Raw genomic sequence first — 47637 nt, 5'->3', positions numbered from 1 at the left:
GCTGATCGCGGCGAGCGCCATCGCGCGGTCTGCCGAGCAGCGCGACGCCGACGAAACGTGGTGTATGCCGTTCAGCGGGCTCGCCGCTCGGACGTGAAGACCGGGGTCGTGGTCAGCGGCGGACCTGGCAGTGGCAAGTCCGTCATCGCGCCTCGGCAGGCGTCAGTCGACGGACGCGAAGTCCTGGTGAGGCTGCGTGTGTGGCCGAGCTGAGCGGCATACAAGCTCAGTCGTATGGCGTGTGCGCAGATGGCTCGGCGCGCCTGTCAGGCGTCGTGGATGGCGATGACGCGGCCTGCGGCGCGCGCGGCCTGCTCGATGTGAGGGCGATCGGAGGTGACGACCGCGTCGCCACGCCGGAGTGCTCCCTCGGCGACAGCGAGGTCGACAGTGTCCTCGAGTCCCGATGCGACCGCCAACACGCCGACCGCACGCGCTTGGGTCTCAGAGAGCGGCTCGAGGCTGCATCCCTTGAGCAGCCGTGAGAGCTGGGCTTGGGGCCCACCTCGCCAGGCCTCGGCCAGGACTCCAGCGGGCACGGTCGGGATGAGGCCGCGGTTCAACGTCGCCCGATGCAGGGCCCACACGAGGCGTCGGTCGTTCTCGGCCGCGATCAGGGCACCGGTGTCGTAGGTCAGTCCGCTCACGAAGCGGCCGTGCCGGGTCGGGCCGACGGTGCAGTGCCCAGGAGCCGGTCCAGGAGTGCCTCTCCCGCCGCCTGCTCCTCCGCGCTGAGCGGGCCGGCCTCGGCTTCCCAGTCGGCGACGCTGCGCAAGCCTTCACGCAGACGGAGTTGATGCTCGGCGGCCGACGACAACCAGCCGGAGAACGAGGTGCCCTCGTGCCGGGCCTCCGCTTCGATGCGCGCCGCGACATCTTCGTCCAGTGACACAGACCTCTTGACCACGCTCATGCCTCGCATGGTAGTACCGACGGTAGGACCAGCCCGTTGAAGAAGTAGAGCCGACCCCTCCCGGGCGTGCCATGCAGGGACTCCCGCTTGAGACGGCACGGACTGGCCTGTGGATAACCGGCCCCCGAGGACCGACATTCTTGAACACGTCACACGATTCTGGGCGCCGAGGGATGGCGCCCACAGTGGCGGGAACATGGCCGCGGGGACGTCACCGGATCGCCTCGCGGGCGACTTCTTGCTTGCTGCCCGCGGACGGACGGCGCTTGAGCCGTCGCTGGGCTCGGGTCGTTCGCCAGTTCGTCCACCACGTCGAACCGCCATACCCGCCGCTGGCGACGATGAGGGGAGGTTGTCCCCGGCGTGGCGCCCAAGGGACGAACCGGCCGCCTCGTAGAGCCCTCACTGGCTGTGGAGCAGGCTCACCTCGCCCGTCGGCGCGAGCCACACCGTCGTCTCTGCCGGGACGATCCCGGCCGACGCCGGAGAGCTGGCGAGCAGCACGTCCAGCCCGTCCGGACCGTCCAGCCCGTACGGCTCGGTGCCGAAGTTCGCGACGACCTCCCACCCGTTGGGTCGCCGGAAGCGCAACACGTCGTCCCGGCCGGTCTCGACCCAGCTGAGCTGTTCGCCGGTCTGCAGCCGCCGGCGCAGCTGGAGCGCCGCACGGTAGAGCTCGAGCGTCGAGCCCGGCTGACCGTCCTCGACCGAGACGGAGTGGTCGGCGAACCACGCCGGCTGGGGCAGGTGCGCCCCGCCCGAACCGAACCCGAACGAGGTGTCGTCGGCGGTCCAGGGCAGCGGCACCCGGCACCCGTCGCGGCCGGCGTCGACGCCGGGGCTGCGGTAGAACGTCGGGTCCTGGCGCTGCTCGTCGGCGATCTCGGCCACCTCGTGCAGACCGAGCTCCTCACCCTGGTAGAGGTAGGCCGAACCCGGCAGGGCGAGCAGCAGCAGGGTGGCCGCCCGGGCCCGGCGCTCGCCGCCCGCCCGGTCCAGCTGGGTCTCGGGCCCGCCGGCCAGCACCCACTCGGTGCCGTGCTTGCGCGCGGGGGTGCCGTCGGCCAGTCGTTCCGGTGAGGGCAGGCCGTAGCGGGTCGCATGCCGCACGACGTCGTGGTTCGACAGCACCCACGTGCTGGACGACCCGGCTCGGGCGGCCAGCTCGAGGTTGTCGGTGATGATCCGGCGGAACTGGCCAGCATCGAAGTCGGCCAGCAGCAGGTCGAAGTTGAACGACTGGCCGAGGCTCTCCGGCCGCGCGTAGAGCGGCACCCGCGAGGAGTGCACCCATGCCTCGGCGACCGCGGACCGGGGCGGGTCGTAGGCGTCCAGGACGGTGCGCCACTCGGCATACACCTCGTGCACGTCGTCCCGGTCGTGCAGTGGGTGGTTGCCGTCGACCGGCAGCTCGGCCAGCTCGGCCGCCGACGGCAGCGGCTCGGTCAGGTCCTTGGTCAGGGCGTGCGCCACGTCGATCCGGAAACCGTCGACGCCCCGGTCCGACCAGAACCGCAGGGTCGTCAGGAAGTCGGCCCGCACGTCGGGGTGACTCCAGTTCAGGTCGGGCTGTTCGACCGCGAAGCTGTGCAGGTACCACTGGCCGTCGGCGACCCGCTCCCACGCGGACCCGCCGAACATCGACACCCAGTCGGTCGGCGGCTGGGCGCCATCCGGCCCGGTCCCGTCGCGGAAGATGTAGCGGTCCCGCTCCGCCGACCCGCGACCGGCCGCGAGCGCCTGCTGGAACCACTCGTGCAGGTCGGAGGTGTGGTTGGGGACGATGTCGACCACGATGCGGATGCCGCGCGCATGCAGCGCTCCCACCAGCTCGTCGAAGTCGTCGAGCGTGCCGAGCCGGGGGTCGACGTCGCGGTAGTCGGCGACGTCATACCCGCCGTCGGCCAGGGCGGACGGGTAGAACGGGCTGAGCCAGACCGCGTCCACCCCGAGCTGCGCCAGGTAGTCGACGCGGTCGGTGATGCCGCGGATGTCGCCCAGCCCGTCGCCGTTCGAGTCGGCGAAGCTGCGCGGGTAGATCTGGTAGACGACGGCCTGGCGCCACCAGGCTGCTGCCTCGTCGGCGGCGGCGGTTTCGGCGGCGGTGCTGTGTGCCAGGTCGGGGGAGGTGGTCACGGTTGAGGAGGTCCTTTCGAGGTGTTGCGTGACGGTGGTCGGTCGAGCGGGTGCGGCGGGCTCAGCCCTTGACGGCGCCCTGGGTGACGCCCTCCATGACCCACCGCTGGGTGAACAGGTAGGCCACGATCGCCGGCGCCATGGCCATGAAGTAGGAGGCGAACGAGACGTTGTAGTTGTTGCTGAACTGGGTCTGGAACAGGTTCTGCCGCACCGGCAGGGTCTGCAGCGCCGGGTCGGAGATGATCAGCGAGGGCATCATGAAGTCGTTCCACGCGTAGAGGAAGGCGAAGATGCCGACCGTGGCGCTCATCGGCGCGAGCAGCGGGAAGATCAGGTGCCAGAAGGTCTGCCAGGTCGAGGCGCCGTCGATCCGCGCGCTCTCCTCCAGCTCGAGCGGGATGGAGCGCAGGAACGCGGTGAACAGCAGCACGCTGAAGCTGAGCTGGAACATCGTGGCCAGGATGATGACGCCGAGCGGGTTGTCCAGGCCCACGCGTCCGGTCAGCTGGATCTGGGGGAGCGCGACGACGGGGAACGGGATGAACATCGCCCCGAGCATGTAGAAGAACGAGTACCGGAACAGCCGGCGCTCCCAGTTGCGCACGATCGCGTAGGAGGCGAAGGCCGCCAGCAGGATGGTGGCGATCACGGTGCCGGCGGTCACCAGCAGCGAGATGCCCGCGCCGACCGGGAACTTCGTGAGGTTCCAGGCCTGCACGAAGCCGTCGATGCTGAACGGCGCCGGCAGCGAGAAGGCGTTGCCGTCGACGGCCTGCCCGGTCGTCTTGAAGGCCATCGAGATGGTCACGTACAGCGGGAGCAGTACGGTGACCGAGCACAGCATGAGGATGACCGTCGCGGACCAGTTGACCCGCTCCATCTTCTTCCAGGACCGCTTGGGCCTGGCGTTCTGCAGCCCGACGGAGACGTCTGCCTGCTCGAAGTTCAGCGCCGGCTGGTTGGTGGTCACGAGAGCTGGTTCCTTCCGCGGGTGAGGGAGAGCTGGAGCAGGGAGATGATGATGGCGACGACGAAGAAGATCGTCGCGTTGGCCATCTGGTAGGCGTAGTCGCCGCCGTTGAAGCCGCCGATGATCGACAGGGCGATGCTTCGGGTCGAGGTGCCGGGACCGCCGTTGGTCAGGCCGACGATGATGTCGTACGCGTTCAGGAAGCCCTTGAACCCGAGGATGAAGTTGATGACGACGTAACCGGCCACGAGCGGCAGGGTGATCCGCAGCATCTGCTGGGTCTTGGACGCCCCGTCGAGGTCGGCCGCCTCGTAGACGTCGCCGGGCACCGCGAGCAGGCCGGCGATGTAGATCAGCAGCGTGCCGGGGATCGCCTGCCACGCAGTGACGATGACGATCGCCACCCAGGCCAGGTCGGGGTTGGCCAGCAGGCTCGTCTGCAGCCACGAGATGCCGAGCGCATCGCCGAGCGCCGGCAGCGAGTTGGAGAACAGGAAGTTGAAGACGTAGGCGATGATGATGCCCGAGACCACCATGGGGATCACGAAGACCGTGCGCAGCCCCGTCTTGAACCGGACCCGGGAGATCAGCCCGACCGCGAGCAGGAACGCCACGACGTTGACGACGATGACGGTCGCCACCGAGAAGCCGAAGGTGAACAGGTAGCTCTGCAGGATCGCCGGGTCGCTGAACAACGCGATGTAGTTGGTCAGGCCGGTGAAGTGCCAGTCGCCGATGCCGATGGAGTCGGTGAAGCTGAAGAAGATGCCGATGACGCCGGGCAGGGTGATGGCCAGGGTGAACAGCACGAGACTGGGCAGCAGGAACAGGTAGTAGAGCGGTTCGACGCGGCGGGCCCTGTGGCGGGTTCGACGGGCGCCGTCCGTCGCGGTCGGGATGGTCCTGCTCATTGCACGGACTCCTTCGTCTCGTGGGAACCGAGGGCCTGGGGCGCTGCGGGTTGGCGGAAGGCCAGGCGCGCCCAGTCCTGGTCCATCGTCCGGAGGGTCGAGGCAGGGTCGGCGCCGAACACCATGGCCTGCGCGTAGTTGAAGACGGGGATCGTCTTCGGCACGAGGACCGACGGGCCCTGGTAGACCTGCCCGGCCTGGTAGTACTTGGTCATCCCGGCGATGCGCGGGTCGTCAGGCGGTGGTGCGTCCTCGGTCGGCGTGAAGCCGAGCTGCGAGGCGTTGTACGCCCTGATGCGCTCGGGCTGGTAGAGGTACTCGAGGAAGTCGCGGGCGGCCTGCTGGTGCTTCGAGCCCTCGGGGATCATCGCCGCGAGGTCCATGTTGACCCGCACGCGGAGGTCACCGGGGTCCTGCGTCATCGGCAGCGGGAACGTCCCGAGCTTGAGGTTGGGCGCGGTCTTGGCGATCTCGCTGAAGGCCCACGGGCCCTGCAGGTACATGGCCGCCTCCCCCTTGCCGAAGGCGAGGTTGCCGTCGCCGTAGGCCCGGCTGGGCGCGTCGGCGTTGACGTACTTGCGGGTGAGCTGGAGCATCTTGTCCATCGGCTCGGCAAACCCCTTCTCGAACGAGACCGGGGAGCTCGGCCCGACGTTCGCCCCCTCCGCCGAGAGGCGGTGGAAGAAGTCGAGCACGTCGAGCGAGCCGCCGACCGAGTAGTCGTACCACCCCTGGCCGACGGTCCAGTCGTCCTTGAAGGTGGCGTAGAACGGCGTCACGCCGGCCGCCTTCAGCTTGTCGCAGACCGCGATCAGCTCGCTCCACGTCCGTGGGACGGCGAGCCCGTGCTTGGCGAAGATGTCCTTGTTGTAGATCACGGATGCGGCCATCACCGAGTAGGGCAGCGCGCTGATCCGTCCCGCGCACCGGCCGTACTGGTCCATCAGCGGCTGCAGGTCCTTGCGGACCTCCGCGGCGGCACGGGTTCCGGAGAGGTCGCTGAGCGTGCAGCGCTGCACGAACCGCGCGACCTCGAAGTTGTAGTTGGCGAGCATGAGGTCGGGCGGGTTGCCGCGCACGAAGCTGGCCGACACGACATCGACACCCGAGGTGTCCATGACGACCCGCACCCGCTGCTGCGAGGCGTTGTAGTCGTCGACGACCTTCTGCATGAACTCGATCGCCTCACGCTTGCTGAAGGTGAAGCGGACCGTCTCCCGGCTGTCGGTCGAGCATCCGACCAGCACCGCTGCGCTCACCGCGACCGCGGCCACCGCTGCGACCATGCGCCGTGCTCGTCCTGCTCTCTCAGGCACCTCGTTCTCCGTCCGGTGGTGGTTGCAACTAGAAGGTTCGATGAGTAGATTTACTTATCGAATAAACTGCCTCGACGCATTATGACAGCACAACCGAGAGCAGGTCAATACTCATGACTGCATCGCCGAAGAGCCTCGCACCGAGGCCGCTCAGCCTGGCCGCAGTGCTCGAGCACGCTTGGGGCGCGGACGACTTCACCGCCTCTGCGGTGATGGGCGCCACCGGGCTGACCCGGTCGACCACGATCGAGGCCATGGACACGCTGGCCGGGCTGGGCCTGCTTCGCGAGCTGCCGAACGCGCGGGTGACCAGCTCCTACCGCAAGGGCCGTCCGGCCCGGCGCTTCGAGGTGCGCGAGGATGCCGCCGTGCTCGTCGGCGTCGACGCGGGCCACGCGCGGGTCACGGTCGTGGTGGCGGACCTGCGGTCCCGGACGCTCGCGACGCACCGGCTCGCCCTCGACGTCGAGCGCGACGACGCCACGACCCGGCGCCGCCTGATCGTCGCAGCGGTGTCCGATGCGCTGCGTGCGGCGGGGCGGACCCGCCATGACGTGCTGGCGGTCTGCGTCGGGGTGCCGGCACCCGTGGACGCCGAGGGGCGTTCGCCGCGGCACCGCACCGGCTTCTGGGACCTGATGAACCCCGGCCTGGTCGACGCGTTCGCCTGGGCGCCACTGGTGCGCATCGACAACGACGCCTCCCTGGCGGCCGTGGCCGAGGGGGCGGTGGGCGCGGCCGTCGGGTGCCCCGACTACGTCTCGCTGCTGGCCGGGACCCGGCTGGGCGCCGGCGTCGTGGTCGACGGGCGGGTCCTGCGGGGGGCGCACGGCGGGGTCGGCGAGATGATCGCCTTCGACCACGTCGACGGCGTCGGCTCCGCGGAGGGGCTGGGCACCCGGGCGGCGCAGTGGGCCAGGGCGGAGATCGCCGGGGCGAGGCTGGCACCCGAAAGCGCGCTGGGGGCGATGCCGCCGGAACGCATCGACGGGCGGTCCGTGCTCGAGCTGGCGGCCGCGGGTGACGCTGACGCGGGCCGGGTCGCCGCGCGGGTGGCCGCGGTGCTGGCGCGGATCGTGAGCGTCCTCGGGAGCATGTTCGACCCGCGGCTGGTCGTCGTGTCGGGCGCGATCTCAGCCGGGATCGACGAGGTCATCGCCGCCGCCCGGCTCGCCCTGCCGACCGACCTGGACCTGCCGGCGCCCGAGCTGGTCGGCTCCCGCCTCGGCGCCGACGTCGTGGTCGTGGGCGCGGTCGCGGCAGCCTCCGCGACGGCCCGCGAGCGGGTCCTCGACGTCTGGCGGCAGCCGGCCACCTGACCGGTGAGGGGGCGTGGGCCCCACCTGCCTCCTCGCCGCGAGACGGTATGCCGCCCAGCCCGCCTCCCCGGCCACGCGCGGTCGGGCGGGTGGTCGGGGAGGTGGCTGAGCGGCATCCGGGCGCCTCGTCGGAGGTGGTCGAGCACGCTGACGTGGGCAGGCGCGGTCAGGCCGGGTCAGCGCGCCCAGGCCTTGCGGTAGGCAGCCTGGTAGTCCACGGTGGCGACGTACGGCCCGCTGGCCGGCACGTTGTGCTCCTTGTCGTAGAGCTGGATGCCGATCCCGCTGCCGACGCCCGGCGCACCCTGCATGATCCGGTTCAGGTTGTCCACGCCGGACCAGCCCTCCCACTCGTTGTCCAGGCCGGACCCGCCGACGACACTGCCCTTGCGGACCAGGTCCATCGTCGGGGCAGAGCCCTCGCCGGCAGCCAGGACGAGATGGCGGCCGCCCCGGATGGACTGCAGGACGGCCACGGAGACGCCGCCCTGCAGGATGCCGTCGTAGGCGACGCCGACCGCGTCGGTGTCCGGTTTCTGCAGCAGCTTCTGCTGGACCTGCTGGCTGACCCCGGCCGTCAGCTGGTCGAAGGAGTACTCGACGACCTCCGAGGTGCAGTCGGGGCACTTGGCCATCTCCCGCTTGTAGCCCTTGATGACGTTCTGGGTGCCGATGGCGACGTTGTCGGCGACGAAGAGGATGTTGCCGCGTCCGTTGGTCTCGGTGACCAGCAGGGCCGCGAGCGAGGCGCCGAACGACTCGAGCCAGGTCAGCAGCGGGCCCTCCTCGTAGGAGACGCTGTGGGTGAACAGCGAGGGCGACTTGGGGTCGGCGATGTTGCAGTCGATCCCCTCGGCCTGAACGACCGGGATCCCGGCGGCCTTGGCCTCGGCCAGCGGCTGCTGGGCGTAGCTGCAGTCGATGAAGTACATGAAGATGCCGTCCGCCCGGCCGGCGATGGCCTGCCGGATGCCGTCGCCCGCGGTGGACAGGTTGCCCTTGGTGTCGTAGACGGTGGCCTCCCACCCGATGGCGGCCGCGGCGTCCTGCGCCCCCTTGGTGCCCCGGGCGCACGAGGCGTTCGACTGTCCGCACGAGATGATCCAGATGTGCTTGCCGGCGGCGGCCTTGGGGCTGTCCGCCACGGGTGGCGCGACACTGGTCCCCTTGATCCAACGGTCGAAGTCGCCTTGGACGGCGGCCACGCCGGCCCCGGGAGCAGCCTGTGCCGCGGAGCCGCTCTGGGGGTCGCTGTCGGCCGTGCCGCAGGCCGCCAGGGCCGCGGTCAGGACGACGGCCGCGACGGCCGACAGGTGTCGCCGGATACGGGTGAGCTTCATGGGTGTGCCTTCCGTGGAGGTCTGGGAGGGGCCGCGGCGTCGCGCCGCTCAGGTACCGCGGCGGCGGAGCAGGGCCGAGAGCGAGACCCCGGCGATCAGGGCGAGGCCGTTGGCGAAGTCGTTGACGTACGAGCTGACGCCCATCAGGTTCAGCCCGCTGTTCAGCACGGCGAGGAACAGGATCGCCACGAAGGCTCCCCAGACGTTGAACCGGCCGGGCTTGATGGCGGCCACGCTGAGGAAGCCGGCCGCGATGGCGGGCAGGGTCAGCTCCGGTCCGACGCGGGGGTTGCCGGCTCCGGTCGTCCCCAGCAGCACGATCCCGGCGGCCCCGGCGAACAGGGCCGAGATGAGGAAGGCGCCCAGGGTGAGCCGGCGCGTGGGCAGGCCGACCAGGCGTGCCGCGGACACGTTGGAGCCGATGGCGTGCAGGTACCTGCCGAACGGCGTGCTGCGCATCGTGTAGCCGGTGGCGATGGTGAACACCAGCGCGACGGCGAAGCTGATCGGGATCCCGATCACGAGCGGGTTGGTGATGCTGAGCAGGCTCTCGGGGATGCCGGACAGGATGCTGAGCCCGCCGGTCTTCCAGGTCGCGACCCCGGCCAGCAGCGTGGTCATGCCGAGGGTGACGATGACGGAGTCGACGCCCACGACGGTGACCAGCACGCCGTTGACCAGCCCGACCAGCAGCGCGACGCCCAGCCCGGCCAGGACGGCGACCGGCATGGACCCGCCGCCGGCGAGCACGCTGGCCGCGAGGATCGAGCTGAGGCCGGTGACGGCACCGACCGAGAAGTCGTACTGCCGGCAGATGAGGGGCACGAGGGCGCCCATCGTCACGATGACCAGGACGGCCTGACTGAGCAGCACGACGCGCAGGTTCGCCAGCGATGGGAACGAGCGGGACGTCTCGGGCAGCAGGGACCACACGATCGCCACGACGATGGTGAGCACGACGAGCGCGCTCGCCTCGGCGTGGTGGCGGATCCGTCGGGCCCGGTCCCCGCGCGAGGAGGCCTCCGGGGTGGGCGTGGTCGCGGTCGGGGTGGCGTCCGGGGCAGTGTTCAGGGTCATGTCCCCACCTCCAGGGTGTGAAGTCGGTGGTTGACGGCCTCGGGCGAGAGGCCTTGGCTGGCAAGGGAGCCCACGAGCCGGCCATCGCGCATGATGACCAGCCGGTGGGAGAGGTAGACGAGCTCCTCCAGGTCGGAGCTGACGACGAGGACTGCCGTGCCCTGGGCCGCGGCCTGCCTCACGATGTCCCAGATCTCGGAGCGGGCGCCGACGTCGACCCCCTGCGTCGGCTCGTCGAGCAGCAGCACGGTCGGCGGGGTCGCGAGCCATCTGGCGACCGAGATCTTCTGCTGGTTGCCGCCGGAGAGGCTGCCGATCGGGACCTGCTCGGACGCGGCCTTGACGCTGTACTCGACGATGGCCTCGCGACCGGCCCGGCGCACGGCGCGATGCCGGACGCTGCCGAGGCTGACGAACGGGCGCAGGTGCCCGATGGTGAGGTTCTCGGCGACCGACAGGTCGGGGAAGACGGCGTCCTTGGGGCGGTTCTCGGGCACGAACGCGATGCCGTGCCGGATGCCGTCCGCCGGGCTCGTGAGCTCGACCTGCTGGTCGCGCAGCCGGATCGTCCCGCCGGTGGCGCGCTGCGCGCCGAACAGCAGGCGCAGCAGCGTGCTGCGCCCGGACCCGGCGAGCCCGGCCACCCCGACGATCTCCCCGGGGTGGACCTGCAGCGTGGCGCCGCGGACCGACCCGCCGGTGAGCTCCTCGGTGGCCAGGACCGGCTGCGTGGTGGCCGTGTCGACCTCGCCGGAGCCGGTGAAGGTGACAGCGCGACCGGCGATCATCTCGATCAGCTCCTCGCGCTCGAGCCCCTCGGCCGGGACGGTGCCGACGATCTGCCCGTCGCGCAGGCCGGTGACCCGGGTCGAGACGTCGAACACCTCGTCCAGGCGGTGCGAGATGAACAGGACTCCCTGACCGGCCTCGGCGAAGCCCTTGAGGGCGCCCAGCAGGAACTCCACCTCGTGCGGGGGCAGACTGGCGGTCGGCTCGTCGAGGACGAGAACGCCCTCCGAGGCGTCCTGCTGGTCCTGCAGGGCCCGGGCGATCTCGAGCATGGTCTGCGCCGCAGGGCCGAGGTCACCCACGAGGTCGTCCGGCCGGCAGGCGATCTGGTACTGCTCGATCAGCCGCGTGGCGCGGCGCCGGGCGGCGCCCCAGCGGATCCGGCCGGAGCGGTCGGTCTCGAAGCCCCGGCCGATCGACAGGTTCTCCACGACCGACAGCTCGTCGAAGGTCGTTCGGTGCTGGTGGACCATGTGCAGCCCGCAGCGCCGGGAGTCGGCAGGCGTGAAGGCGTCCAGCTCGTAGCTGCGGCCACGGATGCGCAGCTGCCCGCTGTCGGCGCGCACCACCCCGGCCATGATCTTCACGAGGGTGGACTTGCCCGAGCCGTTCCCACCGACGAGGGAGACGACCTCTCCGGGACGTACCTGCAGGTGGGCGTTGCGAAGGGCTCTGGTCACGCCGTAGGTCTTGGACACGTTCGTGACCGACAGCGCGAGCGGCATACCCTCGAGGTCGACGTCGGGGTCCAGGGCGCGGTCGAGCGCCGCGTCGAGGGACAGCTCGGAGGTGGGCCGCGGGAGGGGTTGGCGGTCCATGACGGCACCTACCCGATCCCGGCGGGCCGGCGACCGCCGGACCGCGCGACGGTCGGCAGCACGGTGGTCGGCAGCACGGTGGCCATCAGCGCACCGCCAGCTCGAGCCCGAGCCCCGGGGTGAGCAGCTCGCACCCGGTCTCGGTCACCACGACGCTCTCGCTGAAGCCGGTGCCGTACTGGCCCGGCACGAAGATGCACACGGGCAGGTGGAAGGCCATGCCGGGACGCAGCTCGCGGTCGATGCCGGGCGCGATGTACATCGGCGCCTCGCACCACGAGGGCTGCATGCCCATGCCGATCCCGTAGCCGTAGGCCCCGTGGAACCACATCTCGTCGGCCACCGGCTCGAGTCCCTTGGCCGCGATGCGGGCGACGTCGTCGCCGGTGCGTCCCGGCCGGATGTTCTCGGTGAGCAGACCCAGGGTTGTGATGGCCGCATCGGCCAGGCGCCGCACGCCCGGGGCGGGCTCGCCGATCACCGCACTGCGCATGCTCGGCGCGTTGTAGCGGTTGTAGGTGCCGGTGAACTCGAGGTAGATCGTGTCTCCCGAGGTGAGCGTGGTGCGCTTGAACGGCATGTGGGGGCCCAGACCGGCCCGCTCGCCGACCATGCACATCCCGTCGATGGAGGTCAGCTCGGAGCCGGCGGCGTACATCGCCTCGTAGCCGGCCGCGACCATGTCGTTGTCGGTGCGCCCCTCCTTGGCGGCCTCGAGCGCGGCCTGCAGCCCCAGCCAGGTCAGCTTGCCGGCCTGCTTCATGTAGGCCACCTCGCTAGCGGACTTGATCATCCGGTGGTCCATGATCAGCTGCGTGGCGTCGGTGAAACGCGCGGTGGGCAGCTTGTCCTGCAGGGTGAGGAAGCTCTTGGCGTCGTAGGCACCGATGCCGAAGGTCTCCGGGTAGGCCATCTCGACGCCGATGCCGCGGCCGGCGGCGCCGCGCGCGAGCAGCACGTCGGCGAGCTGCTCGGCGGTCGAGCGGTTGTCGTACCAGTCGTAGACGATCACGTCGGTGACCACCGAGCTGGCCAGGGCGCAGGGCGCCTCGAGCTCGGCGGTGTGCACCGCCAGCGACCCGTCGGCGAAGACGAGACCGACCCCGTAGCAGGAGGGCATCGTCGTGTCGTAGCCGGTGAGCCAGGCCCAGTTGGCCGTGTTGGACACGAGCAGGATCTCGATGCCGGCATCGGACATGCTGGCGAGCACCTTGGCCAGCCGGGCGGTGTACTCCTCCTTGGGGAAGGGCAGGTATGACGGCAGGGTGCGCTCGCTCAGCATCGCGGCGTAGGGGCGGGGGTTGATCATGGTTGCGGTCTCCAGGTGGGTGGGCGGATGGACGGATCGGGGCTGGTGCGCTTCGGGACGGTTCAGGCCGTGGACGGGTCGGCGTCCGCACCGGCTCCGGTGCGGGGGGAGCGACTCGTGGATGGTGCGGAGGTCGGCTCGTCGTCGGCGCTGCGGGCTTGGGCCAGGTCGTAGCTGAACTTGGGGACGTCCCAGATCTCGAAGACCTCGATGTCGCGACAACCGGGCAGGCCGGCCAGGAACTCCTCGCGGTAGGGGCCGAACGCGCGGCTGTCGTCGAGGATGACCTCGAAGAGGACGTCGTACCGGCTGGAGGTCGTCAGGCCGATCCAGCCGACCTCCGGACGCTCGGCGAGCAGCTCGGCCACGGCCCGGGCATGGCCCGGCTCGAGCTTGAGGGCGATGGTGGCCTGGAACTGCCTGCCGAGCAGGCGCGCCGTCGGCACGCCGATGACCCGCAGGTAGCCGTCGTCGATGAGCTGGCGGGTGCGCAGCCGCACCGTCCCGGGGGAGACCCCTAGGTCCCGCCCCATCTGGCGGTAGCTGCGCCGGCCGTCCTGCTGCAGCGCCTCGACGATCTGCCAGTCCAGGTTGTCCACGCTGGCCTCCTTGCGCATTGCGTGTCGGGTTGGGGATCCTTCAAGAGGATCGGTGTTGCAGGTTGAGTAACGATTGATCATTCGTCAACAGATCTGTCAGTGCATCGAGTATCCGTCATCGAGCGACGTAAGGGAATACGTCATCCGACGGATGTGCGCTGCGGGCCGCGTGGGAGACGGTTGGTCATCACCCGGGCAGACGCCTGGGGATGACCCACCCATCGACGTGCGGAGAACCTGGTGAACCAGACCTGGAACGTGAGTATTGATGCGGGTGGCACCTTCACGGACGCGATCGCCCAGTCCTCGACCGGTGCGGTCCTCGTCGCCAAGGTGCCCTCGACGCCGGCCGACCCTTCGCAGGGCCTGGCCGACGCCATAACCGAGCTGTCCACCCAAGGCATGGCCATCGACGACGTGCGGCTCGTCTGCCACGGCACGACCGTGGCCACCAACGCGACACTGACCGGCGCCTGGGCCCAGGTGGCGCTCGTGACGACCAAGGGCTTCCGGGACGTGCTGGCCTACCGCCAGGGCAGCCGGCCGGATGTCTACAGCCTCACCCCGGCGCGGCCCCGCGAGCTCGTCGCGCGGACCCACCGGCTCGAGGTGGACGAGCGGATCGACCCGCGGGGCAAGGTGCTGCAGGCACTCGGCGATGCGGAGATCGACCGCGTCGTGGCGGAGGTCGTCGCCCTGGACCCCGAGGCGGTCGCGGTGAGCCTGCTCTTCAGCTACATCGACGACACCCACGAGGCGGCCCTCGGCCGGGCGCTGCGCGCTGCCCTGCCGGACACCCCGGTCACCTTGTCCAGCGAGGTGGCCCGCGAGTTCCGCGAGTACCCGCGGACGGCCACGACGGCGATGAACGCGGCGCTGCGGCCCATCGTCGGCGGCTACCTGCGCCGGGCGTCCTCGGCCGTGGCCGAGCTCGGCGTGGAGGCGCCGCTGCTGGTGATGCAGTCCAACGGCGGTTGCGTGCCGGCGGAGCGGGCCGACGCCGAGGCCCACAAGCTGGTCCTGTCGGGGCCGGCGGGCGGGGTGACCGGCCTGGTCGGCCTGGCCGCGCGGCACGGACTGGACAAGACGATCAGCCTGGACATGGGCGGGACGTCCGTCGACATCTGCCTCGTCCGTGACGGGGTCACCCCGATGACCACCGCGCAGCAGATCGACGACCACACCCTGCTCGCCCCGACCGTCGACATCCACACCATCGGCTCCGGCGGCGGCTCGATCGCCTGGGTCGACGCCACCGGACGGCTCCGGGTCGGTCCCCAGTCGGCCAAGGCCGTACCCGGACCGGTCAGCTACGGCCGCGGCGGGACCGAGCCGACCCTGACCGATGCCCACGTCGTGCTCGGCACGCTGGGCAGCGCCACCCTCGCCAGTGACCTCTCCCTGGACCGCGAGGGAGCGGAGCGGGCCCTGGGCGAGCTCGGTGAGAAGCTCGGGATGAGCGCGACCGAGGCAGCCGAGGCGATCATCGCCGTCTCCGTCGCGCACATGATCCGCGCGCTGCGCAAGGTGAGCGTCGAGCGTGGGCTCGACCCGCGCGAGTTCACCCTCGTCCCCTTCGGCGGCGCCGGACCGCTGCACGCGGGCCTGCTCCTGCGTCACCTCGGCCTGGCCGGCGTCCTGATCCCGGAGCGTCCCGGCATCTTCTCGGCCGAGGGGCTCGTCTCGGCCGGGCTGCGCTTCGACGACGCCCAGACCGTGCTGCGTCCCTTCGACCCCGCCGACGTCGACGGGCTGCTCGAGTGGTTCACCACGAGCGCCGAGGCACTGGTCGCCCGCCTGCAGGAGGACGAGATCCCGCGGGAGCGCATCGAGGTGGCCGGGACCGTCGACTGCCGCTACATGGGGCAGGGCTTCGAGCTGAACGTCCCGGTGGAGCTGACCCGTGCGGGACTGTTGCGGTTGCCCGAGGACTTCGGCGACCTGCACGAGCTGCGCTACGGGCACGCCAACCGCACCGAGCCGGTCGAGATCGTCACCCTGCGGGTCACCGCGACCGGCCACCAGGGCGCCGCCACCGCCCAGCAGCTCGACGAGGGCACCGGCACCCCCGACCCGGCGGCCCGCATCGCCGAGCGGCCCGTGGTCATCCCCGGGACCGGGGCGGCGCAGCAGACCCCGGTGTGGGACCGGGCCCGGCTGCTGGCCGGGGACACGATCGTCGGCCCGGCGATCGTGCACCAGATGGACTCGACGACCGTGATCCTCGGTGGGCAGCGCCTGCGCGTCACCCCGACCGGCGACATGGTCCTGACGGAGGAGAAGAAGTGAGCACCACATCCACCAGCACCGTCGACACGGTGACCTTCGAGGTCGTCTCGGCGGCCCTGCACTCGGCTGCCGAGGAGATGGGCGCCGTCCTCAAGCGCTCCAGCTACAGCCCGATCATCCGCGACATGGACGACTTCTCCTGCGCGCTGTTCACCGCGGACGGCGACCTGGTCGCGCAGGCCGACTACATCCCCGCGCAGCTCGGCGCGATGTCCCTGGTCGTCAAGGCGATCATCGAACGGTGGGGCGATGCGATCGCCCCCGGTGACAGCTACATCAGCAACCACCCGTTCCTGGGCGCCATGCACCTGCCGGACGTCAACGTCGTCGGCCCGATCTACCACGAGGGCAAGCGGATCGGCTGGGCCGGCACGGCGGCGCACCACATCGACGTCGGTGGCGTCAACCCCGGCAGCGAGGGACCGGACCTGCAGGACATCTACGCCGAGGGCCTGATCCTGGCCCCGGTGCGCCTGTCCATCGCCGGGGTCGAGAACCCCGACGTCATCGCCATCATCACCGAGAACATCCGTGACCCGCTGAGCACCGTGAGCGACCTGCGCGCCCAGCGTGCGGCCTGCGCGGTGGGCGAGAGCCGGCTGCTCGAGCTGGTCGAGCACTATGACCGTGACCTCGTCCTGGACGTCATGGACCGGATGCTCGTGGTCGCCGAGAGCGGCACCCGGGTGGCCCTGTCCGGGCTGGCCGACGGCACCGGCGAGGCCGAGGGGTTCCTGGACGACGACGGTCGGCACGGGCCGCCCACCCGGGTGCATGCGAAGGTCACCAAGGTCGGCGACCACCTGACCATCGACCTGTCCGGCAGCGACCCGCAGGTGTCCGGCGCCATGAACGTCCCGTGGGCCAGCACCCGGGCCGGGATCGTCTACGCGGTGCGCACCGTCGTCGCCAAGGACCTCGGCGCCAACGACGGCATCCTGAGAGCCGTCGAGGTGATCTGCCCCGAGGGAACCGTGCTCAACCCGCGTAAGCCGGCGGCGGTCTCGATCCGGCACAACACCTGCCAGCGCCTCGCGGACACCCTGATCCGGGCGATGGCCGACCTGTGGCCCGAGGTCGCCATCGGCAGCAGCAACTGCAGCTTCTTCTGCGTCAACGTCGGCAGCACCTCCCCGGTCACCGGGCGCGACTCGGTGATGGCCGAGGTGGTCGGTGGCGGGACCGGTGCCGTGCCGGGCAGCGACGGCCTCGACGGGGTCGACACGTACATGTCCAACGTGGGCGTCATGCCGGCGGAGGTCGTCGAGACCAACTACCAGATCCGGGTCCGGCGCAGCGAGCTGCGGCCCGGCTCCCAGGGTGCCGGCGAGTACTACGGCGGGATGGGCTACATCCGCGAGTACGAGATCCTCGACCACCCGCAGCGGGTGACCTACTACGCCGAGCAGACCCATCCCGACTTCGCCCCGCGGGGTGCGGCCGGCGGCACGGACGGAGCGCCCACGGTCGTGACGGTCTTCGGCCCCGACGGCCAGGCGGTCGACCTGCCGACGAAGGCCTCGCTGACCCTCGAGGCAGGCTCGGTGATCCGGGCCGAGACCGCCGGTGGCGGCGGCTACGGCGACCCGGCCCGGCGCGACCCGGCCCTCGCCGCGGCCGACCTGGCCGGTGGACGGGTCCTCGTCGACGCCGGGGAGCGCCCCGTCGGCGGGATCGGCTGAGGCCGGCAGCATGCCGTTCTCGACACACCCCAGGGCGAGCGCGCTCGACGCGCTCCGGGACGCCGAGCCGACCCCGTTCTGGCTCACCCACCGTGACCGGCCCGACCCGGCACCGGCCCTGACCGGATCCGCCACCGGCGACCTCGTGGTCGTCGGTGGCGGGTTCACCGGTCTGTGGACCGCACTGCTCGCCAAGCAGGACGACCCCGACCGCGATGTCGTGCTGCTCGAGGCGGGCACGGTGGCCAACGCCGCCTCCGGCCGGAACGGCGGCTTCTGCGCCTCCTCGCTCACGCACGGCATCGCCAACGGCGTCAGCCGCTACCCGGACGAGATGGACCGGCTGGTCGCGCTCGGGCTGGCCAACCTCGACGAGATCGAGAAGACCGTGGCCGACCACGACATCGACTGCGGGCTGGAACGCACCGGCACGCTGCACGTCGCGACCGAACCGCACCAGCTCGCCTGGCTCGAGCAGTCCCGCGAGCTCGCCGAGCGCCACGGCGAGCCGACCCTGCTGCTCGACCGGGAGCGGACCCGTGGCCTCGTCGACTCGCCGCTGTTCCTCGGGGCCACGCTCACCCCGAGCACGATCATGCTCGACCCGGCGCGGCTGGTCTGGGGCCTGCTCCGGGCCTGCCGGAGCCTGGGCGTGCGGGTGCACGAGCGTTCCCCGGTCACCGGTCTGGACGGGGCCGGAGACGACGTGACGGTGCGAACGGCATACGGCAGCGTCCGGGCCCGGTCCGTGGCGCTGGCCACGAACGCCTTCCCCCCGCTGCTGCGCAGGCTGCGCAAGTACGTCGTGCCCGTCTACGACTATGCCCTGGTGACCGAACCGCTCACCGCGGCCCAGCTCGAGTCGGTGGGCTGGGCAGGCCGGCAGGGCGTCAGCGACTCGGGCAACCGGTTCCACTACCTGCGCCTCACCTCGGACAACCGGGTCCTGTTCGGTGGCTACGACGCGATCTACCACTGGAACGCCCGGCTCGGCGAGGAGCTGACCCACCGGCCCGAGTCCTACGCCCTGCTGGCGGAGCACTTCGTCCAGATGTTCCCGACTCTCGAGGGGGTGCGCTTCACGCACGCCTGGGGTGGGGTCATCGACACCTGCAGCCGCTTCAGCGCGTTCTGGGGGACCGCGGAGCGGGGCCGAGTGGCCTACGCGCTCGGCTACACGGGTCTCGGGGTGGGCGCCTCGCGCTTCGGCGCCCGGGTGATGCTCGACCTGCTCGGGGGGCACGACACCGAGCGCACCCGGCTGCGCATGGTGCGCACCCGCCCCGTGCCCTTCCCGCCGGAGCCACTGCGCAGCATCGGGATCCAGCTGACCCAGGCCGAGCTGGCCCGTGCCGACGACAACCACGGGCGGCGTGGCCTCTGGCTGCGCGCCCTCGACCGGCTCGGGGTCGGCTTCGACTCCTGAGCGGCTCCCGGCGGCCCTACCATGGGGCATGGCCGGGCGGGCGTCGAGTACCTGCCGGCCGCTTCGGAGGCCAGCATGTCCCGGACCAGCGTCGAGGTCACCGTCGGTCGTCGGACGCGCGACGGGGACCTCCCCGCGGCCGTGCCGCAGGCGCTGCTGCCCTACGCCCTCGGGTTCCTGGACACCTCCCGCGACTCCATGCGCTTCCTGTGGCGCGACGGCCAGCGCTGGCTCGCGGTCCAGCTGGTGCGCACCCGCTCGGGGACGGGCGCCGCGACCGGGGGCCGGGCCGAGGCCGTCGCGGTGCGGGTCGCGGAGGTCGACATGCCCCGCGGGGTCACCGTGCGTGAGGTCGACATCCTCACGCTGCTGGCCCTGGGACTGACCAACGGGGGCATCGCGGACCGGCTGGGCACCAGCGCCCGGACCGTGTCCACCCAGATCGAGCGCCTGTTGAGCAAGCTCGACCAGGTCACCCGCGGCGGGCTGTCCGCGCTCGCCGTGGACTCGGGCCTGCTGCGGCTGCCGATCCCCGGTGGGGTCGAGGCCACGACCGGGATCGGGATCGTCGAGCTCGAGTCCGTGGTCACCACGTCCCGACGCTCGGCGCTCGGACCGCTGAGCCCCGCCTACCCCCGCAAGCGCCCCCTGCTCATCGGCCTGCTCGTGCCGACCGGGGTGGCCGCGTCCGACGGTCGCGAGCTGCACAACGGGTCGACGCTGGCCGTGGAGCAGCTGAACGCCACCGGCGGCGTCGGCGGACGCGCCGTCGAGCTCGTCCCGGTCGAGGTGGACCTGTTCGGCTGGGACAGCATCGCGCGCGGGCTCGACCGGCTCGTCGAGGCCGACGTCGATGCGATCATCACCAGCTATGCCAGCGCCGAGAACGTCGCGCTCATCGACCGGGTGGCCGACTTCGGCAAGCCCTTCCTGCACACGGCGACGTTCGCCGAGCAGGTGAGCCTGGCCGAGTCCGACCCGCTGCGCTACGGGGCGATCCTGCAGACGTGCGCCTCCGAGACGTACTACGGGATCGGCCTGGTCGACCTGCTGTCCGGGCTCGAGTCGCAGGGCTTGTTCCGGCCCGGTTCGCACCGGATCGTCGGCATCGAGACCGAGAGCTCGAGCACCCACGTGACCAACGAGGCCTTCCTGGCACGGACCGAGGCCGCCGGCTGGTCGCTCGCCGACGTGGTCCGGGTGCCCGTGACCGGCACCGACTGGACCGCCACCGTGGCGCAGGTCGCCCGGCTCGACCCCGGGGCGGTCATGATCACGCACTTCCTCGACCACGAGATCGCCGCGTTCCAGCGGGCGTTCGTGCAGTGCGGGTCGGCGGCGCTGGTCTACTGCGTCTACGGTGCCTCCATCCCGGGCTTCCTGGACACCGCAGGGGAGGCCGCCGACGGCGTGATCTGGTCCACGACGACGGGCACCTACGACGACGAGCTCGGGCGACGGTTCCGGACGCAGTACGAGGCGCGCTTCGGCGCGGCGCCCGGCTGGTCCCAGGCGGGCGCCGCCTACGACCAGGTGAACCTGCTGGCCGCCGCCTGGTCGGCCGTCCGGACCCGGCGCACCGACAGCGTCGTCGCGCACATCCGCAGGTGGCCCCATCGAGGCGTGAACGGCGTCTACTACTTCGGTGAGCACGGGCACGCCACGCTGTCCTACCCGCACATGACCTCCGACGCCTCGCTCGGGCAGGCCCACATGGTCTACCAGATCCAGGACGGCGGCAGCTGTCCCCTCGCCCCCGCACCGTTCGGGGACATCGCGAGCTTCCGCCTGCCGCCGTGGTGCCGCCGCGCGACCTGACGCGCCCGACTATCGCGCGGTCACCCGAGCACCGTGGCGAACGCCGTGTCGAGGATGTCCAGGCCCTCGGCGAGCAGGTCGTCGCCGATCGTCAGCGGCGGCAGGAAGCGGAACACGTTGCCGAACGTGCCGCAGGTCAGGGTGACCAGGCCCTGCGCGTGGCAGGCCTCGTTGACCGCCGCGGTCAGGGCGGGGTCGGGCGTCTTGCGCGCCGGGTCCGAGACGAGCTCGATCGCCAGCATCGCGCCGCGGCCCCGGACGTCGCCGATCACGCCGTGCCGCTCGGCCAGGGCCTGCAGCCGGGGCACGATCACGCCCTCGATTGCCTTGGCGCGGGTGCGCAGGTCGTCGCGCTCCATCGTCTCGATCGAGGCCAGCGCGGCGGCGCACGCGACCGGGTTGCCGCCGTAGGTGCCGCCGAGCCCGCCGGGGTGCACCGCGTCCATCAGCTCCGCCCGCCCGGTGACCCCGGCGAGCGGCATACCACCCGCGATGCCCTTGGCAGTGGTTATCAGGTCGGGCACGACGCCGTCGTGGTTGCAGGCGAACCAGTCCCCGGTGCGGGCGAACCCGGTCTGGACCTCGTCGGCGATGAAGACGATCCCGTGCTCGCGGCACCAGTCCGCGACCCGGGCCAGGTAGCCGTCCGGGGGCACGATGAAGCCGCCCTCGCCCTGGATCGGCTCGATGATGACCGCGGCCGTGTTCTCCTCGCCGACCTGCGCGTGCACCATGGTGGTGAACGCCTCGAAGGCCTCCTCGAGGCAGTGCTCCGCGCCGGTCGCCCACCGGTAGGGGTAGGCCATCGGGGCGCGGTAGACCTCGCCGGCGAACGGCCCGAACCGGTGCTTGTACGGCATGTTCTTGGCGGTCAGGGCCATCGTCAGGTTCGTCCGGCCGTGGTAGCCGTGCTCGAAGGCGATCACCGCGTCGCGGCCGGTGACGTGGCGGGCGATCTTCACCGCGTTCTCCACCGCCTCGGCGCCGGAGTTGAACAGGGCCGAGCGCTTCTCGTGGCTGCCCGGCGTCAGCTCGTTGAGCCGCTCCGCGACTGCGACGTACTCCTCGTACGGGGTGACCATGAAGCAGGTGTGCGTGAAGTCCCGGATCTGGCGGCTCACCGCGTCGACGACCCGCTGGTTGCCGTTGCCGACGGTCGTGACGGCGATGCCGGCGCCGAAGTCGATCAGCTGGTTGCCGTCGACATCGCGCAGGATGCCGTCCTGGACCCGGTCGACATAGACCGGCAGGCCGGTGCTCACCCCGGCGGACACGGCCGCCGCCTTGCGCGCCGACAGCTCCTGCGACCGGGGGCCGGGGATGGCGGTGGCGAGGATGCGACGCTGCTCGAGCGGCTGGCTCATGACGGACTCCTTGCGACGTGGGGGCACTCGTTGGTCCCAGCGTGCGTCGGCCGTGCCATGCTGTCCAATACTCACTTGTGACCTCAGCCATGCCTGGGAGGTATGCCGTGGAGCTGCGTACCCTGCGCTACCTCCTGGCCGTCGCGGACGAGGGGTCCGTGACGGCCGCCGCTGCGGCCGTCCGGGTGGCCCAGCCGTCGCTGTCGCGCCAGCTGCGCGGGCTCGAGCGCGACCTCGGCCTCGAGCTGTTCGTCCGGCGCCACGGGCGGCTGCGCCTCGGCGCGGCCGGTCTCGAGCTCCTGCCGCTGGCCCGCGACCTGGTCGCGCGCGCGGACGCGCTGCGGGCCGCGGCCGGGGCGATCGGCAGCGGCCGCATGCAGACCATCACGATCGCGGCGCCCGGCACGACCCTCACCGACGTGATCGCCCCGTTCCTGGCGACCCTGGGGGAGGACGACCCGATGCCGGACGTCCGCGAGGAGCTGCCGGCCGCGGTCTACGAGGCGGTGGGCCGGGGGGCGGACCTCGCCGTCGGGACCACCCCGCCACCACGTCGGCTGACGGGCCAGCCGCTCGCCCAGCTGCCCGTCTGGGCCTACGTGCCCCTGCGCCACCGGTGGGGGCGCCGGGCCACGGTGCCGCTGGGCGAGCTCGTCGCGGAGGACCTGCTGGTCCTGACCCCGGACTTCCACCCGCGGCAGGCGCTCGATCAGGCCGTCGCGCTGGGCGGCCTGGAGCTGCGGACGCCGCGCGAGCTGGCCTCCGCCGAGGTGGCCCAGGCCATCGCCGCGGCCGGCCGGGGCGTCGCGGTCGTCTCGGACGACCCCCGTTTCGGGCTGCACCCCCTGCGCATCACGACCCCGAGCGGCGAGCTGACGATCAGCCTCTACACCGCCTGGGACCCGCGTCACCACGGTGCGGCGACGATCGCCGGGCTCGCCGGACGGCTCCGGTCCTTCTGCCACGGCCGGTACTCGACGCATCCGTGACCTCGGGCGGGGTCCGCCCCCGGGGGCCCCACGGGCACCTTCGGGCGAGCATCCGGAGTCTCAGGATGTGGACACTCCTTGACCCGTCAGGCGTGGCGTCGCATAGGTTACGCAATCAGTTCCGAAACCCCCTTCGGAACCACCGGCACCGCCGCCGGACGACGCGAGAGGCAACGCGATGAGCCAGGCCCACCCGCAGACCAGCCCGAGCCGGGCGGTCGCGCTGGCCGCGGTGCGAGACCGCGGCCGGGCCACGGTCACCGACCTCGCCGGGGACACCGGGCTGTCGCGACCGACCGTGGAGGCCGCCCTGGCCCAGCTCAAGCCCACCGGGCTGGTGCGGCTGGACACGCATCGGGTGCCGGCCGGCGAGCAGGGCGGTCGGCCCGCCCGGGCCTACTCGTTCCGTCCGGACCAGGGCGTCGTCGTCGGGCTGGACCTGTCCCGGGGCGAGGGCCGCGTGCTCGTCTCGGACCTGGCCGGCCGGGTGCTGACCACCACCGGTCCCGGATGGGCCTCCCCGAGCGATGCCGAGCCGGAGCTGGCGCCGGTCGTCGGGCACGTCCGACAGGCCCTGGCGGCAAGCGGCCACACCATGGCCGACGTGCGGGCCCTCGGCCTGGGTGTCGGCGGTCTGGTCGACGAGCGCGGAGTGCTGACCGCCTCCCCGACGGTTCGCGCCTGGCGCGACGTCAACCTCGCCGAGCGGCTCACAGCACTGCTGGACGTCCCGGTGGTCGTCGACAACGACCTGGCCCTGGCCGCCACGGCCGAGTCCCGGACCGGGTCGCTGGCCGGCGCCCGTTGCGGCGTGTACGCGATCACCTGGCACCATGTCTCGGCGCGGATCGTCGTCAACGGGCAGCTGCTGCGTGGGCGACGCCGGCAGGCCGGTGAGGTCGGGCTGCTCAACTCCTTCAGCGACCTGCCGATGCCCGCTGGCAGCCTGGTCGAGGCGACCGCCGCCATCAGCTCCGACCTGGACCGGCTGCGCCGCGACCCGGGTCACGCAGCCGGGAACACGGCGCTCGCGGGCCTGGTCGAGGCGATGACCCCGGGCATCGCCGCCCTCGTTTTGGTCGTGGACCCGGACGTCGTCGTGCTCGGCGGCGAGCTGGGCCGCCACGCGGACCTGGTCGCCCCCCGGCTCGCGCGGGCCGTGGCCGGTTTCGCCAGCGGGTTCGTCCTGGACGCCGAGATCACCGGCGGGCGGCTCGGGCTCGACGCCGTCGCGCTCGGCGCCCTTTACCAAGCCTTTACCCGGTTCTCAACTGAGATCTATGTCACATCAGGGGTGCCGGCGCCTAGACTTCGCCTCGGCACTCATGCGTCGACCACCTCCACACCCTCCAGGAGCACCACGTGACGACCATGACCGACCCTCCTGCCTTCACCGTCGCGCTGGTGGGGGTCGGGGCCCGAGCCGGGCTGGCCCGGCATGTCGACGCGGCGGGGGCGACCCTGGTCGCGACCGTCGATCCCGACCCCGCGGCCGGCCACCGGGCCGACCGGCTGCTCGGCCCCGGCCTGCCCCGCTACGACGACGTGCCGCAGCTGCTGGCTCACCACCCCGACCTCGACGCGGCCATCGTGGCCAGCCCGGACGACACCCACCACGAGGTCGCCACCCGGTTGCTCGAGGCCGGGATCGCCGTGTACGTCGAGAAGCCGCTGGCGATCACCACCGACGACGCCGACGACCTGCTCGAGACGGCGCACCGGTCCGGTGCCAGGCTCTACGTCGGGCACAACATGCGCCACATGCACGTGGTGCGGCTGATGAAGCAGATCATCGACCGCGGTGAGATCGGCGAGGTCCAGGCGATCTGGTGCCGCCACTTCGTCGGTTCCGGAGGCGACTTCTACTTCAAGGACTGGCACGCCGACCGGAGCCACGCGACCGGCCTGCTGCTGCAGAAGGGCGCCCACGACATCGACGTGATCCACTGGCTGGCCGGCTCGTCGACCCGTGAGGTGGTCGCGATGGGCGACCTCATGGTCTACGGACGGGTCCGGTCCCGGCGCGACAACACCGACCGCACCATGTGGGACTGGTACTCGACGGACAACTGGCCGCCGCTGTCCCAGACCGACCTCAACCCGGTCGTCGACGTAGAGGACATCTCGATGATGACGATGCGCCTGGACAACGGGGTGCTCGCCAGCTACCAGCAGTGCCACTTCACGCCCGACTACTGGCGCAACTACACGGTGATCGGCACGCAGGGCCGGCTGGAGAACTTCGGGGACGGCGAGGGCGGCGAGGTCCGGGTGTGGAACGCGCGCACCGGCTACCTCGAACGGGGCCACGTCCAGTACCCCATCGTCGGCGACTCGCGAGGACACGACGACGCCGACGTGCTCACGGTCGCAGAGTTCGTCCGGTTCGCCCGGGACGGCATCCCCACCGACACCTCACCGCTGGGCGCGCGCGACGCCGTGGCCGCCGGGGTGGCCGCGACCTGCTCGCTGCGGTCCGGGTCGGCGCCGCAACGGGTGCCGCAGGTGCGCGACGAGCTGGCCGGCTACTACCGCGGCCACCAGAGGCGGGTGAGCGCAAGTGCTTAGGTATGCCACGCGGCGGATCCTGCTGATGGTCCCGACCCTGGTCGGGTCCACGTTCCTGGTCTTCCTGCTGGTCTTCCTGGTGCCGGGCGACCCGGTGCTGGCCCTGGCCGGCGACAAGCGACTGTCCGAGTCGAGCATCCGGGCCATCCGCGAGCAGTACAACCTCGACGACCCGTTCCTGGTCCAGTACTTCAAGTGGCTCGGCAACGTGCTGCACGGCGACTTCGGCTACGACTTCAACAACAACTCGGTGACCGACCTGATCGCGTCGGCCTTCCCGTACACCATGGCGCTGGCGCTGTCCGCCTTCTGCCTCAAGCTGGTGATCGGGGTGCTGATCGGGGTCTGGGCCGGCCTTCGGGAGGGCCGCGCCCCCGACAAGTTCAACCTCTTCTTCACCATCTTCTTCCTGGCCGTCCCGGGCTTCATCATGGCCTACCTCGCCCAGTACGTCTTCGGGATCAAGCTGCACTGGCTACCCATCTCCGGCGTCCGGCAAGGCTTCCCGATCGCGTTCGTCATGCCCGCCCTGGTGCTGGCCCTCGAGACTGCCTCGCCCCTGGCGCGGCTGACCCGGACCAGCCTGGTCGACGTGATGCGCGCCGACTTCATCGTGACCGCGCAGGCCAAGGGCGCCTCCCCGGGGCGGGTGGTGTGGCGGCACGCGCTGCGCAACGCCTTCCTGCCCGTGGTGACCTATCTCGGCCTCAGCCTGGCCAGCCTGCTCGGTGGGTCCGTGCTGATCGAGACGATCTTCAACCTGCCCGGTCTGGGCGGCACGCTGTCCGACGCGATCACGCTGCAGCAGGGGCCCGTGGTGGTCGGCGTCTCCGTCTTCCTCCTGCTGTTCTTCCTGCTCAGCTCGCTGATCGTCGACCTGCTCTACCCGCTCATCGACCCGAGGGTGCGCCATGCTTGAGAACACCGAGTCCGGCACCGCCGTCGAGGTGGGCACCGGCCCGGCCGGCACGCAGCGCCGCCGGGGCCGCGTCGAGGCGCTGCTCCTGTCGAGCTGGCGACGTCCGTTCCTGGCCATGGCGCTGCTGATCATCGCCGTGGTGTCCGTCATGGCCATCGCGCCGACGCTGTTCACCAGCATCGACCCGCGCGACTGCGACCTGTCGATGTCACGGCTCGGGCCCGGCCCGGGACACCCCTTCGGGTTCGACATGCAGGGCTGCGACTACTACAGCAACATCGTCTACGGCGCGCGCACCTCGATGCTCGTGGGCGTCCTGGTGGCCGGGCTCACCTTCGTGATCGCCCTCGTGGCGGGATCGCTGGCGGGGTACTACGGCGGCATCACCGACACGGTGATCTCGCGGGCCGCCGACATCGTGCTCGGCGTGCCGGTCACCATCGCCAGCCTGGTCATCCTCTACCAGTTCAAGTCGCGCGGGGTCGGCACCATCGTCTTCGTGCTCGTGCTGTTCACCTGGGCGGGCACCATGCGCTACCTGCGCAGCACCGTGCTGCAGGTCAAGCAGCTCGAGTACGTCCAGGCCGCGCGCATCCTCGGGGTGGGTCGGCTCCAGAACCTGCGACGCCACGTCCTGCCCAACGCGATCACCCCGCTGATCGTGATGTCGACGCTGAGCGTCGGTGCGGGGATGACGGCGGAGGCGGGCTTCTCGATCCTCGGCGTCGGCATCAAGCTGCCCGCCTTCTCGTGGGGCCTGCAGATCGCCGCGGCCAGCTCCGACGGCAACTGGCAGATCGCGCCGCTGCTGATGCTGTTCCCGGCGCTGATGCTCGCGCTGACCACCCTCGCCTTCGTCGTGCTCGGCGAGAACCTTCGTGACGCCCTGGACCCGAGGAGCGCCTGATGTCATCGAACCTGCTGGAAGTGCGCGGGCTGAGCGTGCAGTTCCGTTCTGCCGAAGGCCCGCTCACCGCGATCGACGACCTGTCCTTCACGATCGGGCACGGCCAGGCGCTGGCCGTGCTCGGGGAGTCCGGCTCCGGCAAGAGCGTCACCGCCAAGGCGATCATGGGGATCCTGCCGCAGCCGGCCGCCAAGGTCACCGCCGGCCAGGTGCTGCTCGAGGGCGAGGACCTGCTGGCCCTCACGCCGAAGCGGCTGCGGGCGGTGCGCGGCGCGAAGATCGCCATGGTGTTCCAGGACGCGCTCACCTCGCTCAACCCGGTGGTGCCGGTCGGCGCCCAGATCGCCGAGATGTACCGCATCCACCGCGGTGACAACCGACGCGACGCACAGGCCAAGGCCGTCGAGATGATGCGTGCCGTGCGGATCCCCGACGCCAGGAACCGGGCCGCGGACTACCCGTTCCAGTTCTCCGGAGGGATGCGCCAACGGGTGATGATCGCCATGGCGCTCGCGCTCGACCCGCAGCTGCTGATCGCCGACGAGCCGACGACCGCGCTCGACGTGACCGTCCAGGCCCAGATCCTCGACCTGCTGCAGGAGCTGCGCTCGGAGCGCGGCATGGCCCTCATGCTCATCACGCACGACCTCGGAGTCGCCAGCCAGGTCGCCGACGAGGCCCTGGTCATGTATGCCGGCTCGGCGGTCGAGCGCGCGCCGATGGCCGAGCTCATGCAGCGGCCCTCGCACCCGTACACCCTCGGCCTGCTCAGCTCGGTGCCCGGCCCCGAGCACCGCGCCAAGGACCTGCCCACCATCCCCGGCCTGCCGCCCCTGCTGAGCAACCGGCCGACCGGATGCAGCTTCCACCCGCGGTGCAGCTTCGCAACGGACCTGTGCCGGCAGACCCGGCCGGCGGTGGTCGCCGGCCTGCCCGGACGAGAGGTGGCCTGCCACCACTGGGAGGAGGTGGCGCACCGTGACGACGCCACTGCTCGAGCTTGACGACGTGCACCAGACCTACCGGCCCAAGGGCTCGATCTTCTCGCGTGGGCCGGCCGGGCTGGTCCATGCGATCAGCGGGGTCACCCTGACGATCAACTCCGGTGAGACGGTCGGCGTGGTCGGCGAGTCGGGCTGCGGCAAGTCGACGCTGGCCCGGATGGTCGTCGGGATCGAGGACCCGAAGCAGGGCGCGGTGCGCTGGAAGGGCGCCGACGTGTCCACCCTGCGGGGGCCCGAGCGAAAGGCCTTCCACCGCAGCATCCAGCTCATCTTCCAGGACCCGTTCGCCTCGCTGGACCCCCGCCGGACGGTGGGCCAGTCGATCGCCGAGGGGATCCTGGCGCACGACCTGGTCCCCGGCGACGCGGTGGAGGACCGCGTGCAGCAGCTGCTGCGGCAGGTCGGCCTGCTGCCGGTCCACGCGCGGCGCTACCCCCACGAGTTCTCCGGCGGCCAGCTGCAGCGGGTCGGCATCGCCCGCGCCCTGGGCGTAGAGCCGGAGGTGCTGGTCTGCGACGAGCCGGTCAGCGCCCTGGACGTCTCGGTGCGGGCCCAGGTGCTCAACCTGCTCAACCAGCTCAAGACGGAGCTGGGCCTGGCCATCGTGTTCATCGCGCACGACCTCGACGTGGTGCAGCACATGTCCGACCGCATCGTCACGATGTACCTGGGCAAGATCGTCGAGCAGGGCCCGTGCGACGCGGTCTACGAGTCGGCCGGCCACCCCTACACCCGCGCCCTGCTCTCGGCGGTCCCGAAGAAGCCGGCTCCCGGCTACCGGATCGACCGGGTGGTGCTCGAGGGGGACCCGCCCTCACCCATCAACCCGCCGCCCGGCTGTCCGTTCCACACCCGGTGCTACGCCGCCATCGCGAAGTGCTCGACCGTGGTACCCCCGTCGGTCGACCTCGGCGACGGGCATCGCGCCACCTGCCACCTGGCCGAAGAGGTCAGCCGGTCCCGGGTCGGGCAGCCCTACAGCGTCGTCTGACCACCACTCCCGCCATACCCTGATCGACCCCCAACCCCCCTCCTCGAGAGAAAGATCCCGACGTGACCAAGACCCGAGTCCTCATCGCCGCGGCAGCCGCGGTCCTTGCGCTGCCCGCCTGTTCGCTCAACGGGCAGAACACGCCCCAGGGTGCCGACGGCGGTGGGGGCGGCGACGGCCGCACCCACTCCAGCACGGTGACCTCCGTCATCAGCACGGCCAGCTCGCCGAGCCGTTCGATCGAGCGGATCACCGGGGCGCAGAACCCCGGCAGCCAGGTCGCGATGGCGCTCTGCGAGCCGCTGACCGGCATCGACGAGGCGGGCAAGGTGTTCATGCGCGCGGCCTCGTCGGTGAAGAGCACCGACCAGAAGACGTGGACGATCAAGCTCGCCGAGGGGCGGACCTTCTCCGACGGGACCCCCATCACCGCCAGGACCTGGGTCGACACCTTCAACTTCATCGCGCTGGGCAAGAACGCGATGCCCAGCAACTACGCGTACATCGACATCCAGGGGTATGACGCCCTCAACCCCGCCGACCCCAAGGCCAAGCCGTCGACCGACAGGCTTTCCGGCCTGAAGGTGGTCGACGACAACACGTTCACGCTGACGATGAACAAGCCGTACAACGACGTGCCCTACCTGCTGGCGACCCTGCCGTTCTGCCCAATGCCCGCGAGCGCCTTCAAGGACCCGACCGCCTACGACCGCAAGCCCGTCGGCAACGGCCCCTATCTGCTGAGCAAGCTCGACCCGAAGGTCGAGGCCGTCCTCACCCTGGACCCGAAGTACAAGGGCTGGGTCCCGGAGGGTGCCGCCAAGACCCTGGTCTTCAAGGTGTTCACCGACACCAACACCGCCTACCAGGACGTCGTCGCCGGCAACACCGACGTGCTGCGCAGCCTGCCCCCGGGCCTGGCCGCCCAGGCCAAGAACGCGCTCGGCGACAAGGGCCTGACCGCGATCAAGAGCAACACGCTCGAGACCTACATCCTCTGGCCGACCTACCTCGACAAGAAGTTCCCGAAGGAGGTCCGCGAGGCCTTCTCGATGGTGACCAACCGGGAGGCGATCTCCAAGAACCTGTTCCTCGGCTCGAGCAAGGCCGCCGGCTCGCTCATGCCGGACTCCGTCAGCGCGTACCGCGCGGACGCCTGCGGGGCCACCTGCAAGTTCGACCCCGAAGGTGCCAAGGCGAAGATCAAGCAGGCCGGGTTCACCGGCAGCATCCCCGTGCTGTACTCCGCCGGCAACACGACCGACGCCGCTACCGCGCTGGCGATCTCCAACGAGGCCAAGAAGATCGGCCTCGACGTGGAGCCACGGCCCACCCCTGCCGCCGAGCTCGGTGACTCGATCAACGAGTACCGCCTCGAGGGACCCGCGATCACGCTCTGGGGCTCGTCGTTCCCGTCCGCCTCGGAATGGATCGCCTCGATCATGGTCGACGCCAACTACCGGCTGAAGTACCAGAACCCGACGGCGTCCGCCGAGGTCGCCAAGGCCTGGGCCGCCACGACCACGGCGGAGGCCGACAAGCACTGGCAGGCCGCCGAGGACTCGATCCTCAAGGACCAGGTCATCCAGCCGCTCTACTACCAGGTGATGTACATCGCGCACAACGAGTGCGTGACCCCGCACTCGGCCGGTGGCGACATGCAGATCTACCGCACCGCGATCACCTGCCCGATCAAGGACTGACCCACCGGTCAGCCCGTCCGGCCGCGCGTATGCGGACCGTCGGCGCCCGTGCCGCCCGTGGGCTGCGCGGGCGCCGACCCGTCGGTCCCGGCCGGCCGAGGCGCCACGTGGGAGCAGGCCCGCACTCCGTCGGCAGGTGAGCCCGGGGGAGCGGGGACGGCGCCGCGACGGGCTCTGACCCGTTACCGTGCACGAGGATGAGGTCATGACGGGCGATGGCGGCGCACCCGTGAGCACGGCGGACCCGGTCCGCACTCTGGTGCTGCTCGGTCTGCGGCGCCAGCTCGAGGACCTGCGCGAGCACTCCGAGACCGGTCGGGACGGACCGGCAGCCCGGATCCACGACCTGCGCGCCGACTGCCGTCGGTTGCGCTCGCTGCTGGGCACCTTCGCGGGCGTGTTCCGAGCCGGGCCGGTCGGCCCGGTCTGCACCGAGCTGCGTTGGGTGGGACACACGTTGGGCCGGGCCCGGGACGCCCAGGTGCTGCACCAGCACCTTGAGGAGATCCTGCGCAGCCAGCCGCCGCAGCTCGTCCTCGGGCCGGTGCCCCGACGACTGCACGTCCATCTCGCGGCAGAGGAGCGGGTCGGCACCGAGGACGCGCTCGCGGCCCTGCACGGCCCACGCTACGCACGCCTCGTCGACCGACTCGAGTCGCTGGCCGAACGCCCGCCCTGGAGCCCGCGGGCCGACGAGAGGATCTTCCGCGCGGTGCCGCGACTGCTCCGCGTTGACGCGCGGCGCCTCGAGCGGGCGCAGCGTCGGATGGGTGAGGTTCCCGAGGGTCCGGACCGTGACGCCGCGGCCCACGAGACCCGCAAGAAGGCCAAGCGCTACCGCTACGCTGCGGAGGCCCTCGTGCCCGCGTACGGTCACCACGCGGAGCTGATCGCGGCCCGGGCGCAGGCCGTCCAGAGGGCACTCGGGGAGCATCACGACGCCGGGGAGGCGCGGGTGACGCTGCGCCGCCTCGCCGTGCAGGCCCACGAGGCGGGCGAGGACGAGTTCACCTACGGGCGCCTCGACGCGTTCGAGCAGGCTCGGGCGGCCCGGGCGTTGGCTGAGTTCGAGCGCGCCTGGCGAGAGCTGCCCCGCCGGCACCTGCGCAGGGTGCTGCGTGGTTGACCGACCCGGCCCGCGCCGGCAGGAGTGCTCGCACCGCGGGTCATGGCGCTACGTTGGAGCATGCGACTGACCCACCTCGGACACTCGTGCCTGCTGGTCGAGACCGCCGACCGGCGCATCCTGATCGACCCGGGCGGCTTCTCGGCCGGGTTCGAGCAGCTGCGCGGCCTGGACGCCATCCTCGTGACGCACAACCACGCCGACCACCTCGACCCCGAACGGGCTCGGGCGCTCATCCGGGCCAACCCCCAGGCGGTCGTGCGGGTGGACGTGCTGAGCGCGGAGAAGCTTGCGGGGGAAGGACTCTCGGTCGTACCCACGCGCGAGGGCGAGGACTTCGAGGTCGGCGAGGTGCGGATCTCGCCGGTGGGCGAGCAGCACGCCTTCAACCACGACCAGGCCCCCCAGGTCCCCAACGTCGGGTACGTCCTGCGGGCCGCCGGAGAGCCCACGCTGTTCCACCCCGGCGACGCGTATGACGCCCAGCCCGGCCCCGTCGACGTGCTCGCCCACCCGCTCAACGCGCCATGGTGTGCCGTCCGCGACTCCATCGCCTTCGTGGCCCGCGTCGCACCGGCGTGCTTCGTGCCGATCCACGACGCGCTGCTTTCCGAGCGGGGCAAGCAGATGTATGCCGGGCACGTCGAGAGCTTCGCCGGGGTGCCGGGCCTGACGCTGCGCTACCTCGGCGACGGGCAGTCCGGTACGTTCTGATCCCGGAGCTGTCGGAACCGACGGGGCAGCGCTGACGACGGGGGAGAGATGACGGACCTGTCGATGCTGCCGCCCCCCTCGGGCGAGTCGGCACCCGGACCCGCCGTCGCCGTGCGCGGGCTGGGCCGGCGCTTCGGCGACGTCGTCGCCGTCGCCGGCATCGACCTCGACGTGCCGCGCGGCTCGTTCTTCGGGCTCGTGGGGCCCAACGGCGCCGGCAAGACGACGACCCTGTCGATGGTGACCGGTCTGCTGCGCCCCGATGCCGGGACCGTGGTCGTGCTGGGCCACGACGTGTGGGCCGACCCCGTGGCGGCCAAACGGCTGCTGGGCATCCTGCCGGACGGGCTGCGGATCTTCGACCGGCTCACCGGGCTGCAGCTGGTGACCTACTCGGGCCTGCTGCGCGGGCTGTCCCGCGAGGTCGCCACCCAGCGCGCCGGCGAGCTGATCCGGGCCCTCGGGCTCGCGGAGGCCCGGGACAAGCTGGTCGTCGACTACTCCGCCGGCATGACCAAGAAGGTGACTCTCGCCGCGGCGCTCGTGCACGGGCCGAAGGTGCTCGTGCTGGACGAGCCGTTCGAGGCCGTCGACCCGGTGTCGGCGGCGACCATCCGGCGGATCCTCGCCGACTTCGCCGCCGCCGGGGGCACCGTCGTGCTGTCGAGCCACGTCATGGACCTGGTCGAGCGGATCTGCAGCCATGTCGCCGTCCTGGCCCGGGGCGAGGTCCTCGCGTCCGGCACCGTGGACCAGGTGCGCCGGGGAGCCTCGCTGGAGGAGCGGTTCGTCGACCTCGTCGGGGGCACGACCGAGGTGGAGGGACTGGAGTGGTTGCGCACCTCGTCCGACTGAAGCTGACGCTGCTGCGCAACATCTTCCGCCGCAGCCGGGCCCAGGCGATCGGTGCGATCCTGGGCATCGTCTACTTCGGTGTACTCGTGCTCACCCTCGGGGCCACGGTGGCCGCCCTGCGCACGATGCTGCCCGAGGCCCGCCTCTACGTGCCGCTCGGTGGGGCCCTGCTCGTCCTCGCGTGGGGGATCCTGCCGCTGCTGACCTTCGGGACGGACCCGACCCTCGACCCGGCGCGCTTCGCGACGTTCGCGGTTCCGTACCGGCAGCTGGCCGTCGGGCTCGTCCTCGCCGGGCTGCTCGGCCTGCCCGCCCTGGCCTGTGCGGTCGTGGTCGCCGGCACCCTGGTCACGTGGTCGGTATCGGTACTGGCCACGGTCGTCGCGGTCGTGGCCGCGGCCGTCGGCCTGCTCACCTGCGTGACGGTCAGCCGGTGGGTCTCCGCCGTTGCCAGCAGCGCGATGTCGAGCCGGCGCGGCAGGGACGTGACGGCCGTGCTGGGGCTCGTCATCGTCGTCGCGCTCGGCCCGGGACTGGCCCTGGGCGCCCAGGCCATGGGCCGCTTCGAGCGCATCATGCCGACCGTCGGGGCGGTGGCCGGCTGGACGCCGTTCGGCTGGATCTGGGCAGCGCCCGCCGACGTCGCGGTCGGGCAGGTCGCCAGCGGCCTGCTCCGGCTCGTCCTCGGCGTTGCCGTCCTGGGGGGGCTCGGGCTGCTGTGGCAGCAGGCCCTGCGCCGCCAGGTCGAGAACCCCACCGGCGTCGGCGGGCCCGTCACCGGAGCGGGACACCACGGCCTCGGCCTGCTCGGGCGGTTCCCCGGCACGCAGGCGGGCGCCATCGCCGCCCAGATCGCGACCTACTGGCAGCGCGACCCGCGCTACCAGGTCGGCCTGGTGATGGCGCCGCTCACCCCGCTGTTCCTGCTCGTCCCGTCGCTCGCCGGTGGCCCGGCGTGGCCGGCCCTGCTGATCGGACCGCTCCTCGGCTTCCTGCTCGGGTGGAGCGAGCACAACTCCCTCGCGTACGAGTCGACCGCGTTCTGGATGCACGTGGCCGCCGGCACCCGAGGACGGGTGGACCGCGTGGCCCGGCTCGTCCCGAGCGCCCTGCTCGCTGTCGTGCTGGTGCCCGGCTACAGCGTCCTGGGTGCGTGGCTCGGGCACCGGTTCGACCTGCTCCCTGCCGTGCTCGGGCTCGCCGTCGCGCTGGCCGGGGCCGGCTTCGGCATCTCGTCGGTAATGAGCGTCGTGCTGCCCTACCCCGTGCCGAAACCGGGCGAGAACCCCCTCACGACGCCGCCCGGCGGGCAGGGCGCGCGCCTGCTCGCCCAGACCGTCTCCAGCCTGGGCGCGGGCCTGCTCGCCTCCCCGGTCCTGGTCCTCGCCCTGCTGACCTGGTGGGGACGGCAGTGGGCGCTCTGGCCGACCGCGGTGGGCGGCATACTGCTCGGTGCCGGGGTGTTCGTCCTCGGGACCCGCGTCGGGGGGCGCGTCTACGACCGGCGCGCCCCCGAGCTGCTGCTCGGGCTCGTGCGGGACTGAGCTCAGCCCGACGCGACGGCGAGATCGACGGCGCGCCAGGCGGCGCCGATGATGCCGGCCTGGTTGCGCAGCCGGGCGGGCACGATCGGGGCCCGCAGCCGGAGCCGGGGCAGGAACAGGTCGGCGTCCCGCGAGATGCCGCCGCCGACGACGATCAGGTCGGGGGAGAACAACGCCTCGAGCGCCGAGTAGTAGCGCTGCAGCCGGTCGACGTACGCGTCCCAGGAGAGGCCCTCGCGGTCCTTGGCGGAGGAGGCCGCGCGCTTCTCGGCGTCGTAGCCGTCCAGCTCGAGGTGCCCGAGCTCGGAGTTGGGCACGAGCACGCCGTCGTGGATCAGCGCCGAGCCGATCCCGGTGCCCAGCGTGGTGAGGATGACCAGACCGTGCGCGCCCTGCGCCGCCCCATGGTGCAGCTCGGCGAGCCCCGCCGCGTCGGCGTCGTTCAGCACGGTCACCGCCCGGCCGGTATGCCGCTTGATCAGCGCCTCGGCGTCCGTGTCGACCCACGACGGGTCGATGTTGGCGGCCGACAGGACCCGGCCGCGGATGACGACGGCCGGCAGGGTCACCCCGATCGGCGAGTCGCCGGTCTGCTCGGCGAAGGCGTCGACGATCTGGTCGATCACCTCGGCGACCGCGTCGGGCGTCGCCGGCCTGGGCGTGGCGATCTTGAGCCGTTTCTGGGCCAGCCGACCCTGCTCGAGGTCGACCGGCGCTCCCTTGATCCCGCTGCCGCCGACGTCGATGCCCAGCGGGGTGCCCTGCCTGCCCATGGTGGTCCTTCCGTTGCGCCAGAGACTCCTGCGCAGAGACTACGGGAGCGTCAGGATCTCGTTGCCGTCCTCGGTGATGGCGATGGTGTGCTCGAACTGCGCGGACCGGCGCCGGTCCTTGGTCACGACCGTCCACGAGTCGTCCCAGGTCTCCCACTCGTGGGTGCCCAGGTTGAGCATCGGCTCGATCGTGAAGGTCATGCCCGGCTCCATGACCAGGTCGTAGCCGGGGGCCGCGTCGTAGTGGGGGACGATGACGCCGGAGTGGAACTCCAGCCCGATGCCGTGACCGGTGAAGTCGCGCACCACCCCGTAGCCGAAGCGCTTGGCGTAGCTCTCGATGACCCGGCCGATGACGTTCAGCTGCCGGCCCGGCCGGGCGGCGCGGATGCCGCGCAGCATCGCCTCGCGGGTGCGCTCGACCAGCAGGCGAGACTCCTCGTCGACCTCGCCGACCAGGTAGGTCGCATCGGTGTCGCCGTGCACCCCGTGCAGGTAGGCGGTCACGTCGATGTTGACGATGTCGCCGTCCTGGAGCGGACGCAGGTCTGGGATGCCGTGGCAGATCACCTCGTTGACGCTCGTGCACACCGACTTGGGAAAGGCCTTGTAGCCCAACGGGGACGGGTAGGCGTGGTGGTCCAGCAGGTACTCGTGGGCCACCCGGTCGAGCTCGTCGGTCGTGACGCCGGGCGCGACGTGCGCGGCGGCGGCGGCCATGGCACCGGCCGCGACGCGGCCGGCCACGCGCATCCGCTCGATCGTCTCGGCGTCCTTGACGAGGATGTCGCCGTCCTCCCGGAAGCGCGTCAGGCCGACGTAGTGCGGCCGCGCGATGTCCGCCGGCACGGCCCGCCGCGGGGTGACGGCATGGGGGGACACGCTTGCGAACCGAACCGGCATACGGTGGAGTCTAGGCGCCGGGCGCGAGCGAGCGACGGGCACCGGCGCATCCGGCGCAGGTCCGCCGGGCCCGGTCCAGGAAGGGCGACCGAGATGAAGTACTGGTACAACGTGGCTACCGGTGAGGTCCAGACCGACAAGACGCGCAGCCGGGGCGAGGTGGTCCTCGGGCCCTACGACACCGAGGCCGAGGCGCGCAAGGCGCTCGAGCAGGCCAGGGCCCGCACCGAGGCCTGGGACGAGCAGGACCGGGAGTGGAACGCCAAGGGCGCCTCGCCCGGCTGGCCCGGGGACGGGGCGCAGGGCTCCGGCTGACCGGGTGGGAGCCCGAGAAGGTAAAGGATTCCAAAAGTCTCGCGGCTGTGCCGCACGGGTGTCCCCGGGCCGTGGTCGAATACGTCTCGGCGCTGATCGGCGCCGGACCGACCAGGAGGACAGACCGTGGACAAGCGACATTGGAGCGGTGTCGCAGGCCTCGCAGTCGGCGCTCTCGTGGCAAGCACCCTCGCGGCCCCCTTCGCCGCGCAGGCTGCCCCCACGACCCGGGCACCGATGCCGGCCGACCCCGCCGCCGCCCAGGCGAACCGACCCGACAACCTACCCAACCCGCTCGCCGAGGCCCAGAGCCGGCTGCGCCAGGACGCGGTGCGCCAGCTCGTCACGGGCCAGGCGACGACCCGGGTGATCAACGGCAACCGGGTCATCGAGCTGAAGGCGGAGCGCACCGCCAAGGGGATCAAGGGAAAGGCGGCGAAGGCGCGGACCAGGTACGTCAACTACCCGGTCGATCGCGAGGAGAGCATCTTCACGATCCTGACGGACTTCGGGGACCGGACCGACCCACGGGCCGGCGGCACGCCCGGGCCGGCGCACAACGAGATCTCGCAGCCGGACCGGCTCTGGGACGGCAACAGCACCGACGACAACTCGACGTACTGGGTCGCCGACTTCAGTCGCCAGCACTACCTCGAGATGATGTTCCTCGACCCCGAGGACTCCTTCCGCGACTTCTACCTCAAGCAGTCCAACGGGCGCTTCCTGGCCAAGGGAGACGTGTCCGACTGGGTCAAGGTCCCCTACAACGAGGCCCGCTACGGCAGCAATGCCATCGCGGAGTCGAACGGCTACTGGAACTACGTCAAGGACACCGCGACGTCGTGGTACGACGCGCAGATCGCCGCCGACCAGAGCCCGGCGCAGATCCGGTCCTACCTGGCGCAGTTCGACAAGGTCGACCGCTACGACTACGACGGCGACGGCGACTTCAACGAGCCCGACGGCTACATCGACCACTTCCAGGCCATCCACGCTGGCGAGGGCGAGGAGGCCGGCGGTGGCGCGCAGGGCGCCGACGCGATCTGGTCGCACCGCTGGTACGCCTTCTCGAACAACGTCGGCAAGACCGGACCCGACTTCAACCGGCTGGGCGGGGTGCCGCTCGGCGACAGCGGCCTGTGGATCGGCGACTACACCACCGAGCCGGAGAACGGCGGGCTCGGGGTGTTCGCGCACGAGTTCGGCCACGACCTGGGCCTGCCGGACCTGTACGACACTGCCGGCGGTGACAACGGCACCGGCTTCTGGACCCTCATGAGCGGCGGCTCCTGGCTCAGCCGGAGCAGGACCGACATCGGCACGAAGCCCGGCTACATGGGGCCCTGGGAGAAGCTGCAGCTCGGGTGGCTCGACTACGCCACCGTGGAGCCCGGCAAGAACCGTACGGTCAAGCTCGGCCCGGCCTCCGAGGTGGTGCGCGACCGGTCCAGCAAGTGGCCCGACGCCTATGGCGTCAAACCGCAGGCGGTCGTCGTGCCGCTGCCGCCACGGACCCTGGTGACCGAGCGCAACACGCCGCACTCGGGCACGGGCGAGTGGTGGAGTGGTTACGGCAACGACCTGAACTCGACCCTGACCCGCACCATCGACCTGACCTCGGCGGCATCCTCCGCCTCGGTCGACGCGTGGGTGCAGGGCCGGCTCGAGGTCGGCTACGACTTCCTCTACGCCGAGGTCTCGACCGACGGCGGCTCGACCTGGGCCCAGGCGGGCAGCGAGGTCGACGGCACCTTCGGCTGGACCCGGAAGTCGTTCGACCTGAGCGCGTGGGCCGGGCAGCAGGTCGAGTTCCGGTTCCGGGTCGCGACCGACGGCGGAGTGGCCAGCGAAGCCTTCGTCGACGACATCGCGGTCACGGTCGACGGCGTGACCGGGCCGGTCGACGACGTCGAGAGCGGACCCGACGGGTGGACCGCCGACGGCTTCACGATCATCGACGGCACGACCTCGCGTGAGGTGCAGGACGTCTACTACGCCGAGAACCGCACCTACACCGGCTACGACGAGACGCTGCGCACGGGGCCCTACAACTTCGGCTGGGCCAGCACCAAGCCGAACTGGGTCGAGAAGTTCCCCTACCAGAACGGCCTGCTCGTCTGGTACAGCAACGGCGAGTACACCGACAACAACACCATCACCCACCCCGGCGCGGGGCTGGTCCTGCCGGTCGACGCCAGGCCGAAGGCGGTCAAGTTCCCCGGCACACCGGGCGGGGACGCGGTGCTGCTCGGCAACCGGCGCCAGCCCTTCGACGCCACGTTCGGCACGGAGCGCACCGACGCGGTGACCTTCCACCGCAACGGCTACGGGGTCTACGTCAGGTCGACCCCGGGGATCCGCACCTTCGACGACTCTGACCCGAACCGGTACTGGGACTCCGCGAACCCGATGGGTTCGACGAAGGTCGCCGGCGCCGGGGTGAAGATCACGGTCAGGTCGACGTCCCACCGGGGCGAGAACATGACGGTCCGGGTGGTCAACGGCTCGAAGTGAGCTGACGCCCCGTCGAGCCGGCCGGCTCGACAACACCGGGCCCCGGGTGCCACAACCCGGGGCCCGGTGGCTCATCCGGCCTCCGGCCCGCGTTACGTCCCGGTAACAGGAGTGCGGCAGGATCGGGCCATGAACCGTCAGGAAGAGTTCGTGCTGCGCACGATCGAGGAGCGCGACATCCGGTTCGTCCGGCTGTGGTTCACCGACGTGCTGGGCACGTTGAAGTCCGTGGCGGTCGCTCCCGCCGAGCTGGAGGGGGCCTTCGCCGAGGGCATCGGCTTCGACGGCTCGGCCATCGAGGGGCTCTCCCGGGTCTACGAGGCGGACATGCTCGCCAAGCCCGACCCGACGACCTTCCAGATCCTGCCGTGGCGGGGCGAAAGCCCCGGCACGGCGCGGATGTTCTGCGACCTGCTGCTGCCCGACGGCACCCCGAGCGTGGCCGACCCCCGTCACGTGCTGCGTCGGGCCCTGGACCACGCGGCCGACCTGGGGTTCACCTTCTACACCCACCCCGAGATCGAGTTCTTCCTGCTCGAGCAGCAGCGCGGCCCGCGTGGTCGCCCGGTTCCGGTCGACGACGCCGGCTACTTCGACCACGTCCCGCACGGCACCGGCCACGACTTCCGGCGGGCCGCCATCACGATGCTCGAGAGCATGGGGATCTCGGTCGAGTACAGCCACCACGAGGGTGCCCCGGGGCAGAACGAGATCGACCTGCGCTACGCGGACGCGCTGTCCACCGCCGACAACGTCATGACCTTCCGGACCGTCGTCAAGGAGGTCGCCCTGACCCAGGGGGTCTACGCGACGTTCATGCCCAAGCCGTTCTCGGACCACCCCGGCTCCGGCATGCACACCCACCTCTCGCTCTTCGAGGGTGACTCGAACGCGTTCTACGAGCCGGGCGCGCCCTACCAGCTGAGCCGGACCGGGCGCCAGTTCATCGCCGGGCTGCTCACGCACGGCGCGGAGATCACCGCCGTCACCAACCAGTGGGTCAACTCCTACAAGCGGCTCTGGGGTGGCGGAGAGGCGCCGGCGCACCTGACCTGGGGGCACAACAACCGCTCGGCTCTCGTGCGTGTGCCGATGCACAAGCCCAACAAGGGTCAGTCGACCCGGATCGAGGTGCGCTCCCTCGACGCGGCGTGCAACCCCTACCTCGCGTTCGCCGTGCTGCTGGGGGCCGGTCTCAAGGGGGTCGAGGAGGGCTATGAGCTGCCACCCGAGAGCGAGGACGACGTGTGGGGCCTGACCGACGCCGAACGGCGCGCCATGGGCATCAAGCCGCTGCCGGCCTCGCTCGGTCGGGCCCTGGAGGCGATGGAGGACAGCGAGCTGGTCGCCGAGCTGCTCGGCGAGCACGTCTTCGACTTCTTCCTGCGCAACAAGCGTCAGGAGTGGCTCGACTATCGCCGCGAGGTCAGCCGCTTCGAGCTCGACCGCTACCTGCCCCGGCTCTGACCGTGGCCGCCTCGGACCGGACCAGCTCGCTCGCCGGGCAGCTCGCCCGGCTCGGCTTCGACGACCTGCCCCGGGCCCGGTCGCTGCTCGACGATCCGGTGCTCGCCCTGCTGGGCGACGGCCCGCACGGTCTGCCCGCCGACCTGCTCGGCGCGGTCGGGGAGACGGCCGACCCCGACCTGGCGCTGCTCGGGCTGGTGCGGGTCCTGGAGGCGCTGACGAGCGCCGCGGAACCACCCGAGACCGGCCCCGCCGCCCTGGCCACCGAGCTGCGCACCGCCGGGCCCGGTCGCGACCGGGTGCTGGCCGTCCTGGGCGCCTCCTCGGCCTTCGTGGACCACCTGGTCCGACACCCGGGCCACTGGGTCTGCGCCGCCCGCGCGGAACCCAGGCCCGGGGAGCAGGTCCGCGCCGAGCTGGTGGCGGCGGTGACCGCGCCGGCCAAGCACACACCATACGACGCCCTGCGGATGGCCTACCGGTGCGGGCTGCTGCGGATCGCGGCACTGGACCTGACCGCCCCCGACCCGCTCGCCGTGCTGCCGGCCACCGGCGAAGCCCTCGCCGAGCTGGCCGAGGCCGCCCTCGAGGCGGCGCTCGTCATCGCCCGGCAGGAGCACGGTCCCGGGCACGAGGTCTGCCGGCTCGCGGTAATCGGGATGGGCAAGACCGGTGGGGGTGAGCTCAACTACGTCAGCGACGTCGACGTGATCTTCGTCGCCGAGCCGGCAGAGGGCGCCGACGAGCAGGACGCCCTGCGGATCGGGACCCAGCTCGCCACCGGTCTCATGCGGGCCTGCTCGACCCCGACCCCGGAAGGGTCGCTCTGGGCGGTGGACGCGGCGCTGCGCCCCGAGGGCAGGAACGGCCCGCTGGTGCGCACGGTGGCCAGCCACAAGGCCTATTACGAGCGGTGGGCCAAGACCTGGGAGTTCCAGGCGCTGCTGAAGGCCTGGGTGTCGGCCGGGGACCTCGAGGTCGGTCGGCACTACAAGGCGGAGATCTCCCCCCTGGTGTGGGAGGCCGCCGGACGGGCCGACTTCGTCACCGACGTGCAGGCCATGCGCCGCCGGGTGGAGCAGCACGTGCCGGCGGCCGAGGCGGCCCGGCAGCTCAAGCTCGGCCCGGGTGGGCTGCGCGACGTCGAGTTCAGCGTCCAGCTGCTCCAGCTCGTGCACGGCCGGACCGACCCGACGGTGCGGTCGGCGACCACGCTCGAGGCGCTCGCGGCCCTGGCTCGGGGCGGCTACGTGGGCCGCGACGACGCGGCCGCGCTCGACCGCGACTACCGTCACCTGCGCTGTCTCGAGCACCGGATCCAGCTCTACCGGCTGCGGCGCACGCACCTGATGCCCGAGTCCGCCGCGGACCTTCGTCGTCTCGGCCGGTCCATGGGCCACCGGCGCGACCCGGGTGCGGCCGTCGTGGCGGAACGGGTCGCGATCTCACGGGAGGTGCGCCGGATCCACGAGCGGCTCTTCTACCGTCCGCTGCTGGCCGCGGCGGCCCGGCTGACCCCGGACGAGGTGGGCCTGTCCCCGGCGGCCGCCCGCGAGCGGCTGTCCGCGCTCGGCTTCCGGGACCCGGCCGGCGCGATGCGGCACATCGAGGCGCTCACCACCGGGGTGAGTCGTCGGGCCGCCATCCAGCGCACCCTGCTGCCGGTGATGCTCGGCTGGTTCGCGGACGAGGCGGACCCCGACGCGGGTCTGCTGGCCTTCCGGCGGGTCAGCGAGAACCTCGGCACGACCCACTGGTACCTGAAGATGCTGCGCGACGAGGGCCGGGCGGCCGAGCAGCTCGCCCATGTGCTGGCCCGCAGCCGCCTGGCGGCCGACCTGCTGATCGCCTCGCCGGAGAGCGTCCGGATCCTCGGTGAGCGCGACGGGCTGGTGCCCCGGCCGCGCGCGGCGACCGCGGCCCGGATGCGCGCCGCCGTGGCTCGTCGGGAAGCGGCGGACGAGGCGATGCCGGCCGTGCGCGCCATTCGGCGCCACGAGCTGCTCCGGACCATGTTCGCCGACCTGACCGGTCGGCTCGAGACGACACAGGTAGGTCAGGCGCTGACCGACCTGGCCGCCGCCACCATCGAGGTGACCCTCGAGGTCGCGACGGCCGCGGTCGTCGCCCGGGACGGACCCTTCGGAGCGGACCTGCTGGTCGTCGGCATGGGCAGCCTCGGGGGGGCCGAGCTGGGCTATTCCTCGGACGCCGACGTCATGTACGTCCTGGGCCTGCACCCGGGAGCCGACGAGGCGGTGGCGCAGGGCCGGGCAACCGCGGTCGTCAAGGAGATGGCGCGGCTGCTCTCGGGCGCTGGACCGGATCCCGCGATGACCCTCGACGCCGACCTGCGGCCCGAGGGCCGGACCGGTCCCCTCGTGCGCAGCATCGCGGCCTACCGGTCCTACTACCAGCGGTGGGCCCTGACCTGGGAGTTCCAGGCGCTCCTGCGCGCCGCGCCGATCGCCGGACCCCCGACCCTCGCCCAGGAGTTCCTGCAGCTCATCGAGCCGCTGCGCTGGCCGAAGGGTGGCCTGGACCCGGCGCAGGTACGCGACATCCGCACCCTGAAGGCACGGATGGAGGCCGAGCGGCTGCCCCGAGGAGCCGACCCCAGCACGCACGTGAAGCTGGGCCAAGGGGGCCTGACCGACGTCGAGTGGACCGTCCAGCTGGCCCAGCTGCGCCATGCCCACGACCACCCGGGGCTGCGCGTCACCGGCACCCTCGCTGCGTTGCACGCCCTCGAGGAGGCCGGCCTCGTGACGACCTCCGACGCGGACAGCCTCCGGGAGGCGTGGCTGCTCGCGAGCCGCCTGCGCAACGCCGGGATGCTGTGGCGCGGACGGCCCGCGGACAGCCTGCCGTCGGACCTGCGCGACGCCGACGGCGTGGCCCGCATCGCCGGGCTGGAGCCCGGATCCGGGGGTCGGCTGAGCGAGGTTTGGCGGCGGGTCGCGCGTCGATCGCGACATGTTATGAGTTTCAACTTTTACGACTGACTGACGCAGGGTAGCGTGTGCTCGTGACCAAGGACGTGGGCAGCGCTGCGCCGTCCTTCGTTGACGTTCTGAGGGTGCCGAAGTACCTCCCGGTCTTCCTGGCGTCGGCGCTCTCGCTCTGGGGCGACAACATCGCGCGGATCACGATCGCCGCGATCGTCTTCCAGCGCACGAGTTCGCCACTTGCCGCCGCGACGACGCTCGCGGTCAGCTATCTGCCCGCGGTGTTCGGCCGCAGCCTGGTCGGGCCGGTCGTCGACCGGCTGCCCTACAAGTGGGTCATCGTCTGGGGGCACCTGCTGCGGGCGCTGTGCGTCGGCGCGCTGCTCGTCCTGGTGCTGACCGAGGCCAAGCTGCTGACGATCTTCGCCGTGCTCGTCGTCCTCGAGACGATCGGCGGTGCGGCGTCGGCATCGAGCATGATCCTGATGACCGACCTGTTCCCGGACCGGCAGTACTACGCGCGCGCGATCGGACTGAACGCGCTGTCCGAGCAGACCAACCAGGCGTTCGGCCTCGCGGTCGGAGGTGCCCTGGTCGCGTGGCTCGGCCCCGGGGTAGGGCTCCTCGCCGACCTAGTGTCCTTCCTGGTCGCGGCGATCACGATCTTGATCGTCGTCGAGCTGCGGCCGGTCTCGGGCGAGCGGGGCAAGGGGCTACCCGGGTTCGTGCGTGACCTGCACCGGGCGGCCGGCGACATGGTGCACCATCCCGTGCTGGCCCGGTTCATCCTGCTCAGCGTGGTCGCGTGCGTCGGCATCGCGGCCCCGGAGGCGCTGGCCGTGCCCATCGCCGGGGAGAGCTGGTGGGCCGGTCCTCTGATGGCCGCACCGGTGGCCGGTGCCGTCCTGGGCATCATCCTGATCACCCGGCGTGATGTGCGCTGGCAGAACAGCTCGCTGATCCCGCTCGCCATGCTGATGCCGCTGCCGCTCGTCCTGACGATGCTCCATCTTCCGTTCCCCCTGCTGGCGGCCCTGTGGTTCCTCAGCGGCATGCTGCAGGCCTTCATGGTCCCGCTGCAGGCGACCTTCACGCTGGTCACACCCGAGGCCCTGCGAGGCAGGATCTTCAGCCTCGCCGGCGCATTGTCGGTCGCCGCTGCCGCCGGGTCCTACCTCGGTGCGGGATGGCTAGCTCAGCACACCGGGCCGGAGGCGGCGGTCACCGTCTGCGCGGGGGTGTGTCTCGTGCTCGTCGCGCTCCTGGGGCTGCGCTGGCCGGAGGTCGCGGTGCGCCAGGCCGTCGAGGCCGCATACGCCCCTTCCGCCCCTGCGTCCACAGCCCGCGCCGCCTGAGAAGATCAGCCCCGGCCGAGCTCCTCGGCCGACCTCTTGCGGACCAGGGCAAACGAGACCGGCCCCTGATTCTGCGTCTCTGCAGCCCAGGGACCGGTCGGTTGGCAGCTGAGGCCTAGAGGTCGAAGTACATCTCGAACTCGTGCGGGTGCGGCCGGAAGCGGATCGGGTCGACCTCGTTCTTGCGCTTGTACTCGACCCACGCCTCGATCAGGTCCTTCGTGAAGACATCGCCCTCGAGCAGGTAATCGTGGTCGGCCTCGAGCGCGTCGAGCACCTCCGGGAGCGAGCCCGGGACCTGCTCGATCAGGGCGTGCTCCTCGGGGGGCAGCTCGTAGAGGTCCTTGTCGATCGGCTCCGGTGGCTCGATCCGGTTACGGATCCCGTCGAGCCCGGCCATCATCTGGGCCGCGAAGGCCAGGTACGGGTTCGCGGACGGGTCCGGGACCCGGAACTCGATCCGCTTGGCCTTCGGCGAGGTGCCGGTGATCGGGATGCGGACACACGCCGAGCGGTTGCGGGCCGAGTAGACCAGGTTGACCGGTGCCTCGTAGCCCGGCACGAGCCGGTGGTACGAGTTGACCGTCGGGTTGGTGAAGGCGAGCAGCGACGGGGCGTGCCGCAGCAGACCACCGATGTACCAGCGGGCGATGTCCGACAGCCCGCCGTAGCCGCGCTCGTCGTAGAAGAGCGGCTCGCCGTCCTTCCACAGCGACTGGTGCGTGTGCATCCCCGAGCCGTTGTCCCCGAAGAGCGGCTTAGGCATGAACGTCGCGGTGTGACCCTGGTGCCACGACGAGTTCTTGACGACGTACTTGAACTTCATCATGTCGTCGCCCGAGTGCAGCAGCGTGTTGAAACGGTAGTTGATCTCCATCTGGCCCGCCGTGCCGACCTCGTGGTGGCTGCGCTCGACGTTGAGCCCGACCTGCTTCAGCTCCGTGCAGATCCGGTCCCGGAAGTCGGCGAAGTGGTCGACCGGCGAGACCGGGAAGTAGCCGCCCTTGTAGCGGGTCTTGTAGCCGCGGTTGCCCCCCTCCTCGACCCGGCCCGTGTTCCAGGCCGCCTCGACCGAGTCGAGGTAGTAGTAGCTCGCGTTCGCCTTCGTCTCGAAGCGGACGTCGTCGAAGACGTAGAACTCCGCCTCGGCCCCGAAGAAGGCGGTGTCGGCGATACCGGTCGACTTGAGGTACTCCTCGGCCTTCTTGGCGATGTTGCGCGGGTCGCGACCGTACGGCTCGTCGGTGAACGGGTCGACGATCGAGAAGTTCATGATGAGGGTCTTGGCCGTGCGGTACGGGTCGAGGTACGCGGTGGCGACATCCGGCACCAGCTTCATGTCCGACTCGTGGATCGCCTGGAAACCGCGGATGGACGACCCGTCGAACATCTGGCCCACCGTGAAGAAGTCGATGTCGACGGTCTCAGCCGGAATGTTGAAGTGCTGCATGACCCCCGGCAGATCACAGAACCGGATGTCGACGAACTCGACACCTTCGTCCTTGATGTACGCGAGGACCTCGTCGGCTGAGCTGAACATCCAACCTCCTGAAGATGGGAGAGGCATCGGCCCATCGCGGCCACACCCCGTGCTGTCGGGACCCGACCCTACGCACCCGCCGTTTCCCGGCCATGACCCGAATGTTTCGCGCGTGTTACACGTTGCACGGGGGCAAGCCCCCGTGGGCCCCCATCCCGCCCGCCGGCGTCGCACGGGGGCCAGCCCCCGTGGGCCCCCATCCCGCCCGCCGGCGACGCACGGGTTGACATGCCCCCGTCCCGCCCACCGACGCCCCGAGCGCCACCGACAATCGGATCGCGGCCCGGAAGTCCGCGCCCAGCCACGTCCATCGCCACCGCTGTGGCCAGTCCCCTGACGCCGCGGGGAACTTTCCAACGTAGGCTGGCCGCGTGGTGGATCGCAGGGACGTCGGCTCGTGGCTCCAGGGCCCGGGCGCGCGCA

Annotated in this window: 37 protein-coding genes; 22 read left to right on the top strand and 15 right to left on the bottom strand. The window is 71.4% G+C overall.

Annotated elements, in window-relative coordinates; genetic code table 11:
- Window positions 1–266: 266 nt before the first annotated feature.
- The 6 genes from WMI84_RS03385 to WMI84_RS03360 form a co-directional block, all read right to left on the bottom strand.
- Window positions 267–647, bottom strand: coding sequence for a hypothetical protein (locus tag WMI84_RS03385; protein WP_347350596.1), 381 nt, complete (start codon window positions 645–647; stop codon window positions 267–269).
- Window positions 644–913, bottom strand: a complete 270-nt coding sequence (locus WMI84_RS03380; RefSeq protein ID WP_347350595.1) for a hypothetical protein — start codon at window positions 911–913, stop codon at window positions 644–646. Before WMI84_RS03380 ends, WMI84_RS03385 begins: the two co-directional genes overlap by 4 nt.
- Before the next feature lie 402 nt (window positions 914–1315).
- Window positions 1316–3031, bottom strand: coding sequence for a glycoside hydrolase family 13 protein (locus tag WMI84_RS03375; RefSeq protein WP_347350599.1), 1716 nt, complete (start codon window positions 3029–3031; stop codon window positions 1316–1318).
- A gap of 79 nt (window positions 3032–3110) precedes the next feature.
- Window positions 3111–3932, bottom strand: a complete 822-nt coding sequence (locus WMI84_RS03370; RefSeq protein ID WP_347350598.1) for a carbohydrate ABC transporter permease — start codon at window positions 3930–3932, stop codon at window positions 3111–3113.
- 86 nt (window positions 3933–4018) lie between these two features.
- Window positions 4019–4933 (bottom strand): sugar ABC transporter permease, encoded by a 915-nt coding sequence (locus WMI84_RS03365; protein ID WP_347350594.1) that lies wholly within the window; start codon window positions 4931–4933, stop codon window positions 4019–4021.
- Window positions 4930–6219, bottom strand: a complete 1290-nt coding sequence (locus WMI84_RS03360; RefSeq protein ID WP_347350593.1) for an extracellular solute-binding protein — start codon at window positions 6217–6219, stop codon at window positions 4930–4932. Before WMI84_RS03360 ends, WMI84_RS03365 begins: the two co-directional genes overlap by 4 nt.
- Before the next feature lie 143 nt (window positions 6220–6362).
- Between WMI84_RS03360 and WMI84_RS03355 the strand changes: the two genes are divergently transcribed.
- On the top strand, window positions 6363–7568 hold the full coding sequence (locus WMI84_RS03355; protein ID WP_347350592.1) for an ROK family protein: 1206 nt from the start codon (window positions 6363–6365) through the stop codon (window positions 7566–7568).
- Between the two features lie 176 nt (window positions 7569–7744).
- On the opposite strand, the gene WMI84_RS03350 is transcribed toward WMI84_RS03355, so the two are convergent.
- The 5 genes from WMI84_RS03350 to WMI84_RS03330 form a co-directional block, all read right to left on the bottom strand.
- Window positions 7745–8908, bottom strand: coding sequence for a substrate-binding domain-containing protein (locus WMI84_RS03350; protein WP_347350591.1), 1164 nt, complete (start codon window positions 8906–8908; stop codon window positions 7745–7747).
- Window positions 8909–8956: 48 nt separating this feature from the next.
- Window positions 8957–9985, bottom strand: coding sequence for an ABC transporter permease (locus WMI84_RS03345; RefSeq protein WP_347350590.1), 1029 nt, complete (start codon window positions 9983–9985; stop codon window positions 8957–8959).
- A complete protein-coding gene (locus WMI84_RS03340) occupies window positions 9982–11592 on the bottom strand; it encodes a sugar ABC transporter ATP-binding protein (RefSeq protein WP_347350589.1) in 1611 nt (536 codons plus the stop codon). The genes WMI84_RS03345 and WMI84_RS03340 overlap by 4 nt, the downstream gene beginning before the upstream one ends.
- A gap of 85 nt (window positions 11593–11677) precedes the next feature.
- Complete coding sequence (locus WMI84_RS03335) at window positions 11678–12901, bottom strand: Xaa-Pro peptidase family protein (RefSeq protein WP_347350588.1); 1224 nt, start codon at window positions 12899–12901, stop codon at window positions 11678–11680.
- 62 nt (window positions 12902–12963) lie between these two features.
- Window positions 12964–13500, bottom strand: a complete 537-nt coding sequence (locus tag WMI84_RS03330) for an Lrp/AsnC family transcriptional regulator (protein WP_347350587.1) — start codon at window positions 13498–13500, stop codon at window positions 12964–12966.
- A 240-nt stretch (window positions 13501–13740) separates the two neighbouring features.
- Between WMI84_RS03330 and WMI84_RS03325 the strand changes: the two genes are divergently transcribed.
- The 4 genes from WMI84_RS03325 (at window position 13741) to WMI84_RS03310 (ending at window position 20715) form a co-directional block, all read left to right on the top strand.
- On the top strand, window positions 13741–15789 hold the full coding sequence (locus tag WMI84_RS03325) for a hydantoinase/oxoprolinase family protein (protein WP_347350586.1): 2049 nt from the start codon (window positions 13741–13743) through the stop codon (window positions 15787–15789).
- Window positions 15786–17471, top strand: coding sequence for a hydantoinase B/oxoprolinase family protein (locus WMI84_RS03320; protein ID WP_347350585.1), 1686 nt, complete (start codon window positions 15786–15788; stop codon window positions 17469–17471). Before WMI84_RS03325 ends, WMI84_RS03320 begins: the two co-directional genes overlap by 4 nt.
- A gap of 10 nt (window positions 17472–17481) precedes the next feature.
- Window positions 17482–18897, top strand: a complete 1416-nt coding sequence (locus WMI84_RS03315) for an FAD-dependent oxidoreductase (RefSeq protein ID WP_347350584.1) — start codon at window positions 17482–17484, stop codon at window positions 18895–18897.
- A 75-nt stretch (window positions 18898–18972) separates the two neighbouring features.
- Window positions 18973–20715, top strand: a complete 1743-nt coding sequence (locus WMI84_RS03310; protein WP_347350583.1) for an ABC transporter substrate-binding protein — start codon at window positions 18973–18975, stop codon at window positions 20713–20715.
- Between the two features lie 20 nt (window positions 20716–20735).
- Here WMI84_RS03310 and gabT read toward each other — a convergent pair whose 3' ends face one another.
- Entirely contained in the window at window positions 20736–22079 is a 1344-nt protein-coding gene (gene gabT, locus WMI84_RS03305; RefSeq protein WP_347350582.1) for a 4-aminobutyrate--2-oxoglutarate transaminase, read from the bottom strand.
- Between the two features lie 107 nt (window positions 22080–22186).
- Here gabT and WMI84_RS03300 point away from each other — a divergent pair, with 107 nt between their 5' ends.
- The 12 genes from WMI84_RS03300 (at window position 22187) to WMI84_RS03245 (ending at window position 35399) form a co-directional block, all read left to right on the top strand.
- Entirely contained in the window at window positions 22187–23068 is an 882-nt protein-coding gene (locus tag WMI84_RS03300; protein ID WP_347350581.1) for a LysR family transcriptional regulator, read from the top strand.
- Between the two features lie 178 nt (window positions 23069–23246).
- Window positions 23247–24434 carry an ROK family transcriptional regulator gene (locus WMI84_RS03295; protein ID WP_347350580.1) on the top strand — a complete coding sequence of 396 codons (1188 nt, stop codon included), beginning with the start codon at window positions 23247–23249 and terminating at the stop codon, window positions 24432–24434.
- Between the two features lie 5 nt (window positions 24435–24439).
- A complete protein-coding gene (locus WMI84_RS03290) occupies window positions 24440–25636 on the top strand; it encodes a Gfo/Idh/MocA family oxidoreductase (protein WP_347350597.1) in 1197 nt (398 codons plus the stop codon).
- A gap of 25 nt (window positions 25637–25661) precedes the next feature.
- A complete protein-coding gene (locus WMI84_RS03285; RefSeq protein WP_347350579.1) occupies window positions 25662–26555 on the top strand; it encodes an ABC transporter permease in 894 nt (297 codons plus the stop codon).
- Window positions 26548–27462: an ABC transporter permease gene (locus WMI84_RS03280; RefSeq protein ID WP_347350578.1), complete on the top strand. Its 915-nt coding sequence runs from the start codon at window positions 26548–26550 to the stop codon at window positions 27460–27462. The genes WMI84_RS03285 and WMI84_RS03280 overlap by 8 nt, the downstream gene beginning before the upstream one ends.
- Window positions 27462–28466 carry an ABC transporter ATP-binding protein gene (locus WMI84_RS03275; RefSeq protein WP_347350577.1) on the top strand — a complete coding sequence of 335 codons (1005 nt, stop codon included), beginning with the start codon at window positions 27462–27464 and terminating at the stop codon, window positions 28464–28466. The genes WMI84_RS03280 and WMI84_RS03275 overlap by 1 nt, the downstream gene beginning before the upstream one ends.
- Complete coding sequence (locus tag WMI84_RS03270) at window positions 28441–29457, top strand: oligopeptide/dipeptide ABC transporter ATP-binding protein (RefSeq protein ID WP_347350576.1); 1017 nt, start codon at window positions 28441–28443, stop codon at window positions 29455–29457. The genes WMI84_RS03275 and WMI84_RS03270 overlap by 26 nt, the downstream gene beginning before the upstream one ends.
- Window positions 29458–29519: 62 nt before the next feature.
- A complete protein-coding gene (locus WMI84_RS03265; protein ID WP_347350575.1) occupies window positions 29520–31160 on the top strand; it encodes an ABC transporter substrate-binding protein in 1641 nt (546 codons plus the stop codon).
- Between the two features lie 205 nt (window positions 31161–31365).
- A complete protein-coding gene (locus WMI84_RS03260; RefSeq protein WP_347350574.1) occupies window positions 31366–32286 on the top strand; it encodes a CHAD domain-containing protein in 921 nt (306 codons plus the stop codon).
- A gap of 60 nt (window positions 32287–32346) precedes the next feature.
- Window positions 32347–33000, top strand: coding sequence for an MBL fold metallo-hydrolase (locus WMI84_RS03255; protein ID WP_347350573.1), 654 nt, complete (start codon window positions 32347–32349; stop codon window positions 32998–33000).
- Between the two features lie 48 nt (window positions 33001–33048).
- Window positions 33049–33855: an ABC transporter ATP-binding protein gene (locus WMI84_RS03250; protein WP_347350572.1), complete on the top strand. Its 807-nt coding sequence runs from the start codon at window positions 33049–33051 to the stop codon at window positions 33853–33855.
- The gene (locus WMI84_RS03245; protein WP_347350571.1) at window positions 33831–35399 is read left to right on the top strand and encodes a hypothetical protein; all 1569 of its coding nucleotides are present in this window, start codon (window positions 33831–33833) and stop codon (window positions 35397–35399) included. The genes WMI84_RS03250 and WMI84_RS03245 overlap by 25 nt, the downstream gene beginning before the upstream one ends.
- A gap of 2 nt (window positions 35400–35401) precedes the next feature.
- On the opposite strand, the gene ppgK is transcribed toward WMI84_RS03245, so the two are convergent.
- Together ppgK and map are read right to left on the bottom strand one after the other, a co-directional pair.
- Window positions 35402–36172: a polyphosphate--glucose phosphotransferase gene (gene ppgK, locus WMI84_RS03240; RefSeq protein ID WP_347350570.1), complete on the bottom strand. Its 771-nt coding sequence runs from the start codon at window positions 36170–36172 to the stop codon at window positions 35402–35404.
- Between the two features lie 39 nt (window positions 36173–36211).
- Complete coding sequence (map, locus tag WMI84_RS03235) at window positions 36212–37075, bottom strand: type I methionyl aminopeptidase (RefSeq protein WP_347350569.1); 864 nt, start codon at window positions 37073–37075, stop codon at window positions 36212–36214.
- 93 nt (window positions 37076–37168) lie between these two features.
- Here map and WMI84_RS03230 point away from each other — a divergent pair, with 93 nt between their 5' ends.
- The 5 genes from WMI84_RS03230 to WMI84_RS03210 all read left to right on the top strand — a co-directional run bounded on the left by WMI84_RS03230 (window position 37169) and on the right by WMI84_RS03210 (window position 45674).
- Window positions 37169–37390 (top strand): SPOR domain-containing protein, encoded by a 222-nt coding sequence (locus WMI84_RS03230; RefSeq protein WP_347350568.1) that lies wholly within the window; start codon window positions 37169–37171, stop codon window positions 37388–37390.
- 177 nt (window positions 37391–37567) lie between these two features.
- Window positions 37568–39904: an immune inhibitor A domain-containing protein gene (locus tag WMI84_RS03225; protein WP_347350567.1), complete on the top strand. Its 2337-nt coding sequence runs from the start codon at window positions 37568–37570 to the stop codon at window positions 39902–39904.
- A gap of 129 nt (window positions 39905–40033) precedes the next feature.
- Window positions 40034–41371: a glutamine synthetase family protein gene (locus tag WMI84_RS03220; protein WP_347350566.1), complete on the top strand. Its 1338-nt coding sequence runs from the start codon at window positions 40034–40036 to the stop codon at window positions 41369–41371.
- A gap of 2 nt (window positions 41372–41373) precedes the next feature.
- A complete protein-coding gene (locus WMI84_RS03215; RefSeq protein WP_347350565.1) occupies window positions 41374–44376 on the top strand; it encodes a bifunctional [glutamine synthetase] adenylyltransferase/[glutamine synthetase]-adenylyl-L-tyrosine phosphorylase in 3003 nt (1000 codons plus the stop codon).
- 23 nt (window positions 44377–44399) lie between these two features.
- Entirely contained in the window at window positions 44400–45674 is a 1275-nt protein-coding gene (locus WMI84_RS03210; protein ID WP_347350564.1) for an MFS transporter, read from the top strand.
- Between the two features lie 115 nt (window positions 45675–45789).
- Here the strand turns inward: WMI84_RS03210 and glnA are convergent, their stop codons facing one another.
- On the bottom strand, window positions 45790–47214 hold the full coding sequence (glnA, locus tag WMI84_RS03205) for a type I glutamate--ammonia ligase (RefSeq protein ID WP_347350563.1): 1425 nt from the start codon (window positions 47212–47214) through the stop codon (window positions 45790–45792).
- Window positions 47215–47637 lie beyond the last annotated feature (423 nt).

This window comes from Intrasporangium sp., assembly GCF_039812505.1.
GTDB lineage: Bacteria > Actinomycetota > Actinomycetes > Actinomycetales > Dermatophilaceae > Intrasporangium_A.
Note: the sequence above shows the minus strand (reverse complement) of the source record. Positions and strands in the feature narration are given on the sequence as shown.

Excerpts from the sequence above, each read along its gene's own strand:
- WMI84_RS03380 (WP_347350595.1), bottom strand. The coding sequence starts at position 913 with ATGAGCGTGGTCAAGAGGTCTGTGTCACTGGACGAAGATGTCGCGGCG.
- WMI84_RS03370 (WP_347350598.1), bottom strand. The coding sequence starts at position 3,932 with ATGGAGCGGGTCAACTGGTCCGCGACGGTCATCCTCATGCTGTGCTCG.
- WMI84_RS03365 (WP_347350594.1), bottom strand. The coding sequence starts at position 4,933 with ATGAGCAGGACCATCCCGACCGCGACGGACGGCGCCCGTCGAACCCGC.
- WMI84_RS03360 (WP_347350593.1), bottom strand. The coding sequence starts at position 6,219 with ATGGTCGCAGCGGTGGCCGCGGTCGCGGTGAGCGCAGCGGTGCTGGTC.
- WMI84_RS03355 (WP_347350592.1), top strand. The coding sequence starts at position 6,363 with ATGACTGCATCGCCGAAGAGCCTCGCACCGAGGCCGCTCAGCCTGGCC.
- WMI84_RS03350 (WP_347350591.1), bottom strand. The coding sequence starts at position 8,908 with ATGAAGCTCACCCGTATCCGGCGACACCTGTCGGCCGTCGCGGCCGTC.
- WMI84_RS03345 (WP_347350590.1), bottom strand. The coding sequence starts at position 9,985 with ATGACCCTGAACACTGCCCCGGACGCCACCCCGACCGCGACCACGCCC.
- WMI84_RS03340 (WP_347350589.1), bottom strand. The coding sequence starts at position 11,592 with ATGGACCGCCAACCCCTCCCGCGGCCCACCTCCGAGCTGTCCCTCGAC.
- WMI84_RS03335 (WP_347350588.1), bottom strand. The coding sequence starts at position 12,901 with ATGATCAACCCCCGCCCCTACGCCGCGATGCTGAGCGAGCGCACCCTG.
- WMI84_RS03315 (WP_347350584.1), top strand. The coding sequence starts at position 17,482 with ATGCCGTTCTCGACACACCCCAGGGCGAGCGCGCTCGACGCGCTCCGG.
- WMI84_RS03310 (WP_347350583.1), top strand. The coding sequence starts at position 18,973 with ATGTCCCGGACCAGCGTCGAGGTCACCGTCGGTCGTCGGACGCGCGAC.
- gabT (WP_347350582.1), bottom strand. The coding sequence starts at position 22,079 with ATGAGCCAGCCGCTCGAGCAGCGTCGCATCCTCGCCACCGCCATCCCC.
- WMI84_RS03295 (WP_347350580.1), top strand. The coding sequence starts at position 23,247 with ATGAGCCAGGCCCACCCGCAGACCAGCCCGAGCCGGGCGGTCGCGCTG.
- WMI84_RS03290 (WP_347350597.1), top strand. The coding sequence starts at position 24,440 with ATGACCGACCCTCCTGCCTTCACCGTCGCGCTGGTGGGGGTCGGGGCC.
- WMI84_RS03285 (WP_347350579.1), top strand. The coding sequence starts at position 25,662 with ATGGTCCCGACCCTGGTCGGGTCCACGTTCCTGGTCTTCCTGCTGGTC.
- WMI84_RS03280 (WP_347350578.1), top strand. The coding sequence starts at position 26,548 with ATGCTTGAGAACACCGAGTCCGGCACCGCCGTCGAGGTGGGCACCGGC.
- WMI84_RS03275 (WP_347350577.1), top strand. The coding sequence starts at position 27,462 with ATGTCATCGAACCTGCTGGAAGTGCGCGGGCTGAGCGTGCAGTTCCGT.
- WMI84_RS03260 (WP_347350574.1), top strand. The coding sequence starts at position 31,366 with ATGACGGGCGATGGCGGCGCACCCGTGAGCACGGCGGACCCGGTCCGC.
- WMI84_RS03255 (WP_347350573.1), top strand. The coding sequence starts at position 32,347 with ATGCGACTGACCCACCTCGGACACTCGTGCCTGCTGGTCGAGACCGCC.
- WMI84_RS03250 (WP_347350572.1), top strand. The coding sequence starts at position 33,049 with ATGACGGACCTGTCGATGCTGCCGCCCCCCTCGGGCGAGTCGGCACCC.
- ppgK (WP_347350570.1), bottom strand. The coding sequence starts at position 36,172 with ATGGGCAGGCAGGGCACCCCGCTGGGCATCGACGTCGGCGGCAGCGGG.
- map (WP_347350569.1), bottom strand. The coding sequence starts at position 37,075 with ATGCCGGTTCGGTTCGCAAGCGTGTCCCCCCATGCCGTCACCCCGCGG.
- WMI84_RS03230 (WP_347350568.1), top strand. The coding sequence starts at position 37,169 with ATGAAGTACTGGTACAACGTGGCTACCGGTGAGGTCCAGACCGACAAG.
- WMI84_RS03220 (WP_347350566.1), top strand. The coding sequence starts at position 40,034 with ATGAACCGTCAGGAAGAGTTCGTGCTGCGCACGATCGAGGAGCGCGAC.
- glnA (WP_347350563.1), bottom strand. The coding sequence starts at position 47,214 with ATGTTCAGCTCAGCCGACGAGGTCCTCGCGTACATCAAGGACGAAGGT.